Origin of the sequence: Butyrivibrio sp. AE3009 (assembly GCF_000420845.1) — a bacterium.
GTDB lineage: Bacteria > Bacillota > Clostridia > Lachnospirales > Lachnospiraceae > Butyrivibrio.
In genome coordinates, this window is record NZ_ATVS01000014.1 from 1 (window position 1) to 57671 (window position 57671).

Below are 57671 nucleotides of genomic sequence, written 5' to 3' on the forward strand. Positions count from 1 at the left end.
ATTGCAGATATCAATCATCCCGCTGTAAGAGAGGCAATACGAAGCAATCCTTTTCTTTTAGATCTTTATAAGGACGTTGCCAAGTTTTCAGAGAATCATGAGGTTAGAAAAATGATAACTAATGAAGAACTTGAAATGCTTACCATAAATAGTTATAAGCATCAATTCAGAGAAGAAGGCCTCGCCGAAGGACGTGAAGCCGGTCTTGCTGAGGGTCGTACAGAAGGCCGTGCAGAAGGCCGTGCAGAAGGCCGTGCAGAAGGCCGTGCAGAAGGCCGTGCAGAAGGTGAAAGCCATATAAGTCTTGTATACAAATGGCTCCTTGATTCAGGACGCAATTCCGACATGGTAAAAGCCCTTGATGATCCTACGTTCAGAGAACAGATCTGTAAAGAATACGACGAAGCAAACAAGCAAACCTAAGCATTTTCATATGCCTCGACTCCTTGAGTCGAGGCTTTTTCTATCTTCATAAAATCTCCTCTCTCCCCCAAACCAGCATGGACATGGTGTGGATAAATCCGACATCACTTTGATTACACTACAACACCTTAACGATTATTTAAATTTAATATTCCCACTTGTCAATATCTCAAACGGGAAACATTTTTGTTTGTTTCTAATATCCGTACACAGCTCCATTAGAAGAAACTACGCAAGGCGGTCCATGAAAATGTTCGTAAAATTCATCGATTTCGGTTCTATGGAAATGAGACCTATGAAATGCGAGTGCCTATGCACGACCATTTCATGCCCAGGGCTCATTGCAATGCCCAGAACCGTGAGATGCATTTTTATGAATATTTCCAGGAACCGCCCTGCACATCTAAACTTCCCCCCTTCATAAAAAGTAGCATGGACATGGTGTGGATAAATCCGACATCACTTTGATTACATTACACCACCTTAACGATTATTAAAATTTTAATATTCCCACTTGTCAATATCTCAAACGGGGAAACATTTTTGTTTGTTTCTAATATCCGTACACAGCTCCATTAGAAGAAACTACGCAAGGCGGTCCATGAAAATATTCGTAAAAATTCATCGATTTCGGTTCTATGGAAATGAGACCTATGAAATGCGAGTGCCTTATGCACGACCATTTCATGCCCAGGACTCATTGCAATGCCCAGAACCGTGAGATGCATTTTTACGAATATTTCAGTAACCGCCCTTCATAATCCCCCATGGAGCGTCCGGGTATCCACCAACACAAAAATTCCCCGCTGCCATAGACAACGGGGAACCAAAATCTTAATTATCTCTTAAGGTTTGTAAGCTCCTCAAGAAGTGTGTCGGATACGGTGATAATACGGCTATTGGCCTGGAATCCACGCTGTGTCGTAATCATCTCCGTAAACTGTGACGACAGATCCACATTAGACATCTCCAAAACACCCGTACTCATATAACCACCATCAGTTGTAATATCCTGAATAGTTGCCTCACCTGAGTTAAGTGATGACTTATACAGGTTATCTCCTTCCTTGGTAAGACCTGAAGCATTAGCAAACTCAGCAGATGCAATCTGTCCAAGAAGCTTAGTCTGTCCATTTGAATAGGTTGCAAAGATCTGTCCGTCTGTAGAAACTGTAACACCATTCATCTCACCTACCGCACGTCCGGTATTAAGAGACTTCTTGTCACCCTTAACAGCCTTGATCGTAGCTGAACCATTGGTGTTGTAGTTGGTTACTGTTGAGAAATCAAGCTCGATGGTACCTTCTTTTGCAATCTCATCCTTATCATTCTCATTCTTAACCTGGAAACCAAAGGCTTCGTTTCCTTCATAGAACACTCTGTCCTCTGCGAAATACATGCTAACCTTCTGGTTATCTGTATTTCCGTTAGCAGAAATGATCTTACCTGTTGCTGAATCGAACAGAAGTCTTACTGTCTGAGAACCTGTTGAAAGTCTGATACTTCCGTCTGTAGGATCGATCTTATATGTACCGTCTGTACCATACTGTCTTGCGTCGCTATCGGATAATCCATATACATCCCTAAGAACTCCGGCGTATCTGGTTGTTCCTGTTGAAAGGAGATCCTTGATATTTCCTGAGATCGGGATAGTTGCATCTGTTCCGTCGAGGTTTTTATACTTACTTGTTCTGTTCTTATTCTTTACCTGATATCCATCAGATGCATTTCCGTCTGTGTAGTAATTGTTTGTATCGATGCTTATAGGATCTGAGGGCTTGGAATAAGAAACTGAAAGCTGTGATGCATTGATCTTAACGTTATAGTTGATACCTGCATCAGAATATTCGCTCTTATCAAGGTTGAAAACTGTCTGAAGCATGTCTTCATCAAATTTGCTTATATCAGCTTCAGTCTCATTGAAGTAATAGCCGTAATCTCCGGCTGCGCTTGTGTTCCAGAGGATGTAGTTGGGAACATCAAGTGAATAACCGTTAGTTGTTGCTGTAGTTACAGGATTAAGGTTGAAGGACTTGGTGATCTTATCAGCTTCTGTGTAAGCTCTGGTAACTATTGTCGTAGGTGTTCCTGTTAAGTTCTCAAGCTTGAAATTTTCTGCATCGCTGCCGTATTCAGCTTTTAAATCCTGAAGAAACTTGGTTGCTGCGATTACATTTTTTTCTTCCTGACTTCCCGGTGTAATTGTATTTCCGGTCTTATAACTATTCAGGTTGGTCTGCATTGTAGTGATTGAATACTCTTCGTCTTCAGATATTGAAGAACCATTTATAGCATCGAGGGCAGTCTTGATAACTGTAATATTGTAAGGATATGTACCAGGTGCATAGGGTGTTCCGTCTACAGTGTACTGTTCAGTAGTATCCAGATCTTTTATTGTATGATCGTCAGGATCAGCTGTCTTTGACAATGTGGCTTCTCCTGCAGGAAGATATTCAATGTTGAGGGTCTTTCCATCAAATGAATACTTAAGTCCTGAGGTTACATCAGCGGGAAGAACATCCTCGAGTCCGCTAAACTGAGTCTTATATGCAAGAAGTGTGTTACTTGTGGTATTTGTAAGGCTCTTTTTTGTCTCAAGTGCGAGCTTGTTATAGAATGTGATCTTATCACTTGTTGAGCCATGCTCAAACTCGTAGTTGTAAGCTGCTGTTGCATATGCGGAAACATCGGGATTAAATACTTTGCTCAGAGTCTTCTTGGAAAGATCTGCTGCTGATTCGGGAGCTTCTGTCTCAGGAATGGCACTGTAGATCACAGTATCGTTAGGGTCATTGGGAATATAGTAATTAGCCTTGGCATTTACATTGCTCTTATACTGGAAATTTGCGTTAGCGTATGCGTAATCATCCTGCCAGTTCCTGGTAATTGTAATGGATCCGTCAGAAGCAATGCTGTAGGTTGAAGTTGTTGAAATTCCCGAGAACTTAGCCTTATCTTCAGTTGTCGAAGGATTAAGGAGCTGCTTGTCTGTTATTCCGTAGCAGGTCTCAAGAAGTCCTGCATACTCTTTTTTACTATAAGTTGTTGATAAGATATCTTTCAGCTGACCCGTCTGAGGAACAAATGCTTCGTTGAAAAGAGCTGATCCTGAAGGCAGGTAAACAGTTGTCTCTTCTGTTGTATTATCAGTCTCAACTTCGTATTTTTCCTTGTTAAAAGCCTTAATATCGTTATCTGTAGTCTCAACGCTTCCGAATTTTACTGATGCAAGTCTTTCATCACCGATGGAAGTTCCGTTGGAATCAAGGATGTCCATCAGCTGAATTGAAAACATGTGATCGTTAGGATCCTCTGTATCTTTAACGTTGAATTTTGCTGTGTAGAGATAGCCCTTGTTGTCGTAGAACTCAAGAGTTACTGTCTTTCCTTCGTCTGAATTGATGTTCTTGTCGTTGTCATCAAGGTTTCCACTGAAAAGTCCCTGAGTTGTTGATGCAGGGCTATAGGTTGTATTGTTGGCGCTCATGATCTGAAGATTTGAGAGCTCGCCGTTTTTATTGATTGTGATCTCACCTGTCTCAGGATCTTCAACTGCATTCCAGCCCATTACGAAATAACCGTTTGACTGCATTGCCAGGTTGCCGGCACCGTCAATGTAGAAGGAACCGTCACGGGTGTAGAGGTTTTCTTTACCGTTATTTACTACGAAGAAAGCCTTACCGGTGATCATGATATCAAAGGGGTTATTTGTTGTCTGGGTTGCACCCTGGGATTCGATTGCGGTGTTGATAGCACCTGATTTTGCACCAAGACCAATCTGGCGGGCATTCACACCACCCTTTGTAAGGGTTGCGCCGGATGCTGACTGTGTGGTCTGATACATAAGGTCTGAGAAAGTGATAGACTGTGATTTAAAAGATGTGGTGTTAACATTGGCAATGTTGTTACCGATAACGTCCATCTTAGTCTGGTGGGTCTTAAGTCCTGCTACACCAGAATAAAGTGATCTCATCATAAGGCAGTGTCCTCCATCAAATATGAAACGATCTTGCGATTGATTTTGGACGAATGCGTGAATTGCTTAGATTAAGATGCTACCATCTGTCAGTCAGGTAGCTGAGATTTCCTAACACCGGCAGGAACTTCTGCCTTTCCGGTCCTTCGGGCCAATCTGCTTAAACAATCACTGCACCGTCTATATTCGTAAATATGTTATTTTTAGTCTCTGTCTGGTCCATTGCTGTAACCACTGTGTGGTTTGGCACGTTCACTATAAAAGCCAGCTGGTCCACAAGAATGAGCGAATCTTTGATGCCCTTCTGTGATGCCTCTATAGTTCCCTGGTTAAGTCTGTCCATCTGATCCTTCGTCAGAACTATCTCTCTGTCGTTAAGTCTGTTTGCTGCGTGCTTGGAAAACTTTAACTCTCCCGTGCTGATATTATTATCGGCATTTTCCCGCACTTTATTTAGGATAGATGCAAAAGAATTTTCACCTACCGGAAGGTTTTGCTGCGTATTCTTTTTCTCTGCTCCCGTGACAGAACCGGTCTTGATCTGATCCTGGACCTGTCCGATGGACATAAAGCGATGATCATCTATAGTCATCTGTTTTTTCCTCCATCGTTAATAGTTGTTTAAAGCGTATTATTCCTCTATCTTGAAGCTCCTGTAATCGTCTCCTCTGATCTCATCAATACGTGCTACATACTGCTTCAGAGCTGTTAAGTAGTTAGGATTCATCATGTTGCGTGCCTTCTCACCCATGAGATTCATGTAGTAGTTGTACATGGTATCAATTGTAAGGCCATGCTCTTCGTCACTGATCTCATCCAGGTTGGAAGGAAGCTTGTCGATAGCCTTCTGGAAATCTTCAACAGCCTTGATCGCATCTGTGTAATCCGTATCAAGTACTTCCGTAACATCATCGATTGAATAATTGGTACCGTTGATGTTAAGGTATGCCTTGTTTCCGCTGAAGGTAACGTAATCTACAACGCCCTCAACCTGAGTGGACTCACCGGTATCGGCATTGGTCTGGGTGATCCTTACGGTCTTTCCTACCATCTCAGATGCTCTTGAAAGGCTCATGGCGTTGGCCATGTTGCTGAGCTGCTCAACCTGAGTAAAAGTAGCGTACTGATTGATGTATTCCGTGTTGGATGTAGGCTCAAGAGGATCCTGATACTTCATCTGTGCTACCAAAATCTGCAAAAAAGAATCCTTATCATAGCCGGTAGGCATAACGTTTTTATTCTTAGTAGAATTATCGAGATTTTGGACTTCGCCATTCTTAATAATTGCACTTACTGAATTTTGATCTGCCATATCTTTCACCTTTTTTCTTTATGCAGGAAAGAGCTTGTTACGGCTCCTTCCTGCGATTTTAACTGTTATGCACTGAAGTCGACTGAGTTTCCGTTCATTGCCATCATCTGAGCTGCGATTCTCTCTGCTTCCGACATTTCTTCCTCTTCAGCTTCGCCGATCTCCGTCAGGTTAATTCTGCGAAGACCCTTTTTACCACTCTTGGTATTTTCCTCAGGTTCGTTACCTCGGTCCTGCTGCTGAAGGTTCTGTTCAAAAGCGTGTGATGCGATCGTAACTTCAATTGATGTTACCTTAATTCCCGCTTCGTCGAACTTCTGCTGAAGCTGTGTCATCTGAGCTTCAACCGCCTCTTTTACAATTTGGTTCTGTGCTGTAAACTTGGCTACGATTCCTTCCTTGGAACTGGTGAGCATGATGTTCACATTTCCAAGAGATGCGGGATGGAGTGAGAGCTCCATTGTGGTCTTATCCTCTGTTGCCATGATTGATATCTTTTCCGTAAGCTGTCTTACGATATTCTCCATCTGAGCTCTGTCCGTGTAAGAAAGAGCTCCCGTAGCCTGTACATCTACCGCTTCTGTTATGTTGTTTACAATCTGGTTAAAAAGATTTGCAGATTCAGATCCGCTTTGGAAATTCTGCTTACCGCTGTCAGTGCTGCTCTTCTGAGTGCTTACTACTGTAGCGATTTCTCTTTCCTCTGTGGTCTGTATATCTTTGAATCCCTCAGACTGTGATGCTTTGGTTTCTTTGTTATCTGTAATGGGTTTTGGATCAAGGTCCACTTTCTTGTGCGCTGTTTCTATGAGTTCCTCATCTACTTTGTTGGAAGAATCCACATGAGATTCGAAAGTCTCTTTGAAAGTCGGATCCTTAACAACTTCTCCAAAATCCTCTTCTGATAGGTCGAACTCATTCATAAGTTCGCTCTTCATACCTTCCGCACCCTCCATGAGGTCCTGCAGTGAAGTATATATATCAGAATCTGTTATGAGGTCCAGGGCTTGTTCCTGACCGCCTGCTGCTGTAACCACCTGCTGTAGATTCTCTGTACTTAACAGATCTACAAAGGTTAATCCCAGAAGCTCCATTACGTTTATCAGCTCTTCTTCCGAGATATCAAGCACATCGGTAATCTCTTCAGCGAGTTCTTCTCCTGCCTTCTCAAGCGCTTCTTTTAAGTCGTCTCCGGGTTCAGCCTTATCTTCCTTCTGAATATTGCCCTTACCATCTTTTGTAGTCTCTGTGTTTTGTACCTGTTTGTTATCGTCTTTAACTACAGTCTTCTTGTAATCATTATTAAGAGCTTTATCAGTTGTATCAGTCTTAGTCTGCGTAGTTTCCTTTACTTGAACATTCTGCTTGGTATTATCCTGTGAGATATAGACTTCTTTAGCCGTATCCCTTGATCTGTTCTGAATAACCACATCCGATATCTGGTTCAGGATTTTGTCAAAACTTGCAGCTGCCTTATCGGCATTGTTCTTCTGACTGATATTTACGGAAGAATTGGTGGCAGCCCCGGTCATGTAGGTCGTGATCATAGCACCTACATTCGTAGCTGTACTACCCATTCTGTTTCCTCCTTTTTTCAAGGTGCAGGAACTTTTCTGTATATCCAGCTTATACACATACTCAGTCCATAATTCTTCACTCAATATATCGGCTAAAATCCCCAATACTTAACCTCTCTCGCCCCTAAATTTCCCTCCTCAAATTTTCGCATTTTTCCTATATAAACCATACTCTTCCTCATACTGATTACTATCTTCATCCATATTCCTACCATCCTAATTCCCCTCCTCATCTCAAACCTCATATCTATACTCAATAAAAAGTCCACTAATTGAGAAAGGGGCAGACCCGGTAAAGGTCTGCCCCAAAGGGGGGTATATGAAAAATCATTTAATGAGAATGCCGTTTTCATCGAAGGAATAATAACTTCCCCACTTCTTAATCGTCTCGTTCCTAGCAAGTACTCCATCAGCCTTAGCATAATACTTCTTCTCGCCATCAACCTTAATCCAGGTCTGTCTCTGTACTGATCCTTTCGCATTGCTGTAGTAGAGATCATCACCAATACTAAACAATCCTGTACGAAGCTTGCCTTCTTCGTCATATGCGTAGGTGCTGCCCCACTTCTTTACAAACATTGACTTAGCAATCTTACCATCGTTGAGTGCGTAGTAAGTTCCATCCTCTAATCTGATGTAATCACATCTTACCATTGAACCGCTCTTTTCCTTGAAGTAATATGTTGCTCCGTTAATCTCGCGGAATCCGGTAAGCTTATTTCCATCAGCATCTACATAGTAGGTTGAACCCCACTTTGTAATAAGTGTTCCTTCTGGCTTCTCTGGCTCAGTAGGTTCTGTCGGTTCATCACCGGGCTGAGGATCAACAGGCTGATCAGGATCTGTAGGATCTTCAGGTGAAGGCTCCTCAGGGTCTGTAGGATCTTCAGGATCTGCAGGCTGACTGGGATTTTCTTCTTCAACTTCCTCAAGTACGATGTTATCGATATATACATCATGCTTCTGAGTAATTCTTACGCCGTCAACTGAACCCATTGTGATGTTGAATCTTGACTTTGTATCTGTAGGTGAATTCATTGTGAACTCACTTGTAAAGGTCTTGTACTCATTGCCGATCTGAACAGAACCGGTGTTGCTGTAGTTAGTCCAGCTTCCCTCAAACTGCTGCATGCAATACTTAATAGTCCTGTCGATACTGGACTTAGCCATGAAGGAAAGTCTGTAGGTCTTGCCCTGCTCAAGAGTAATTCCATCCTGGTTGAGCTGTACATACCAGTCATTATCAGCTGTATCTGATACTGTATCTTCGATAGTGATAGCAAATGCATTGTCATTACCGTTCATGCTGTCAATCACATAATTAGCAGTAACAGAATCATGAATATAAGGTGAGAATCCTGCAAGTCCTGCATTAAAGGAACCGTTCTTGATAAGTGCAGCCTCTGTGAGGAATACGTTATCAATATAGTATGTTCCTGCCTCATTGAAATGGAATGCTACATATGAAGCATCTCTGTCTTTATCTTCTGTGATATCAAGCTTCTTTGCAAAGCTGCTGTTCTCAGATGTAGCCTTTGCTTCAAAAGCATTGCCGGCAACATCAACTGAAACGCTTCCGTTACCCTCTTCGCTTCTGATATCAAAGCTTAACTCATACTTGCCTCTTACGATAGGTGAAAGCTTGTTCTGAGCTACTTTAACAGTCTGTCCCTTAGGAACTGTAACCTTAAGCTCTCTCTTACCGCCTGCATTTACAACTGAAACGTACTGAGCATCCTCTTCGCTGATCTCCCAGTATCCAAGTCTCTTATCGCCCTGATCAAAAGCACCGTTGTATACATAGTTGCCATCAGGTCTTACTGTCTTAAGATTATCTTCCTTAACCTCTTCACCGGACTTGTGTGTAAGTCTGATATTTGAAAGAGCTACAGCAGCTGTGCTGCCAAGCTTACCAAGATTGAACTCAAGACATCCGTTTACGTCACTCTTCTCATTCATTGTGAATGTAAGAGTATAATTCTTTTTCTCTTTAGAAAGAGATACATTTGTATCCTGCATATATCTGATCCAGCTTCTGTCAGGACCTTCTACATCTACAACAATATCTCTGTCTTCTGTAGCATAAGCATCAAAGCTAAGTTCATACTCCCAGCCCTTGTGCATAGGAATTCCGGGTTGCTTGAGCTGAATGCTGTAATTCTGTTCTCCGACTACGGAAGGGGTAATAACGATTTCGCCGTTGTTGATAGCAAATTCTGTACCTTCTGCGTCACTCTCAAGGTGAAGCTTGAAGTTGTCATCAACATCTCCCTCAGCACCTTCAAAAGTAATAGCCTGTGAAAAATCACCGTTAATTACATAGTTACCTGTCTCATCAGCTTCTCTGAAGCTCTTCTCAACCTTCTCAGGTCTCTTGGCTTCATTCTCAAGTCTCTCATACTCTTCCTGAGACTTCTGATATACTCTTACATAATCTACTTCGAACTTCTGCTCGTTCATTGCTTCGTAAGCAGCCTCATCAGGGAATCCAACCCAGCTGCCACCTACTGCAAGGTTAAGGATAACGTAGAAGTTCTGATCGAAAGGTGCAGGATAAGTTACCTGATTATCATCATCGGTTCCTGTGTACCAGTCGTTAGTCTCAAATACCTTCTCGCTGTCAACATACCATGTGATAAGTCCGGGCTCCCAGTCAACTGCAAATACATGATACTCATCAGCGTAGTTGCTGTCCTTAAGTACATTGAAGCCCTGATTCTCCTTGTGTCCTGTTGAAGAATCATATCCATAATGGATGGTGTGGAAGGACTTGCTGACATTCTGTCCCATTACTTCCATGATGTCGATCTCACCACATCTTGGCCACTGTCCATAGAAGCTCTCGTTAGTAGCCATGAGCCAGAAAGCGGGAAGATATCCTCTTCCTACAGGAACCTTTGCTCTTGTCTCAAATCTTCCGTAAGTAAAGTCATGCTTACCCTGGGTTGTGATACGACCTGATGTGATCTTTCTGTCTGAAGCTGCGCTTCCGCCCTGGCTGCCGCCGAAGGCTGTTGCAGTAAGAGATGCAACAGATCCGCCATACCAGTAATAATTGTTATTGGGATCAAGAATTGACAGCTCGATCTTTCTATCTACATCTGCTGCAGCCTTAAGTGAAAATCTGTAGCTATGTCCTGCCTCAAGACTAACTCCTGACTGCTGAATCTGAATGTTCCAGTTAGCATCACCGGCGCTTACTACATTAACCTTCATGCCCTGTTCAACATATTCAATAGTTCCTTCACCGGGAGCATTTGCACCAAATGACCAATCTGAAGCTAAAAGCTCTGCATCATTATCAGCGCCTTCTGTAATATCCTTAAGTGAAATATCTGATACAAGAATTGTACCGGGAGCCTGTCCCTCTGCTGTATCATCGATCTTACCGAAATTAACCTGAATAGCACCTGTTGAAGTGGCCTTATTCTCAGGAACAGATATATCAAATGAAATATCTGTCTTAACTATTTCTACCGCCACCTCTTCCTCGGCATTTTCTTCCTTGGTCTCGCCGCCTTCTACATGGGGCTTGATCTTAAGTGTGCCTTCGCTTACCTCGATATTGCCCTCATCAAGAGCAGTGTATCTCTGAAGTTCATTGTTAACCCATCCGGGTTCGTGCTGTTCTACGTTCCAGTCATCGGTATTCAGTGTGTCCCCATCGAATTCCTCTGACCATACAAGGCTGTAACCATCGTCGCCTTCCTGCTGTTCCTCCGCCTTAACAGACTTGGTAAACGCAGTCATGTTGAAAGCCATTGCCATGGACAGCGCCACAGGCAAAGCCCTCTTAAAAAATACTTTCTTCATACCCATTCTCCCTCGTTACTCAAAACAACTCAGTATATTGTTCCTTCGAACATGCACTATACTACCAAACGCCCATGGAAACATATATCAAATGGATTGAAAAAATAACATAATCTTGACATTTTATGCTAAAATAAAGTCATGATTTTGCTAAAAAAGGATTGTATTATGGCCTATAAAATATATTCAAATAATGATCTTTATAATAATGATGATAACTTCGTGCACAGACAGCAAAACGATGAGCTTCTTTTCTACAGCCAGGTTGTGGAAGGCGATATCGATGCGATAATGGAGAACTGCCGACAGCACCGCTTTCTTGACAAAGAAGGTGTCGGCATTTTGTCAAAAGATCCTGTAACCAACCTTAAATACCATTTTGTTGTAACCGCCGCCATTATGTCCCGTATCTGTATTGACGGAGGAATGGACATGGAGGATTCCTTCAGGCTGAGCGACTACTACATTGGACAACTGGATTATATCCAGAGCGAAAAAGAAGTTGAGCTTCTTCATAATAAAATGATTCAGGATTACACCAAAAGAATGAATAAGCTCAAAAATACCAAGGCACTGTCCAAGCCGGTATCAGATTGCCTTAGTTTTATTCACAGCCATATAAAAGACAGGATTACAATTGAAGATATTGCAGATTATACAGGGAAATCCATTAGTTATATTTCAAGACTTTTCAAGAACGAAATGAATATCGCAGTCAGCGACTATATCAGAAAGGCCAAGATAGATAAGGCCAAGAATATGCTAAGATACAGCACTGTTCCGCTTGTGGAGATTTCTTCTTATCTGTCCTTCTCTTCTCAGAGTCATTTTATTAAGCTGTTCAAAGAAGAGACAGGAATGACTCCCAAGAAGTACAGAAGCCAATACTACGGTACCGGTTGGCAGATATCGAGCGAAGAGGCGGTGGAATGATAAAAGTGCCTGTCCCCATTAACAGATAAAGGTGCCTGTCCCCATCAACAAACTGTGAACAACATAATCTTCCGGTAGTTTAAGAAGTTCACAATTTGTTAATGGGGACAGGCACCTTTATCTGTTAATGGGGACAGGCACCTTAGCGCTATCGTCATCCAGTCACCTTCGTCGACTTCTGCTCCAGCGCATTAGGCTCCAGGAGCTGAGTCAGCTTGGCTGCATTTGGTTTCTCCATAGCAGCAAGCACATCGGCACGATTCTCTATAGTCATCTGAGCCAGTATCCTGGCAACCAGCTCAATCTGATTCTCAGATACCATCTCATCAAATATCTTCGCACATTGCTTAGCCTTCATACCCGAATAGGTCTTGGCAAAGGCCTGAATAGCAGCTTCATCCAGCTCATCCTGCTTGATCTTCTTGTACAGTTCAGCAGCTGTATCGGGATCGATCATCTCATAATATGAAGCAAAGGCTGATGGATCGGGAGAACCTTCACCATATACGATACTGTTGTAAAAAGCAGCTCTTTCTTCATAGAATTCCTTTTGCTGTTTTTCAAAAGGAGCAAGTCTCGTAACTTCTGCTTCCAATCTCTCAATTGTGGCGGCGTAGGTGCTGTTCTGTGACATTTCTTCACCAAGAACCTTCTCAAGGCTGCCAATATATGCCTTGGCATCTTCCAAGGTATTGATGCCGCCAGAAGACCCTTCAGAACTGTAATCCGAAATAAGCTCCGCCTGCTGCGCCGGCTGAGTAACACCTCTGGCGCTGTCAGGAAGAATCAGATTAAGCCCGGGCACATCCTTAATAAGCGGTGCCAGGATGTCAGATCCGAAGCCTCCCACATCAAGCTTTATCAAAAGGGCCATAATTGCAAGCCAGATAAGAATGATCAGGAATGTTATAACAATAGTAGCGAAGCCGCCGGCGTTATCGCCGTTGATCTCCGCTGTTCTGTCCGCAAATTCCTGCGCCTTTTCCTTCTGCTCTTTTCTCTGTTCCTTTAATTTTTTCTGATATTCTTTTTTATCCGCCTTAAGTTTCGCTCTGGCGGCCTTGGGGTCCTCCGGTGGTGCCCCCATTGATTTTATATCAGCCATTTACTCCTCCGATGCATTTTCTCTCTGTCTTTTTGTATAAGTAAAACTGGTTCTTTGATCGGTCTCTTTTGCTTCTTCCTGCTTCTCTTCTTCAAGATATTCTGCAAAAGCCCTGTCTCTCAAAGTCTCCTGCATCTTTCTTTCCTGAATCGCCCTGGTGAGGCGAATTCTGACTTTTTCAACTTCCGCCTCCTGTTTCCTTACGATTTTAAGCTGCGCAACGATCATGGAATCCATCTGAGCGGTAGCATACTGATTATCAAGTATGTCCTGAAGTTTGAGGCTTGCTTCATTACGAAGTTCCTCTGCCTCCTGAAGATACTTTTCTTTTCTGTCCACATATTCGTTCAAAATATCAATCTGGCGGTTAAGCTCAGCCTGGGCCTCGGCAAATTCCATTTTGATCTGGCCTTCGGTCTTTTGCTTGATATTAAGAACGCTCTGCATTCTGTAAACAAATCTTGCCATAGGCAATACCTATTTAATCATTAAAAATATCAAGAAGCATGCCTCGTATCTGTTCAAAAGTAAATTTCTCATCAGTCTCCTGCATCAAAAAGGCATTTACTCTTTCAATTTTGGATACGGCATAGTCAATGTTCTTGTTGGCGCCAGCCCTGTATGCTCCGATATTGATCAGATCTTCTGCATCGTTGTAGGTTGCAAGAACGTTTTTGAGCTTACCCGCAGCTTTTTTGTGCTCAGGATCCGCAATGGCTGACATACATCTGGAGATTGAAGCGAGTACATCAATCGCCGGATAATGGTTCTTCTGAGCAAGCTTACGATTGAGAACGATATGTCCGTCCAAGATACCACGGGCTGTATCGGTGATAGGCTCGTTCATATCATCACCGTCAACGAGAACTGTATATAGTCCTGTTATTGAACCCCTCCTGGATCTGCCGGCTCTCTCAAGGAGCTTGGGCATCTCAGCATATACACTTGGCGGATATCCTCTTGAAACGGGCGGTTCTCCGCTGGCAAGCCCTATCTCCCTTTGCGCCATAGAAAAACGTGTAAGGGAGTCCATCATAAGAAGTACATCTTTGCCCTTATCTCTGAAATATTCTGCGATAGAAGTGGCTGTCTTGGCAGCCTTAAGTCTCTCAAGTGCAGGCTTGTCGGAAGTAGCACAGACAACTATGGACCTCTTCATACCTTCTTCTCCAAGGTCACGCTCTATGAATTCTCTTACTTCCCTTCCACGCTCTCCGATAAGAGCAATTACATTTATATCAGCCTGAGTATTTCTGGCAAACATGCCAAGAAGTGTGGATTTACCAACACCGGAACCTGCAAAGATTCCGATTCTCTGGCCCTTTCCAACGGTGAGAAGGCCGTCAACAGCCTTGACACCAAGGGATAACACATCAGAAATAGGATCCCTGGTCATGGGATCCGGTGGCTGATTCTCAACCGAATACGCAACGCCGCCTTCAAGTGCAACGCCTTTACCATAGCTGGTGCCATCGATTCTTCCAAGGCCGTCGAGGGTCTTACCAAGAAGTCCCTCTCCCACATTCACACGAAGCGGAGAATCCGTATTCTCCACAATGCTTCCGTTGCCGATACCGCTTATATTCTCATAGGGCATCAACTGAACGTGATTGTCTTTGAATCCAACAACTTCTGCCATGGAAGGTCTTACCACTCTGTCAGTGAGGTCATCATCCTTTTTCTTGGGATAAATAAGGCAGATATCGCCAAGCTTGGCAGATGGACCCGCAGACTCTATGGTAAGTCCTATTACGTTCACCACTTTACCCGACATTCGGTAAAAGGGGGCGTTTTGCATCTTTTTGTACTTTGCAAGATCAATTGAACTGTTTAACATATCATCTCTTTTTTCTGTCAAAAGAAAGGAGTTTCAGCTTTCTTGATACTTCCGAGAGCTCAACTCCCAGACTACAGTCAAATACTCCGCTGTCGGACTCTATCATGCATTCGTTTTCCTTAAGAAGCGGATCTTCAATGATCTCCATAGTTGTATTGGGAGATGTAATACAGGCATCTATTGCCTCTTTCTGGTCCATGATCTCATCATAATCATCGGAGGATACATGAACGATCAGGTTATTTCCGGGTTCGATCCTTGAGAGGGTACTCTTTAAGAGATGAAGTATTATCTCTTTATCCTCTCGAAGATCAACGTTAAAAACATGTTCGTAGATCTGTGTAAGAACATCCACCATCTCAGGTTCCAGCTCATCCACAAGGGCCTGGTACTCTTTTTCCAGATCTCCTCTCTGGCTTTCTATCTCAGCCTTCAAGGCTTCGGCAGCCATAACCCCCTCCTGATAGCCGGCATCATATCCTTCCTGTCTGCCGGACTCGATGGCCTGCTGTCTGTATTGTTCTGCATCAGCCTGAGCCTGCTGAATGATCATATCAGCCTGTTCCTGGGCCTGCTGAAGCTTAAAATCAATCTCAGCCTGCATGGCCTCCATATCGAATTGATTGTCATTACTCTCCTGAGGTTCGGAAAAATCCCCCAGCATGCTCTGATCTTCAGTAAGCTGCGACAGCTGCTCCATCTCTATTCCGGGGATAAAATCATCTCCGCCATGGCCCTCTTCATAGCCCTCTTCTTGAGCCATCTGAGCCCTTTGACGCTTGATCTCCTGCTCCCTGGCGGCTTCTATTTTTTTATTGGCCAGTTCGTTACTGTCGATAACACGTTTTTCTGTGTCGTCATAGTTCACGAACATTCCTTTAAAAAGATTAGACAACTAATTCATCACCTCCGCCTCTGGAGATTACGATCTCGCCGGAATCCTCAAGCTTTCTGATAACATTAACGATCTTCTGCTGTGCTTCTTCAACATCCTTCATACGTACAGGTCCCATGAAGTCCATATCTTCCTTGATCATGGAAGCAAGACGCTTGGACAGGTTGTTGAAAATTGCGTTCTGTACATTCTCGGTAGCACCCTTAAGCGCAAGACCAAGGTCTGCGTTCTCAACTTCACGCAGCACTCTCTGAATGGATCTGTCGTCCAGAAGAAGAACGTCCTCGAATACGAACATTTTCTTTCTGATCTCGTCTGCAAGCTCCGGCTCTTCGATTTCCAGAGTTTCCATGATATGTTTCTCTGTCGCACGATCGACGGTATTGAGGATCTCTACTACGGCATCTACACCACCTACGATAGTGTAATCCTGGTTTACAAGGGATGATAGCTTTGATTCCAACACTTTCTCTACTTCCTTTATTGTATCCGGACTTGTACGGTCCATGGCTGCTATACGCTTGGTAACGTCCGCCTGTCTGTCCGGTGGAATCGCTCCAAGTATCATGGCACTCTGTGCAGGTGACATGTAGGACAAAATAAGAGCGATAGTCTGCGGATGCTCATCCTGAATGAAGGTAAGTATCTGAGAAGGCTCGGTCTTACGGATAAACTCAAAGGGCTTAACCTGAAGTGAAGCGGTAAGCTTACTGATAACGTCAAGAGCTTTGTCCTCACCAAGAGCTTTTTCAAGCAGCTCTTTCGCATAGGTAATACCACCTTCCGCAATATACTGCTGCGCAAGGCACACTCCGTAGAACTCCTCAAGAACAGCCTCTTTTATCTGAGAAGTAACACTTCTGGTATTGGCAATTTCCAGGGTGAGCTCTTCAATCTCTTCATCCTTAAGATGCTTAAATATGGCAGATGATTTCTCCGGCCCAAGGGCAATAAGGAGAATCGCTGCTTTTTGTGTTCCTGTAAAGTCGGCAATCAGGGAATTGCCGCTCTCCATTTCAGCTGTTGGTTCCATATATTAATCCCCACATATTGAATAATTTACTATGGTGATATATGCATGATTTTATAAATCAAACAATTTGTGCAAGCACATTGTTTAGTTTACTCATTCCGAATATCACCCATAGTCTTCGTTCAGCCAGTTACGAAGTAGTGTCGCTGCTGCTTCAGGATTCTCCTCAACAAACTTCTCGATAAGTCTCTTGGTCTCGGAGCCGGTATCCATCTCGATATCTTCAAGCACTTCTTCAGGCTGGGATTCAAGGAGCTGTTCAACAGAAAGAGGCTCGGGTTCGGGCTCTTCTTCCTGCTTCTTGGAAGTCCACATGCTTCTTACGATGATAAATGCAAGAAGTCCAAGGATAATAAGGATCATCACGATCTGAAGAATATCGGTAAGAGTGATGTTCGATCCTGTTCTATCAAAATAGATATATTCCGTATAAGCCGCCATAGCTACATTTTCAGCTGAAATGCCGGTAGCCTTGGCAACTACATTGATCATCTCTTCGGGGACATCTTCTTTGACAGGCTCTGAATTGGCAACCTTGTACTCGTCCCAGGTCATATTATTGTTGTCGGCGGCTTTATAATCTTCCTCTTTTCTTACCACATAGTTGATAGCGGTGACGGATATGGAAGACTTGTCGTATTGAACAGCGCCGGGATTGTTTTCTTTTACAGTAATCTTCTCGTTAGGAAGATAATCTCTTGATTCCTCAGTGATAGTTGAGGAGGAATTGGTATTGTCCTGAGTCACATAGGTAGTCTCATCGCCCTCATTGGAGTCTGTTCCGGGAATACCGCTTACTCCGTTGACATTCTCTGCATTGTAGATATTCTCGTGACTGAGAACGCCCTGGGTCTGTCCGTCAGCAGGTGTATACTGATGATCTGTTACCTTCTCATTGGAGAAATCCATAACCAGATTGCTGGCAACTTCGACGTTGTCATAGAGCTTGGTTCCCAGAAGAACTTTTCTTACTTCTGATTTAACCAACTGCTCCGACTTGGCCTTAAGTGATAACTGCGAGCTTGCCATACCGGCCATTGTAGTCTCTTCACTACCGGTAAAAAGCATGTTGCCTGCTGTATCAAGAATAGTAATGTTATTGGTAGTCTTATTTCCGACAGAATTGGCAACCGCCCTTGCAAGGTAAGCTGCGTTATCCTCATTAAACTCAATCGTATCATCGAGAGTCAGAAGCACGAACGCAAATGCTTCCTCTTTATTTCCAATGAGTGTTCCGTCATTATCGGGAATATTAAGCTTGACCTTAGCAGTCTTAATAGCATCAAAAGTACTTATGAAATCCTGCTCAAGCTGGCTCTCAAGGTATTTTACATATTTTTTCTGTTTATCTGATTCTGTTGTGGAGAAGCCTCCGTTAGTTACATTTTCAAAGGCATAGCTATAAGCCTGGATATCATTGGCTTCAAGGAGAAGACTCGTCTCTCCTCTGTCTTTTTTAAGAACCCTGAATTCCAGTCCGTCCTCTGACATTTTGTAATTAACTGAATTTGAATCGAGAAGTTCTTTGATCTGGGCAGCTTCCTTGCCGGACTGTGCCGTGGTCAAAAGAACATACTGAGGCTGGTTGAGCACTGTAACCAGAATGATCACAGTAAGCAAGATAACAGCGCCGGCTCCAACGATAAGACGTTTCTGGCCCGCGGTAAATTGATTCCACCAGTCGAGGATTTTTTGCCATATGGCCCGTAATCTTTCAGGCATTTATCTCCCTCCCCTAAAAAAGCATACTTCCACTACGAATGTCCCACTATGAATGTCGCGATATACGCAGAACTCCGCTTACGCTTTCGTTCTGCTACGTACACTCAGAATCCGCATTATCATGCTACTTCCTCGTGTACGTTCGGCCATTTCATAAACAAAATTTTATGTGCAAGCACAAAAATCATGTTTACTCATGCCCTATATAGCTCAAATCTGCATCTGAGTCAGTTCTCTGTATGCGGACAGAGCCCTGTCACGCACTGCAATGGTATACTGAAGAGCTGTCTGGGCCTTCTGAAGTGCAATAGACAGGTCATGAGTATTATCTGTCTGTCCCAAAGCCCATTTGATCTCTTCGTTCTCGGCATCCGACAGATAGGCATTGGTAGTATTGATATTCTCCACCGCCTGATCGAATATGAATTTGAAGGAATCGTTCCCCTCTTCCTCCTTGCCAAGAACATTGTATACTCTGCTGTTGGTTTTCTCCGCGTTGCGGATAACCTGCGAGGATACATTTCTAAGTTGCGAAATATCCAGTGATGCCATAATTTAATCTCCCAAATTCAAGGTCCCTTGTGAAAGACCTGTAAATCATTTGTTATGAGTTACCCAGTTCCAAACCACGTGTAGCCATACTCTTACTGGCATTAAAAGCTGTTGCATTAGCCTCATAGGAACGGCTGGCGTCAATGAGGTTTGTCATTTCAGTAACAGTATTTACATTAGGATAAGTAACATATCCATTCTCATCAGCATCGGGATGTGACGGATCATATACGATATTCATTTGTGTCCAGGTATCGTCCCTAACCTCCACAACCTTAACGCCCCTGCCGGAATAATGATCCAGCTTTTCATTAAGGATTCTGGAAAATGGAGTCTGTGTGCCCTTCTCTGCGAAGGTTACAACCTTTCTGATGTACGGAGATTTGGCTCCATCCTCAGTTCTTGTAGTATTGGCATTAGCGATATTCTCCGAAATAATGTCCATTCGAAAACGCTGCGCCGTCATACCTGATGAGTTGATATTGAAGGAATCAAAAATACTCATGGGCGTGCCCTCCTTGAAACATCATCAAATATTATGATGACTTTGATGCGGCCTGCAGGTTGGCGAATTCATTTTTGAGTCCTGCCATAAGACCCTGATATTTAACCTGGTTAGCTGCAAGGGTGACATTCTCCGTATCGATATCCACGTTATTCTTATCAAGTCTGTAGGAGAAATTGGAATAATCGTTGACTACTCTTGGCTGCAAATGCTTGTCTTTAAGATCTGCGACTTTGGCATCCATAGTTTTGTATCTGGAATTGCCAAGAGCCCTCTCAAGTTCATCCTCGAAATTGAGGTCCTGTCTCTTATAACCGGGAGTATCGACATTGGCGATATTGTTGGCAATGATCTCGTTTCTCGTCCAGGAGGCATCGGCAGCCTTGTCGAGAACATTGATATAATCAAACACATTGCTGTTTATCATAGTCCCTCCATTCATTACAACTAAACATGGACACTCTATCTTATTATATTAATGATAAGATTTTTTAATGAAAAACACAAGGGTTTTGCACTTTATATTGTGTTTTTATGAGCGTCTTACTACAAAATATACACTTGCAATCTTCGAATAATCAAAAAGGGATTTATCAACTTAATGATAAATCCCTTCATCAATGTCACATCCTGATAATAATTCATTTCAATATTATTGTCGGCTGTTTACATCTCTTGCTTTAGCTTTTTGATTTCGTTAAATACAACATCGTTGGTTACCTTGATGTAGGTTCCCTTCATTCCGGAAGATCTGGATTCTATGACTCCTGCGCTCTCGAATTTCCTGAGGGCATTGACAATTACACTTCTTGTAATTCCCACCCTGTCGGCAATCTTACTGGCAACCAGGACTCCTTCCATTCCGTCAAGCTCTTCGAAGATATGGATGATAGCCTGCATCTCCGAGAAAGAAAGTGTGCTGATAGCTGATTTAACAACCGCAAGTTTTCTACTCTCCTCGGCATTTTCCTCATTTACAGCCCGAAGCATTTCAAGCCCCACCACTGTGGTTCCGTATTCACAAAGAATAATGTCATCTATATCGTAGGGTGCCTCGGTTTTATAAATGAAAAGTGTACCAAGTCTCTCCCCTGCGATTTCGATAGGAGTTATGATCGCCTGGAATTTGGAAAAATCAATTCCTTCAAATCCAAGGGTCTCCAGATTAACATTCTCTTTGGTGGAAAGAATTGTTAATAGCCTCTCGTTCAGCATTGGGTCGATAAAAGAACCTACATTGTCAACAAGCAGATCACTTAACGATTCCACGTTGGCACTTTCACCAATGCCCAAGACTTTACCCTTTTTGCTTATAACAAACATATTAGAGGATAATATGTCGCATAAAACTCTGCAGATATCGTTGAATACGACCTTGCCCGAATTACTATTGTGAAGAAGTTTACCAATTTTTCGGGTCTTATCCAGTAGCTGTACACTACTCATTGCATCTCTCCTTTAATTTGTTATTTCCCCTGTGTTATAGTTATCGAAATATCGCTAATAAAACTACTACACTATTGTTATGATAGCATAAAAAAATAGGCGCTTCAAACAATAAAGCGCCTACAATTATGAAAAAAAGCTTAATTTATCTAAAAATTTAATATATTCACTCTTCTGTCTTCTTTTCAGGCTTGGCTTCAACATGACCGCATTCCTGGTTAAGACATACGATCTTGTTGCCCTTAGCTGCCATAACGCCGCCGCAAACAGGGCACTTCTTGGCAACGGGTCTTGCCCAGCTCATGAAGTCGCAATCGGGATTACCGATACATCCGTAATAGATTCTTCCCTTCTTGGTGCGCTTCATCACAATATCTTTGCCACACTTAGGGCACTCAACACCTATTTTTTCAAAATAGGGCTTGGTGTTCTTGCACTCAGGGAAACCGGGGCAAGCAAGGAATTTGCCGTGAGGGCCGTACTTGATTACCATGTTTCTGCCACAGTTCTCGCAGATCTCATCGGTTACTTCATCCTGTACCTGAACCTTCTCAACCTCTGCCTCAGCAAACTTGACAGCCTTGTCAAGATCGGGATAGAAATTCTCAATTACAGTCTTCCACTTAACTTCACCCTCAGCGATTCCGTCCAGAAGCGCCTCCATGTTGGAAGTGAAATTAACATCAACAATCTGAGGGAAAGCATCATTCATCATCTTGTTTACAGCCTGTCCAAGCTCTGTGATGAAGATTGCCTTGTTCTCTTTGGTTATATAATGTCTTGCAAGAATTGTTGAAATTGTAGGTGCATAAGTACTGGGTCTACCGATTCCAAGAGCCTCAAGGTCATGAACCAGTGAAGCTTCTGTGTAGTGAGGAGCAGGCTGAGTGAAGTGCTGAGCACTGTCAAAGGACTCGAAGCTAATCTTGGTATTGGTATCAAGATTCTTCATGAGAACATTTTTCTCAATCTGATCATCCTCATCAGTGTATACATTCAGGAATCCATCAAAAACAGTCTTGGACGCAGCTACTGTAAATCTGTGCTTGCCTGCGTCAATCTTGACTGAAGTTGTTTCATATTTGGCAGCCGCCATACGGCTTGCCATAAATCTTCTCCAGATCAGCTGATAGAGTCTGAACTGATCTCTTGAAAGATAATCCTTGACCATTACTGGTGTATTCTCAATGTAGGTAGGGCGAATTGCTTCGTGAGCATCCTGGATCTTACCTTCATTCTTCTTGGCTGTTGCGCCCTCTGACAGATACTTATCGCCAAAGTTCTCAGTGATATATGCATTGGCTGCAGCTACTGCCTCATCGGACACACGGGTTGAATCGGTACGAAGGTAAGTAATAAGACCTACAGTACCCTGCTTGCCAAGCTCAATTCCTTCATAGAGCTGCTGTGCAACTCTCATAGTTTTCTGAGTTGAGAAGTTAAGGCTCTTGGAAGCTTCCTGCTGAAGTGTTGAAGTTGTAAAAGGAAGCGGAGCCTTCTTGGTTCTCTCGCCCTTCTTAACATCGCTTATCTGATACTTGGCACCCTTAAGCTCCTGGCAGATCTTCTCAAGCTCTTCCTTGTTCTTGATCTCTTTTTTCTCACTGCCTTCACCATAATAGTGAGCAACAAGAGGTTTCTTCTCACCCTCTGCCTTAAGATTAACATCAAGTGTCCAATATTCACTTGGAATAAAGGAATCTATCTCTTCTTCTCTGTCAGCGATGATCCTGAGTGCAACAGACTGTACTCTTCCTGCACTGAGGCCTCTCTTAATCTTAGCCCAGAGAATAGGTGAAATGCTGTATCCAACCATTCTGTCAAGAACACGTCTTGCCTGCTGAGCATCAACAAGATTCATATCGATGTCTCTTGGATGCTTCATTGCTTCCTTAACAGCGTTCTTGGTAATTTCATTAAAGGTAACCCTCTGCACCTGTGCATCAGCCTTATCAAGCTTAAGCGCTGTAATAAGATGCCAGCTGATTGCCTCACCCTCACGGTCCGGGTCGGTTGCGAGATATACTTTGTCAGCCTTCTTGACCTGCTTACGAAGCTCTGCAAGAACGTCTCCCTTTCCTCTTATGGTAATATATTTGGGTTCATAACCGTTCTGGATGTCTACCCCCATCTGGCTCCTTGGAAGATCTCTGACATGTCCGTTGCTGGCTGCAACCTCATAGCCTGTTCCCAGGAACTTCTTGATAGCTTTGACCTTGGTAGGTGACTCCACGATCAGAAGTGAATTTTTCTTTGAACTTGTTGATTTACTTGTAGCCATTACTGATTAATTGCCCCTTCATAAAAAATAATTGAATTAACAAATGTGATTTTCGGTCACTTTCTTATTAATATACATTTTTAAAGTTTTCGTCAAGCAATTATTTTTCAAGGCCTTTAAACAGTTGCCCTTCTTCTGTCCTTGAGATGATGTGACAGCTTTTCCTCATACATGCGTCTGTCTATGGATTCCATGAACTCCTTGACCTTCATTCCGCTATCTTTATCGTATACAAGAGCGCCCGCACTTACGGAAAGATTCATCTCTTTTTTGTTGCTCCAATCAATATCTGCAATAGATTCCTTGACATTCTCTATTCTTCTGTCGAGTTCATTGGTGTCATTGATCCTTGTAATTACACAGAACTCATCTCCGCCGAATCTTCCAACAATGTCATTATCATCAAAGCTTACTCTGAGTACTTCCGCAATACACTCAAGAACTTCATCACCGGCCTTATGTCCGAATTTGTCATTGATGGTCTTGAAGAAATCTACATCGATCATAATTGCAGCAAAATCCCTGTCCTGAGACTGTGATATGGCATTTCTCATAGCCATGTCAATTCCTCGTCTGTTAACAACTCCGGTAAGATAATCCAGGTTAATGTCTCTACGCTGAACATAGATAAGAAGTATCATGCAGGCAAAAATGGTTGCAGCATACTCAAGATTGATATTGTACAGCATTACCTGCAGAAATCCGCCTATTGCAATAATTAGCGGGAAAGTAATTATAGGAAGTCTGTAGCTTCTGATTATTCCACTTCTGAACACCAATACATATGCCATTACCGCCAGGCATAAAACCACATGTGTGATACCTCTTGGAATAAACAAAGGTCCTCTGTTGTAGATACCGTCTGTATAGTAATAAAACCAGCCTTTTGAAAAAACAGCTGAAAACGTAACTAGAACAAGATTAATAAATGCATAAGCTTCAAGAGGTATAATAAACATTTTCCTCTTTTTCTTATCTGCATATATCGTGTAACAATCAATATATTTAAGCGCAAACAAAAATCCAAAGGGATCCAGCGCAAAAACGCCGTAAGAAGCAATCATCTGCAGTATTATGAAATGGCCGCCAAGAGCTATTCCTATGTCCCCAACAGCGGAAATACCCACAAGCACTGCAACCAGTCCAACCAGTCTGATAAATGCCTTATTTGAGCGTGATTTCTTATCGTTCTCCTGGAAAAGAAGAAGCATCACAGCAAGAAACAACGTATAGATATTTAATACAAATCCCCCATTTGACAACAACAGCATATTTCTTCTCCCACGTAAAGTACGTTTTTCTCCTCCAAAAATTTAGCTAAACGAAAAAAACTTTGAATATACTTTTACTATATCGAAAGAAAATAATCAAGCGTTCGCTTTACTTTAGTCAAATAAAGTGGCAGTCCCCATCAAGGGTTCTGCCACTTTTGATTGTAATTATGAAATTTGCATAAAGTAATTATTAAATTTTTACAAGCTAATTTAAGTTATATGGCAACTAATTTAGTTAACATACACTCAAAATTAGCATTCAAAATTTCGTATTAAAAATAACTTAATCTTCGAGCCATTTAGTCTCTTTATCAGTTTTCTTAGTAAATGGTCTCTTGATAGCCTGCTTAATGCCGTTAGGAATGATATATTTAAGCTTCTCTTCCGCCGTTCTCATTGTTGAAGCATCCGGGTTATCCCTTGTAAGCTTGATGGCATCGAATTCGCAGCGTGTTGTGCAAAGTCCGCAGCCAACGCACTTGTTGGGATCTACAATTGAAGCTCCGCAGCCAAGACAACGGGATGTTTCCTTCTTGATCTGCTCTTCGGTAAATACCTTCTTGGTATCACGGAAGGTAAGCTCTCCGGGTTTCTTGGCATCAGCGGGAACCTGACGTCCAACATGGTCATAGTCCTTAACAAGAATATCATCCTTATCAAGCTCAATGAAGAAGTTAGGATCACGGCCAATTGTAAGTGATGAATGAGGCTGTACAAATCTGTGAATAGACTCAGCACCCTCTTTACCGCAGGCAATAGCATCAATTGCAAATCTTGGTCCATAGAACATATCGCCGCCTACGAAGATATCCTTAACTGTTGTCTGGAAAGTCACCTTATCAGCTATGGGAGCCGGTCCCCTGAATTCCACTGCTTCATCCTTAAGGAGGTCACCCCAGATAGTAGCCTGTCCAACTGAAAGGATAACGTTGGAACATGCGATTTCCATGGTCTCATTCTCATCATACTGAGGATCAAAACGTCCTTCGGCATTCTTAACCTGAGTACACTTCTTGAATACGATGCCCTTTACCTTGCCGTTCTCTGAAAGGATTTCCTTGGGTCCCCAACCGCCTCTGAACTCGATTCCTTCTGATTCAGCGATCTCGATTTCTTCAGGAAGAGCAGGCATGATATCGCGGGTCTCAAGTGATACCTGAGTGATCTTGGGAGATCCGCAGCGGATAGCTGTACGGCTTACGTCGATAGCAACGTTACCACCGCCGATTACTACTGTATCGCCTGTAAGCTTATAATTCTCATCATCAATAACATCGTGAAGAATATCAACACCCTTGATCACGCCTTCTGCGTCCTCTCCGGGAACATTTACGCCGCGTCCACCCTGGCAGCCGATTGCGATATAAAATGCCTTATATCCCTCATCTCTGAGCTGCTTAAGAGTAATATCCTTACCAACTTCAACACCGAGACGAATGTCTACACCGAGGTCTCTTAATACATCAACCTCAGCCTCAACAATGTTTTTCTCCATAACGAAGGAAGGAATACCATAGGTAACCATTCCGCCGGGTTTCTTGTTCTTATCAAACAGTGTAGGCTTGTAGCCCTTAAGTGCAAGATAATACGCACAGGAAATACCTGCAGGGCCGGCGCCTATAATTGCAACCTTCTCGTCAAAGCCGCCGCCAAGCTTAGGGATTACCTTCTCAGGTACATATCTTGTCTCTGCGTTAAGATCACGCATAGCAACAAACTTCTTTACCTCATCGATAGCAAGAGCCTGATCGATGGTGCCTCTTGTGCAGGCATCCTCACAACGGCGGTTACATACATGTCCGCAAACTGCAGGAAGCGGATTGTACTTCTTGATAAGTGCAAGAGCCTCGTCATATCTACCCTGAGAAGCCATCTTGATGTAACCCTGAACAGGAAGGTGTGCAGGACAAGCTGTCTTACAAGGAGCAGTTCCTGTCTTATGTGTGTTTATACGGTTGATGTCACGGTAGTCCTCAGTCCACATATCCTGTGACCACTTCTGCTCTGTAGGAAGAGGCATCTTAGGATATACAACCTCTGTGCCATCCTTTTTGCAGAGCTTCTGTCCAAGGGTTACTGCACCTGCAGGACATACCTCTACGCAGCGACCGCAGGCAACACAGTTATCTTTTTTAACATGAGCCACATATGCAGATCTTGACATATTTGGTGTGTTAAAGAGCTGTGATGTACGAAGAGCATAGCAAACATTAACGTTACAGTTACAGATAGCGAAGATCTTGTTCTGACCATCAATATTGGTGATTTGGTGAACAAATCCGTTGGCCTCAGCCTGCTTGAAGATATCAAGGGCTTCCTCGCGAGTAATGTAACGACCATCCTTCTGTGTCTCAACAACATAATCGGCCATATCACCGATAGCGATACACCAGCCTTCAGGATCATCGGCGCAGCCCTGTTCAAAGGTCTGTCTTGATCTTCTGCAGGAGCAGGGTGAAGCTGCATATTTGCCCTCATATTTATCAAGCCAGTGAGAAATATGCTCGAGATTAATGGACTCACTCTCCATCTCAATAGCCTTCTCAACAGGAATAACATGCATTCCTACGCCGGCTCCGCCCATGGGAACCATATGTGTAAGACCCTCAAGAGGAATACGGCTCATTCTCTCAAAGAAAGCACCTGCTTCGGGATGAGCTTCAAGAACCTTGTGGTTCATATTTCCGAACTCAGCAGATCCGGGAACGTACATAGGAAGAACATACTGTTTCTCATGCTTATCGTTCTCGTAATTCCACTCAATTACGCCATTGTAGGACATCTCATCAAGCTGCTTCTGAAGTTCTTCTTTGGAATACTCAGGACAAAGCTTAGCAATCTCCTCAAAGGTTCTGGGTTTACGCTTCTGCATTTTAAGTGCGATCTCACACTGTTCATCTGTGATCAGATTGTAAAGTCCCCAATACTCAGGGCTTTCTTTGGTAATCTTTTCAAGTCCGAGCTTGATCTCTTTTCTGTCAGTTACGCACTTTGCAAATTTTGCAAGGGGCTCACGGAAGGGGGCGTTCATATCAACCGTATCTGGAATAATGCCGGCTCTGGGATCAACCTTATTACGGTTTGGATCCAGAGAATAAGGGGTCATCAGATCATTCATATCAAATTGATTTTTATCCATGTACTTTTATCCTCATCTTTCTAATCGTTAACAGTTCCCATGCATCAGGTTGCCGATATTTCTTTTATCATAAATTCATTGCCCTTCAGCAGGTAGGTTCGTTCACTGCCGCAGTTTGGGCAGATCTTGCCATGTGCAACAGTTTCGTATTCGGTCTTACAATCCTCACAGAAGCTGACCGCCGGAAGATTCTCAATAATCAGTTCTGAATCCTTCATAAGTTCAGTTCTTGCAGAGGCCCACTTCCATGCATCCTGCAAAAAAGATGGTACAACTCCCGATACTTCTCCAAGCTGAAGAGTCACCGAATGAATCTTTTCTATTTCATTTTCTTTACCGACTTCGGTAAGATCATCAATTATACGAAACACTACTCCTAATTCGTGCATTTTCCCTCATTTCTAAATAAAAAAACGTTCTTTTGGGCAAAAAATCGTGCGATAAGCCGGAGAAAGATAAACTTCCCCTTGTTTATCGCACGATAATCTCAGTTCTAATGCAACAGCAAGAATAAATTATCTAATTGCTTCTTCAATATTCTCAGAAAGCCATTTAGCCCACTCTTCCATTCCTTCACCTGTCTTAGCACAGATAGGAATGATCTTAGCCTTGGGATTTCTGAAAAGAATATTTTCTTTGCATTTCTCAAGATCAAAGTCAAAATAAGGCATTACATCTATCTTGTTAATAAGTACCACATCGCAAATTGAAAACATAAGCGGATACTTGAGAGGCTTATCATGTCCCTCAGGCACCGAAAGGATCATCGCGTTCTTGGTGCTGCCCGTATCAAATTCCGCAGGGCATACAAGGTTGCCGACATTCTCTAAAATAGCGAAGTCAACATCCTCAACTCCCAGCTCTCTGATGCCTTGTCTTGTCATGTCGGCATCGAGGTGGCACATACCACCGGTATGAAGCTGTATTGACTTAACTCCTGTTGCTGCTATTGTTCTTGCATCAACATCAGAGTCAATATCAGCCTCCATAACACCGATTCTGTACTTATCCTTTAAAAGTTCGATAGTACGTGTCAGTGTAGTTGTCTTGCCTGATCCGGGCGAAGACATAAGGTTAAGGAGGAATGTCTTGCTCTCCTTAAGTTCGCTTCTGAGCTTGTCAGCGTCCTGATCATTGCTCTCAAAAATGCTTCTTTTAACTTCGATTACTCTTACATTATCCATTTTTTCTGCCTTTTCCTTCAGCTTTTTATTTCTATATTATCTTTCGGCACGGTCTAATGCAAGCTGGAAATCCTTAGTATCTGTAAATACTTCGTTAGCGTAAGGATTCTTACCAATCTTAACGGATCTCTTGATGATCTCAGCAATGCAGATCACATTGATAGCGATTGAAAGAATTGCTACAACACCCTGTGATGTTGGATTAGCTGATACTCCCAAAGCAGAAATTGCTTCGCCTGCTGCTGCAGTCTTGCCTGCTCCGCTCTGATAAATCTGCATAGCAGAGTTATACAGCATCTCTGTATTAACACCAGCCTCTGTAGCACCACCGTAAACAGAAGGAAGTGCAGCCTGGAATCTGCCGATAAGCTGGAATGTAGGAACAACCTGAGCCCACATACACCAGATAGCAAGTGTGTTGGCACGGTTCTGGATCCATGCGCCCTTGTTCCAGAAAGCATTAGCAAATGTAGGAGCAAGAAGAAGTGCAACACCACAGTACCATGAATGTGTAGGAAGGTTGAGGTATGTATACTCGAAGTTCCATACATCATAAGCAAGGATGAACCAAACTGTCATATCAGGCCAAAGCATATCAGCGTGATTCTTATCCTTAGAAGAATAAAGATGTACACAGCCTGTCATACAGAAGATGTTGATCAAACCTGCAATTGCATTAACAACATTCCACCATCCGCCATAGATGAATACACCCTCATTTGATGCCCACCATGCACCTGAAAGGTCGCCGGTTATAGAAGCTGCAGCAAGAGCAGATTCCATATCTGAAACAACAGCGATTAAAATATTAGCAGCAACGATGAACCAAGGGAACCACTTGAACCATTTCTCTTTGCCAATGCCCCATTTGTACTTGATCATCATGAAGCCTACACAGCCGATATCAGCAGCATAGAGCTTGAAATAATGGAACCATCCGTCCATGTATGCAACAGTAGGATTTTCCTTTCCTCCGAACATACCAAGATGTGCAAGAATGAAATAAATAGTAAGAATAGTAGGGATGATAACAAATACAAGCATACCACCCTGCTTGGTTCTACGACCGATCTCATTCATAAGAATGAGACCAACAAAAACCATGACCCAACCGATAAGTTGCATAGATGCAGTATTTCCATAAAGTTGGAATAGCATAAAAAAAACCTCCTTGTGATATCGCTCTCTCTTGAATAATTATCGATATCGTTATTTTTTTGACATTAGTATAGCATAATGCACAATATTTAGCAATATTTGAGCAGTGTTTTAGGGCAAAAGGGGGCACTTAATTTATAAATATTAGTTTCCAAAATCATGAGAAATACTGCGTTTTATCACAATTATAATATTTTTGGTTTCCAATTATGTGAATAAATATTCATACGTTAATTATTTATCGTTAAATAGTTCACGTTTTCTATTTATCATTTCATCGATCTGTTCCATGTATAATCTCACATCCTTAACATTGTCACAGCGCTCAATCCTGCCATCATATCCGTATACTCTCTTAGTGACAGTGCCGGCTCCAAGAGCTACAATTGACTGAACTTCTTCATTAATAAGGATGTTATATATTCCGGCTTTGCCCGGTGCTGCATAGCCTGTATTCTCAAAATTTCCGCTGATATTCTTCTGCCTGTAGAGATAATATGGAGTAAGCCCCATATCGCCTGCACCGAATGCAGCAATCTTCATCATTTCTTCTGTATTATTAAATGAAGCAACATCGCCTTTTTGCGAGAATCCTCGAATTTCCTTCTCCTTGAGTATCTCAGCAAGCCTTGATCCTCTCTTTATTGCCAGCGAATGAACCGTCAGATCATCGGGACCGAGTTTTTTAATCTCATCCATTGTGTATCGCACATCCTCTGAAGTCTCACCGGGAAGTCCCAGGATGATATCCATGTTGATATTATCAAAGCCCTCTTCTCTTGCCATATGGAAAGAATCTATAAGCTGAGCCACATTGTGCTGTCTTCCGATGAGTTTCAAGGTCTCATCTCTCATAGTCTGCGGGTTGACCGAGATCCTGTCGCACCCTTGGCTCTTCATAGCCTGTAGCTTTTCCCTGGTTATGGAGTCCGGTCTTCCGGATTCAACTGTAAACTCTTTTACTCTGGATGTATCAAGTTTCTTGTGAACATATCCCAATAGCTCATCAATCTGATCCGGCAAAAGTGTTGTAGGTGTTCCTCCGCCTACATATATTGTATCCAGTGTTTTACCTGCGAAGGCGTCAGCCACATAGTCTATTTCCTTCTTAAGACATTTAATATAGTCTCCTACAATATTCTTGTAGGCTCCAATCGGATAAGATGTGAACGAACAATACAGACAGGTCGTAGGGCAAAAAGGAATTCCTATATATAAGCTATAGCCGTTCTCATAATCGATATCCTTAAGAATTTCCTTCTCACGTCTGGCAATTCTGATGCTGAGATCAATCTTCTCATCACTTACAAAATACATATCCTTCATATATTTCCTGATCTCATTATCGCTGCCGCCATTGTCCACGATATTCATGGCGATTCTGGTGGGCCTAATGCCTGTAAGATTACCCCAGGGCAGTTCCTTACCGTTTTTTCTGCTAAGAACCTTGTATATCAGTTTCTTGAGTGCATTCTTGGAATTATCCAATTCCTGCGTAACGCCGTTGGTGGAATGGCTTGCCCCCTGGGCATTTTTATCCTTGTCAAAAAAGTCCGCGCTATCCATAATGTCCTCAGATACCTTAAGGGTTATGGTTCCGCAGCTTCCTCCTTCGCACTCCTTTATATCAAAATAAATAAAGGATATCTCATCATTATCAGAAATATCCTTCTCCTTGTCTTCATTATCTCCGGGTTTACCCACGATCATCCTGACATTGTCCATAGGATAGAATGCTTTGAACAATGAGTGAATGTCATACTGAAACCTATCCTCACTGAGGTAAATAACCTGCATTTTAATTTCTCCGTTTATACATTCAATAAATCAAGAATAATCCTCTCCGCAGAAGGGATTGTAAACTCTCTCATGACCTATGGTGGTCATCTCACCATGCCCCGGATAAACATAAGTATCATCCGGAAGTACAAAGAGCTTCTCGCGAATGGATCTGATAAGTTCGCCTGTGGAACTTGTAGGGAAATCGGTTCTTCCCACCGACTCCTCAAAAAGAGTGTCGCCACAGATAAGAATTCCGGCTTCCTCAAAATAATAACAGCACCCGCCGGAAGTATGTCCGGGAGTAAAAATAACCTTGCACTTCATGCCTGCAGCCTCAATCTCTTCTCCGTCTCTGTAGAAATCATCAGGAGTTATGGTAAGTCTCATACCGTAATCATTGGAAAGATTGAGGTAAGGATCTTTGCACATTGCCATCTCTTTTTCATGGCAGCCAATCCTGGCACCGGTAAGCTGTCTTAGCTTCTCGGCTCCGCCAATATGATCGAAATGCCCATGTGTAAGCAGAATAAGGTCTACAACAAAGCCCTTCTCGGTAAGCTTGTCATATATCATCTCACCTCTGTCGGCGGGATCAAAGAAAATAACATGCTTCTTGCCGTCTTCAAATGTCTTATCGTCATCAAAGACAAAGTAGCAGTTGGTTCCCACCATACCAAGTGTCATTGCTCCGACCTGTAGATTCTGTTTGCTCATCAGCCTGTTGTCCTTTCGATGTCGATAACGGAGTCGATCTGTCTGATCTTCTCAACGATGTCACGGAGCTGATCCCTTGAAGATACCTGGAAGGAAGTCTCCATTGTAGCAAGTCCCTGCTTGCTGGTTCTTGTATTCATTGACAGAATATCAATATCCTTCTCCGAAAGAGTTCTTGATACGTCTGCAAGTAGACCTGATCTGTTGTTGGCAAAGATTTTGATTGTAGCAGCATACTTGCCGTCTCCAGAAGTATCTGATTGCCATTTGGCTTCAATAAGTCTTGTCTTATCCTCTTCCTGCATCTTGATGACATTGACGCAGTCTCTTCTGTGTATTGAAACGCCTCGTCCTCTGGTAACAAATCCGCAGATTTCATCACCGGGTACGGGATTACAACACTTAGAGAAACGAACCGCAACGTCATGTACACCTTTAACGATAATGGCGTTATCATGGCCGGATATCTGAGGTGTTACATTGGACTCCGCAACTGCAGCAAGAACCTCTTCATCCGTAATATTACGCTTGTGCTCTTTCTCTCCAAGCTCAAGCATTTTGTTGATGATCTGGCCTTCCTTGAGTCCTCCGTGTCCGACTGCTGCAAGTACAGCATTCCAATCATGGAATCCGTATTTCTTGATAACAATGTTCTGAATCTCAGGTTTGGAAATAGCAAAAAGATCTATTCCCTTACTTCTGCAATATTCAATAAGAAGATCTCGTCCCTTTGAGATGTTCTCTTCCTTAAATTCATTTCTGAACCACTGATTGATCTTGTTCTTGGTAGAAGAAGCCTTGGCAATAGCGAGCCAGTCTCGGCTTGGTCCCCTTGAATTCTGGCTGGTGATGATCTCAATTCTGTCGCCGTTCTGAATCTTATAATCAATGGGAACCAGCTTGCCATTGACCTTGGCGCCTATCATCTTGTTACCTACTGCGCTGTGAACACTGTAAGCAAAATCAATAGGTGTAGAGCCTGCAGGCAGATTCTTAACTTCTCCCGTAGGTGTAAAGCAATATACATCCTCAGAGAACAGGTTAAGATCGGACTTAAGCAGAGTCATGAACTCCTGGTTATCCGACATGTCCTGTTGCCACTCAAGAATCTGGCGAAGCCATATGAGCTTCTCTTCCTCACCGTTCTCAGCCTTCTTGCCATCGGAGGTCTCTTTGTATTTCCAATGGGCTGCGATACCGTATTCAGCAGCTCTGTGCATATCATAGGTACGAATCTGGATTTCAAAAGGCTGACCGGTCTGTCCAATCAGTGTTGTGTGAAGAGACTGATACATATTGGGCTTGGGCATGGCGATGTAATCCTTGAATCTACCCGGTATAGGTTTGTACATCTCATGGATAACGCCAAGAGCCGCATAGCAATCCTTGACAGTCTCAACAATAATTCTTATAGCAAAAAGATCATATATCTGATCAAGAGTCTTGTTCTGATTGCGCATCTTTTTGTAGATGCTGAAGAAATGCTTGACTCTTCCGTTGACTTCTCCGATGATTCCGGCATCCTTGATAGCATCGCGAACGCTCTTACAGATTTCTTCAACATATCTTTCTCTCTCACTCTTGCGCTGTGCAACCTTGTCAACCAGCTCATAGTAAACATCCGGTTTAAGATACTTGAGTGAAAGATCGTCAAGCTCAACCTTGATCCTGCTGATACCGAGTCTTGAAGCAATAGGTGAATAAATATCTATTGTTTCCTGAGCAATTCTCTGCTGTTTCTCGGGAGGCATATGATTAAGAGTCCTCATATTGTGAAGTCTGTCCGCAAGTTTGATGAGGATAACTCTTATATCCTTAGCCATAGCAAGGAACATCTTGCGCAGGTTCTGAGCCTGCATATCGATCTGTTCCTGTGTTTTGTTAGTATTGTCCGGCGAATCAGATGACAGCTGTAAAGCAGTCAGTTTGGTTACACCGTCAACCAAAAGGGCAACATCGGCACCGAATTCTTTTTCAATTTCTTCTTTAGTAAGAATGGTGTCTTCAACGACATCATGAAGAAGCCCTGCAGCGATAGTCTCTTTGTCCATCTCCAGGTCAGCAAGGATAATGGCAACACAAAGAGGGTGAATGATATATGGTTCACCCGATTTGCGTCTCTGGTCCTTGTGAGCGTCATCTGCCAGCTGATATGCCTTCTCAATGAGTGAGATATCATCAGAAGGGTGATATTTTCTCACCCTCTGAATTAGTCCCTCATACAGCACGTCAGGGCTCTGAAACTCCTTAATGGCCTCAATTTTTCCGTCGTCAAAATGCTGCGCCATTAAAATTACTTCCCTTCGTAGCTGATAGCTGCATCAAGTCTGTAGTCCTTAAGTCTTTCTCTTCCGTTGAGGCCCTTAAGCTCCATAAGTACAAGGATTCCGGCAACCTCACCGCCAAGTCTCTCAACGAGCTTGATCATAGCTTCGATAGTTCCGCCTGTAGCCATAAGGTCATCTACAAGAAGAACCTTCTGTCCGGGCTTGATTGAATCCTTGTGAAGCTCAAGAACAGCCTTGCCATACTCAAGATCATATTCAACCTCGATAGTATCGCAGGGGAGCTTGCCTTTCTTACGAACAGGCACAAGAGCCTTGCCTCTGTTGTATGCTATAGGTGCGCTGAAGATAAAGCCTCTTGACTCAGCACCAAGTACAACATCAAAATCAAGGTCTTTTACAAGATTCTGCATCTCATCTATAGCAAGCTTAAACCCGTCAGGATCCTGTAAAACAGAAGTGATATCCCTGAACATAATGCCCTCTTCAGGGAAATTGGGTATCGTTCTTACGTAATCTTCTAATTTTTTCATCGTCATTTCCTCTCCTAATCAAAAAACTTTGACATTTTATTATAGCATAAATTGTAGAAATATACTAATTTCTAAGAAATCTAAGTTTTAAAAGCCTTGAAAAAGGGTTTTAGAAAATGTATAATCTAATTTGTGCTTGATTTAAGCACAATTTAACAACTGCTGGAATAGCGCAGTCGGTAGCGCAACTGATTCGTAATCAGTAGGTCGAGGGTTCAAGTCCCTTTTCCAGCTCGTCAAAAGCCGGTAGCAAATTTATTGCTTCCGGCTTTTGTTATTTCATTCGATATTATTTACTTTTCTTATCGGTCGAAGATTTTCTGCCGGTAGTCTTCTTCTGTGATGTCTTGTTAGCAGATGTCTTCTTTGCAGCTGTTTTTTTAGCAGCAGGTTTTTTGGCAGCAGGAGTAATGCTCTTTACCGCTTCCTCTGTAACGATACTGAAGATTCTCTCTTCTTCAATCTTCTCGTACTTGGCTTCGATAGCCTTCTCCTGCTCTGCAAGTTCTCTCTCATATTTAAGTCTGAGTTCTTCGAGAAGTCTTGCCTGTTCCTCGTCTCTTCTCTCCTGAAGAGCTCTGAGGCTCTCCTGGCGCTCAGCTTCTTTCTTGATCTCTTCCTCTTCCTTGATGGCGCGGATCTTCTTCTCCTGCTCTGTGTAAGGAACATAGTTAAAGATAGAGATTGAAGCGGGAGCAAGCTTAATGGAAATAGAATAATCCCTTCCGTCAACCTGCTTTCTCTTAGCTTCCATGCGACCTTCGTTAAGAATTCCGGTGCCGCCGAAGCTAATATTGTCTGAGTTAAATATCTCTGTATAACGGCCGTCTACAGGAACACCAATTTCGAAGTCTCTCTCAACGCCCGCCATATTTGCAACCACAAGAAGAGTCTCCTTGTCGCTGTCGCTCTTTCTTACAAAAGAAAGCATACATTCATTGGAAGCAAGGTCGTTTATCCACTCAAATCCGCTATCAGAGCTGTCAAGCTGATGAAGTGCATCATGCTTGAAATACAGTTCGTTAAGTGTCTTAAGAAGATTCTCAACAAATACAGCCTGATCAATAGTAAGGGCATCAGGTTCCATATACAGGTGTTTTCTTCCGGGATGAACCATCATAAAGCTAAGTGCCAGTCTCAAGTTAGCCATCTTCTGTGAAGAATCACCGGGCATAAGATAGTACAAGCCCTCAAGTCCTTTTTCAAGGTTCTCATGAGTAAAGGCAAGTATAAATCTCTCTGTATAGCTGTAAATAAGGCTGAAAGTAACCTCGTCATGATGCCCCGACCTAAACAAAGGATCATTTTGCATATAGTCAAGGAAATCATGGGTCCAGCCGTTGTTCCATTTATAATCAAAGCCAAGACCGCCATCATCAACGCTGTCAGTAACCTGAGGCCAGCAAGCAGTCTCTTTAGTAATTACGAGAACACCGGGTTCATCCTTGTGGATAATGGTGTTGAGCTGCTTGAGGAATTCAAGAGCCTCAAGATTCTCATTACCGCCGTAGATATTAGGCATCCACTCACCGGGCTTCCTGTCGTAGTCGAGATAGAGAATTCTGGACACATCAGAAGTTCTGAGTCCATCAATGTGGAATTTCTCAATCCAGTACAGGGCATTGGAAATAAGGAAATTGGTAACTTCCTTCCTGCCATAATCAAAGATCAGATCCCCGGACTTGGGATGAATACCGATTCTGGGATCAGAATACTCATAAAGCGTTCTTCCGTCAAAATCAGAAAGGCCGCAGGAAGCCTTGGGGAAGAATGTAGGAACCCAGTCAAGGATTACTCTTATGCCATTCTGATGCATCGTATCAACAAACTTCATGAACTCTTCATGAGTTCCACTGCTCTCATCCAGTGCAAAAAAATCAAGAATATGATAGAAATGCCCGGGAACATGCTTCATTACAGGCATAAGCTCAACTGTATTAAAGCCGTGGTTCTGTACATATTCGAGAACATCGCCAGTAACTTCATCCATGCTGCTCTTTTTGCCATGTCTTCCGGCAAAGGCCTCAAGAGAAATCTCACAGATTGAAAGAGGATCCTCATCCACATTAAACTTCCTTCTTGCAGCCATCCACCTGTCATCGTTCCATGCAATTGACTTAACATTCTTGATAACGGAAATAACACCGTTCTCGCCTTTGGACTCAACAGCATATGGATCAGGCCTCTTCATTACAAGGCCGGATCTTGTCTTGATTTCAAACTGATAGCCGTCATTTTCCTTTGCACCGGGAATAAAGATCTCGAAAACTCCAATAGGATCAAGTCTGTGCATCTGGCACACTCTTCCGTCCCAATCATTGAAGTCGCCGATAACACTGACTCTGGCAGCTGAAGGTGCCCATACAGCAAAAGATGTGCCCTCAACGCCGTTTCTCTTCATAGGATGAGCTCCCAATTTTTCAAAGATATGATAGTGAATACCACTTCCGAGTTTGATGAAATCCTCTCTGTCCATAAGAGGCCCAAAGGCATAAGGGTCATCCTTCTTTTCCTGTCTGCCGTCGGGATATTCGATGATAAGTTTGTATTTCAATTTATCAACATAAGGAATAATAGTGGCAAAAAAACCTGCTTCATCCGCCAGTTCCATTTCAAAGGTCTTCTTCTGGTTCTCAATATAAACGCTTACTTTCTGCGCATCAGGATAAAATGCCTGAATAAGATAGCTGTTCCCCACTTTATGAGCACCAAGTATTCTGTGTGGATTGTCCCCATCTGAATAAATGATCTCCTCTATCTCAGGCCAGTTCATCATCTTGTAAAGTTTATTATTCACTTATTTCCCCTCCGAATTATTAAAAATTTGTCTATTGACTGATTAGTCAGTACACTATTCAAATTCACACTAAATTGTACCACAAATATCGTGTATAAATAACCCGCTAAGAAGCTTGGGCTCAAACCAGGTTGATTTAGGAGGCATCAGCCTTCCCGCATCAGCTACTGCAAAGAGTTCTCCAATTGATGTTGGATGCATTGAAAAAGCAAGCTTCATATCCTTGTGGCATCTGTTCTCAAGCTCACCAAGCCCTCTGATTCCACCTACGAAATCAATTCTCTTATCAGTTCTGGGATCCCCTATACCCAGAATAGGTGACAATACTTCATTCTGAAGAACGGAAACATCCAGACCTTCAACCGCATCATCGGGAACGATCTCCTTATGGATTGCAAGCCTGTACCACTTATCTTCAAGAAAAAGTCCAAATTCGCCCTTATTTTCAGGATGAACCTGCTCTTTTTCCTCTGTAATATCGAATTTCTCAGAGAGCTTATCCATGAATTCGCTTGCAGTCAGCCCATTCAGATCCTTAACCACTCTGTTATAATCCATGATCATAAGATCACTGTCCGGGAAAAGAACGGAAAGGAAGTATTCAGACTTAAGCTTACCTCTTACCTTGCCCTCGTTTTCTTCTCTTTTCTTAAGGCCAACCTTCACCGCGGAAGCGCATCTGTGATGACCATCGGCTATATAGACAGAATCAATTGTCACAAATACGCGGCAGATTGTCTCTGTTTCCTCAAGATCATCGATAACCCATACTCTGTTGAGCACTCCGTCCTCAGATGTGAAATCATAGACGGGGGTATCCACCTCTTTTACCCTGGACACCAGCTCAGAAAGAAGTCTGTTCTCTCTGTAGCATAGGAAAATAGGCCCGGTCTGAGCCTCGCAGTTATATACGTGTTTGATTCTGTCCTCTTCCTTATCTGCCCTGGTGTTCTCATGTTTCTTGATAACGCCCTTAAGATAATCTTCTATGGAAGCGCAGGCAACAATTCCGGTCTGCGTCCTGCCATTCATTGTCTGTTCATATATATAGTAGCAGGGCTTCTCATCCTGAATGAAGTCGCCCTTTTCTATTTTCTCCCAGAGCATATCATGCGCCTTCTGATACACTTCAGGAGCATACATATCATGATCCGGTTCAAACTGAGTCTCAGGCCTGTCGATAGCCAGGAAAGATTCAGGTTCTTTCTGCACCTTCTCATATGCTTCCTGTCTGTTAAAAACATCATATGGCAAAGAAGCTATAGTCTGAGCCTTCTCCCCGCAAGGCCTGTAAGCTTTAAATGGTTTGATATCAGCCACTTTTTTCTTTCCTCCGTTCTTAGAAAATAATCGGGCAGGAACGCTAAGCACGTCGGCAGCCGTTCCCACCCGAATATTATAGCATAAATGCTGTATTTATACGTCTTTTCTAACGATTCTGACTCTTATAACGTCATCAATCTTTTCCATTTTGCTTACAAGAGCATCCTCGATCTCGTCCTCAAGATCAATAAGAGTATAAGCATAGTCGCCTCTGGACTTATTGGTCATATCAGAGATATTGTATCCTGCATCACCAAGAAGTGTTGAGAACTGACTGATCATGTTAGCAACATTCTTATGGATAATCGCAAGACGAGGGCCATGGCAAACGCCCATGTCGCAGTTAGGAAGATTAACTGAGTTGCTGATGTTGCCGTTCTCAAGGTAGTCTTTGAGCTCAAGGACAGCCTTAACTGCGCAGTTATCTTCTGACTCCTCTGTAGAAGCTCCAAGGTGCGGAATAACGATACATCCGTCATGACCTGCAGTTGTAGGGTTCGGGAAGTCAGTTACATACTTGCGGATCTTGCCTGAATTAATACCCGCAAGAATATCAACCTCATTGCAAAGGATGTCTCTTGCCAGGTTAAGTATGATAACGCCCTTCTTCATCTTAGCAATAGCATCTGCATTAATCATACCCTTGGTTGAATCAAGAGCAGGTACATGGATTGTGATGATATCACATTTGGAGTAAATGTCATCTACATTTGTTACATGCTTAACATCAGATGAAAGTCTCCATGCAGCGTCAATTGAAAGATATGGATCGTATCCGTATACTTCCATTCCCAGCTGTCTTGCAGCATTGGCAACTCTTACACCGATAGCTCCAAGGCCGATGATTCCGAGCTTCTTGCCTAAAATCTCAGTTCCCGCAAATTTCTTTTTGGACTTCTCGGTGAGTTTGGCGATGTCAGGATCACCTGCGTTTGCCTTAACCCACTCTGTTCCGCCGATGATGTCTCTGGATGCTATGAGCATTGCTGCGAGAACCATCTCTTTAACACCATTTGCATTTGCTCCGGGTGTATTGAAGACAACGATACCCTTCTGAGCACATCTCTCTAAAGGAATATTGTTAACGCCTGCGCCGGCTCTTGCAACAGCAAGAAGAGTATCTGAAAACTCCATCTCAAGCATATTGGCGCTTCTTACAAGAATACCTTCTGCTTCATCTACACTGTCTACAGCCTGATACTGATCTGTGAAATTATTAAGACCGATCTTAGCGATGGGATTTAAACATTTATACTTGTACAAGTCTCTGTCCTCCGATTCTATTAGTTATTCTTCTCAAACTCGTTCATGAAGTCTACAAGCTTCTTAACGCCCTCAATAGGCATAGCGTTGTAAATACTTGCTCTCATGCCGCCTACTGTTCTGTGGCCCTTAAGGCTTACAAAGCCTGCCTTGGTAGCCTCAGCGATAAACTTGGCATTGAGCTCCTCTGAATCTGTAACAAAAGGAACATTCATAAGTGATCTGTCCTCAGGTCTTACTGTTCCCTTGAACATCTTGCTCTGATCAAGATAGTTGTACAGAACAGCTGCCTTCTCCTCGTTTCTCTTCTGCATCTCAGTAAGGCCGCCCTGCTCCTTGAGCCACTTGAATACCAGTCCGCACATATAGATGCTCCAGCAGTTAGGTGTATTGTAAAGTGAACCGTTGTCAGCCTGTGTCTTCCACTTAAGCATTGTAGGTGTGTAAGAAGGAACATCATCTGTGATGAGGTCTTCTCTGATAATGGAAATAACAAGGCCTGCAGGTCCTACGTTCTTCTGAACACCACCGTAGATAACACCGTACTTGGTAACATCAACGGGTTCTGAAAGGAAGCATGAAGAAACATCAGATACAAGAATATGTCCCTTGGTGTTGGGAAGAGTCTTGAACTTGGTTCCGTAGATTGTATTGTTCTCGCAGATATATACGTAATCAGCATCCTCAGGAATATCAAGATCTGAGCAATCAGGAATATACGAGAAGGTCTTATCTGCACTTGATGCAACCTCGATGGCCTCTCCGTACTTCTGAGCCTCCTGATATGCCTTCTTGGCCCACTGGCCGGTGATGATGTAAGCAGCCTTCTTGTTCTTCATAAGGTTAAGAGGAACAGCTGCGAACTGCTGGCTGGCTCCGCCCTGTAAAAAGAGAACCTTGTAATTGTCAGGAATATTCATAAGATCTCTAATATCCTGCTCGGCAGTCTGAATAACGCTGTCAAAGGTCTTGGATCTGTGGCTCATCTCATTGATGGACATACCGCAGCCATTGTAATCAAGCATCTCTGCTGCAGCCTGTTTCAAAACTTCTTCCGGAAGCACTGCCGGACCAGCTGAAAAATTATAAACTCGTGACAATTTACTACTCCTCCTATAATTAAATTAATAGATTGGCTTGTGTCAAATACTTTAACAAGTTGAATTGGTAAATGAATAAATTAATATCATTTTACCTTCGATTTAAATTTTGTCAAGAACGTCATTCCATAATGTTTGTTATTTAATATTTTATAACAAGGATCGCGAGAAGAAAAATTAAATTATTATTAAATAAAAACGGACTAAAAACATCTTTTTTAATCGATGTTCTCAGTCCGCTAATCTTTGATTATTTTGCAATCAACCGCGTTTTGTAAAAAATCTTATATTCAACAATTTACAATGCAACTAGTATAATTGTTGAACGAGGTTGTAGTTCAATGGATTCTTTATTTAAATATTTATGTGATTTTTTGAAGTCAAAATTTGATGAATTTGAATCAAATTTTATGTTCCAATTCATGTGTTTGGGAATGATTGGAAGGTTAAAAATTCTCTTTTCCCAATATGAATTAACCAAAACATAAATGAATGTATCTTTTTTTGTGCCAAATTTTGTATGGTCTTCCGCATATAGGTATGCAAAAGACAGATTGGAAGCATTCTCATCCAGTTCCCAAGGGGTTGTGCCATGGAATGACAGCTCCGGATATCCGGTGCCGTTGGGACCAAAATCATAACTTGCTGAAGTCAATACAGGATGAGCCTTCCTGAAAGCAATAAGGTTTTTCACATATTCAAAGAGTTCTCTGTTTCTGTCAAGATCGTTCCAGTCAAGGTACGATATCTCATTGTCCTGACAGTAGGCATTGTTATTGCCTTTCTGAGAATTGGCAAATTCATCCCCGGAGAGAAACATAGGCATTCCTCGGCTGGTTAGAAGGATTGTCATGAAATTCTTCATCTGCTTAAGTCTGCATTCATTAACCTCAGGATCGTCGCATTCGCCCTCTGCCCCGCAGTTCCAGCTGTAATTGTCATTGGAACCGTCTCTGTTATCCTCACCGTTACCTTCGTTGTGCTTATCATTGTACGATACCAGGTCATTAAGCGTAAATCCATCGTGACAGGTAATGAAATTTACTGACAGTAACGGACTTTTACCTCCGTACAGATCCTCCGAGCCACGTATTCTTCTATACGCTTCAGGCGCAAGCTCTCCTGTTCCTTTTACAAATTGCCTTATAGCATCACGGTATTTTCCATTCCATTCGGCCCATCTGTTGTATGAAGGAAAACTTCCTACCTGGTACAACCCGCCTGCATCCCAGGCCTCTGCAATAAGAACACTCTTGCCAAGGACAGCATCATGAGCAAGACTCTCAAGAAGTGGTGGATTCATCATAGGATGTCCATCCTCATCTCTGGACAAGATAGATGCCAGATCAAACCTGAATCCGTCCACATGGTAGGAAAATACCCAGTACCTTAGGCAATCCAGAATAAAGTTTCTGACAACAGGATTATTGCAGTTCATAGTATTGCCACAACCGCTAAAGTTATAGTAACCTCCATCCGGCGTCAAAAGATAATAATTCCTGTTATCAATACCTTTAAAAGAAATATAAGGGCCGTTTTCATTCCCCTCAGCTGTATGATTAAACACCACATCCAAAATTACTTCGATACCATTTCTGTGCAGGTGCTTTATCATATTTTTGAGCTCATCGCTCTCCATACCAAAGGGCGCAGATGCAGCATACCCTGCTTTTGGTGCAAAAAATCCCACAGTAGAATATCCCCAGTAATTCAGGAGTCTTTGTCCATTTACTACTCTGGAGTTCTCAAATTCATCAAATTCGAATATAGGCATCAATTCGATACAGTTTATACCAAGCTCTTTTAGGTATGGAATCTTCTCAAGAATTCCTGCATAAGTTCCCTTGTATTTCACACCACTGGACTGATGAGCAGTAAAAGACCTCACATGCATCTCATAAATAATCAGATCCTGCTGCAGAAGCTCTAACGGCTTATCGCCTTCCCAATCATAATCTTCTCTGATTATCTGTCCTCGATGCTGAAAATCATCTTTCCGCCGCCCCTTCCCCCAAACAGAACGCCCGGAAATTGATTTGGCGTATGGGTCAAGGAGAACTTTGCTCTTATCAAATCGAAGCCCCTTTTCCGGCGCATATTCACCGTCGAACCGGTATCCATACTCAACAGTCTCGATGTTTAAGCCAAATACCATCATGGTATAGACATCCCCGATACGAAATTCCTCCGGAAAAGGTATCTCAACAAAGGGTTTATTTGCTCCGTGATTAAACAAAAGGAGCGTACAGCCCCTTGCCTCAGTGGAGTAAATACTAAAGTTTACTCCTCCATCGGTGACTGTCGCTCCAAAGGGCATAATACGCCCGATTCGATATTCAAGTCCTTTTATCTTGTTGGTAGGAAAAGTATCAACAAGTCTCATATAAATGCCTCTCGTCAAATAACGAAACACTTTATATCGGTAGCACTATTAATAATATAACACTACAGGGGTTCCTACTTCCACCACTTCCCACAGCTGACTTACCTGGGACTCAGGGCAGTTAATGCAGCCATGCGAACCGTCGCGTTTATAAATTTCTTCTCCGAATTTGTTTCTCCAGTTAGCATCATGAATACCGACTCCCTTGTGTACACCAAGCCAGTAATTGACGTAGGAAACATAATCAGCGCCTCTAAGATAGGTGTGATAGCGTTTGTTGTAAATGTTGTAGACTCCTGTCGGAGTACCTCTCCCGCGATTAATATTACCGGTAACCACGGGCATCTCCATATTGAGCTGTCCGTCAACATAGTAGCGAAGCTCCTGCTTGCCCATATCTACTTCGATATAGGTTTGGCCAAGCTCTTTAGCAGCATCGAAGGATTTTACACCATCAGCCATAGATATTTCTCTTTTAACGGATGCAGATTTGGTATCTGCCAAAAATGCCGCCTTAAGATATTCGAATTCTTCGTCAATCTCAATAAGGCTTCCGTTTCCTCTGGAATTATCCCTGTAAAAAACTTCAGTTCCGGTGCCGTTTTTATAATTTGCAAGAAATCTGGAGGTATCGTAGGTCTCTTCAATTCCCTTGAGGAATTCATACATCTTGCGTTCACTGATGATCAGATTTCCATCATAGTCAAAAAGAAATCCATCTTCAGCCAGAACGCCTTCCTCCTCAAGATCCATTATCTCCCTGTTTCCGGCGATAAAGAGTCCCATACCGGGAGTTTTTTTGTCATACTCCTCTTCCAGCGCTACCTCCAGATCCTTATCTGTAAGTATCCACTTCGATACCTGCTCCTTATTGACAGGTATCTCCTCGCCCATTACAGAGTAGCTGATACCGCAGCTCTGGACTTCATCAAGCTTGTCAAAGAGGGCAATTGTCCTCAGATCCTGCTCAGAGAGCTGAAGCTCTTCGTAGCAGCCTTCTGTTTCCGACAAATCAAGTGTAGTCTTATGCGTATCATAAGCAATATTTACAGCATTAAGAATATTTTCTTTGTTCGGAACAAGATTGTAAGCATCGTGAAGCTCATACCCGTTGCCCTTAACTATAGTGACATTGGGAATCTCTTTTTCTTCAAAAATCTCCCACGCTGCAACCTTATCAAGAAGAAGCGATCTGTCATAAGTTATATCAGGCTCATATTGAATAACCAGGTTCTTAAATACGTTAAGTCCCCATGCATATGGGTTGGAATTATCAATGAAATCTCTCAGAGGCCCTGTAAAATCCACTTTCAGGTTCACATCCTCAGGTGATATTACCAGTTCTTCTCCGTCTGTGCCTTTAATGACAAAATCTTCGCACTTATACTGCGCCACAAGTTCAGCATTGACCTGTTCCACGGTCATTCCGGTGCAATAAACACCATTTATCCAGGTAAAACATGGAAATCCGTCGGTATAGTACATTCCAAGAAGAACATAAAGGCCGGCGAAAATCACCAGCCCAATTGTTATAAATAAACCAAAAATTTTAAAACCTTTTTTCATACTCCCCACTTCTTTTAATTCTTAGACTTTTCCGCAAGATCCTTGGCGTCAAAGGTCTCGCTTAAGGAAGCTCCGGGTGAAACCATAGGGAATACCTTGTCATCCTCTTCTATTATGCATTCAAGAAGAACAGGCTTCTTGGAGGCTATAGCCTTCTTAAGAGCAGGTGCAACCTCAGACTTCTTGCTGATACGAATTGCATCGCAGCCAAGACCCTCGGCTACCTTGCAGTAATCCACTTTGTCCTCAAAAATAGTCTGTGAATAGTGCTGTGAATAGAACAAAGTCTGCCACTGTCTTACCATACCAAGAACATTGTTGTTGATAACAATCTCAATGATAGGAAGATTATATCTTGAGGCTGTGGCCAGCTCATTCATATTCATTCTAAAGCAGCCATCTCCCGCAATATTTACGCAGAGCTTGTCAGGGTTAGCTACCTGAGCACCTATGCAGGCGCCAAGGCCGTAGCCCATGGTTCCAAGGCCTCCTGAAGTAAGGAAGGTTCTGGGTGATCTGAATTTGTAATACTGGGCAGCCCACATCTGATGCTGTCCTACATCAGTAGAGATAATCGCATCGCCCTTGGTAAGCTTATCAAGCTCCTCGATGATATAAGGGCAGGTAAGCTTGTCAGTCTCATAGGACAGAGGGAATTTCTTTTTATAATCACTTATTTTGGCAATCCATTCCTTGTGATCCATCTTTTCAAGTTTTTCATTGAGATCCCCCAGAACCTGCTTTAGGTCACCAACAATAGCATAGTTTATTCTTACGTTCTTGTTGATCTCAGCAGCATCAATATCTATCTGAAGAATCTTAGCTTTGGATGCAAAAGTCTTGGCATTGCCGGTTACTCTGTCAGAGAATCTTGCACCTAAAGTGATCAAAAGGTCACACTCAGAAACGCCAAAGTTAGAGGTTTTGGTTCCGTGCATACCGATCATGCCTGTATAGAGCTTGTGAGTTCCGTCAAATGCACCCTTACCCATAAGCGTATCGCATACAGGAGCATCAATGAGCTCTGCAAACTCCTTAAGTTCCTTGGATGCTCCGGAGATAACAGCGCCGCCTCCGACATAGATAAAGGGTCTCTTGGAAGCCTTGATCATCTTAACCGCAGCTGCAATTTCATCGGAAGTATACTTTTTCTCAGGCTCTTCCTCAGAGATCTTCTCCTTACGATAATCGCAATGTGCCGCAGTAACATCCTTGGTGATATCCACAAGTACAGGACCGGGACGACCTGTTCTTGCGATCTTGAAAGCTTTTCTCAAAGTCTCGGCAAGATCCTTAACATCTTTTACAATATAGCCATGCTTAGTGATAGGCATTGTAATTCCGGCGATATCAACCTCCTGGAAGGTATCCTTGCCAAGAAGAGGCAGATTAACATTACAGGTAATCGCAACCATAGGCACTGAATCCATATATGCGGAAGCAATACCTGTAACCAGGTTGGTTGAACCGGGGCCTGAGGTAGCCATACATACGCCCACCTTGCCTGTTGATCTGGCATAGCCGTCTGCCGCATGGGCAGCTCCCTGCTCATGGGAAGTTCTGATATGCAGGAAGTTGTCCTGCTGTTTGTACAATTCATCGTAGATATTAAGGATTGTTCCTCCGGGATAACCAAAAACAGTATCTACTCCCTGTTCCTTAAGACATTCAAGAACAATCTGTGCTCCTGTAAGCTGCATTTTTTCACACTCCTCGTCTGGCAAATATTATTTTGAAGTACCGGGAATCTCAAGGATTGCTCCTCTGTTTCCGCTGGTAACAAGTTCTCTGTATCTTGCAAGATAGCCGGTTGTTACCTTGGGCTCTCTTGGCTGCCACTTAGCTCTTCTTGCAGCAAGCTCCTCATCGGATACCTTGACATTAAGAGCATTATTAGGAATATCAACGCTGATGATATCGCCTTCTTCAACAAGTGCGATAGGTCCGCCAACAGCAGCCTCAGGAGATACGTGTCCGATGGACGCTCCCCTACTTGCTCCGGAGAATCTTCCGTCTGTTATAAGTGCAACAGTTGAGCCAAGGCCCATTCCGGCGATAGCTGATGTAGGATTGAGCATCTCTCTCATTCCGGGGCCACCCTTAGGGCCTTCGTATCTGATAACTACTACATCACCCTCTTTAATCTTGCCACCAAGAATTGCGGAAATAGCATCTTCTTCACAGTCAAATACTCTTGCAGGACCCTCATGGGTCATCATCTCAGGTGCAACTGCAGATTTCTTGACGATACCTGTATCAGGTGCAAGATTGCCCTTAAGAACAGCAATTCCACCTGACTGCATATATGGATTCTCAATAGGTCTGATAACTTCAGGATTGAGATTAGTTACACCTTCAAGGTTCTCCTTGATAGTCTTACCTGTAACTGTAATAAGATCGGTATTCAAAAGATCCTTCTTAACCAGCTCAGACATTACAGCAAGTACACCGCCTGCCTCGTTCAGATCTTCCATGTAAGTAGGACCAGCAGGAGCCAGATGGCAAAGGTTAGGGGTTCTTGAAGATACTTCATTAGCAATCTCCATGTTGAGATCAACCCCTGCCTCATGTGCGATAGCAGGAAGGTGAAGCATTGTATTGGTTGAGCATCCAAGAGCCATATCCATAGCAAGCGCATTCATAAATGCTTCCTTGGTCATAATATCTCTTGGTCTGATATTTTTCTCAATAAGATTCATTACTGCATAGCCGGCCTTCTTGGCAAGTCTGATTCTTGCAGAATATACCGCAGGAATAGTACCGTTACCGGGAAGTCCCATTCCGATTGACTCTGTGAGACAGTTCATGGAATTGGCTGTATACATACCTGAGCAGGAGCCGCAGGTAGGACATGCCTTTTCTTCGTACTCGCAGAGCTTGGCATTGGTCATCTTGCCTGCAGATACCGAACCAACTGCTTCAAACATAGCAGAAAGTGAAGTCTTGTGACCATCTACTCTTCCTGCCATCATAGGACCGCCAGAAACAAATACTGTAGGAATATTAACACGGGCAGCTGCCATCAGAAGTCCCGGTACATTTTTATCACAGTTGGGTATGCATACCATTCCGTCAAAAGCATGTGCCTTAGCAAGGCACTCAGTGGAATCGGCTATAAGATCTCTGGTAACAAGGGAATATTTCATTCCGATATGTCCCATGGCAATGCCGTCGCAAACAGCAATAGCAGGAACAACTACGGGCATACCACCGGCTTCTGCAACCGCAAGCTTAACAGCCTCAGTAATCTTATCCAGATTCATATGTCCCGGAACGATCTCATTGTATGAGCTGACAATACCGATAAGAGGTTTTCTTCTCTCCTCTTCGGTAAATCCAAGTGCATTAAATAAACTTCTGTGTGGAGCCTGCTGAAGGCCTTCCATAACTCTGTCACTATTCATAGCCATGTTCTCTCTCCTTTACCTTGTATAAACCAAAAAATTTTCATTTTCATATCTGACATGCATTGATTCAATATAGTCCCAGTTAATATCATCGTGAAATGCATAGAATTTCCAATGATTTTCTCCCAGATATTCATCCTCGAGAAGGACCTTATCAAGAATCACCAGATCACATCCTGTTACATCCGTATTCAGACAATCAATGTTCCAACCAAATTTCAAAAGATATCTCTGATCACAGTCCAGAGCGGCAATCTTGCTCTTATTTGAAACATTCGCAACATACAGTGAGTTGAAAAGATCATTTTCCCTCTCACCCAGCTGCATATTGAACTGCGGACCCGAAATACGTATCAAAAAGTAGATAAATATCACCAAAACAGGTAAATACACAAATGCTGAATTATACCATTTATCTGTTTTATTAATTATCTCAATTTCCTTATGGGGTGCATTATCAGCATCTGTATTTTCCATAATACCGTTGTAGATGCGAATGCCGAAGTTAATGATCTTCTCCAAAACTCCGCAGATACACAGCGATATTAGAACTCCTCCAAAGAAAAAACTCTCAGCATAAGGAAGTTCGTGCCTGATTATAAGCATAAATCCCACAAGAGTAAAATTAACAATAACAATCAAATTAATAACGGTTCTGCTGTACTCAAAGTGTCTGATACATTCTACCAGCAGTACCGATAATCCTGTTACCAGGAACAAAATGACTACCATGCTGACGCCGGGAGTGATCATCTCAAGAACTTCAAAGATCCAATTACCAAATTGCCTGCTGAAAGCCTGCGTATCCATCTTTTGTACATACGCCTGCGACATCATCAGATCCGCACCTGTAAACCAGGCTTTCCCCGGAGTTCTCAGAAGTACTGAGGACTTAAGCCCGCCGTATTTCTCAATGGCACCTTCCGCATTGACCAGCAGATTGGTTCCCAATGACAGCCACACTGCAGAATATAAGAACACGGTCACAATCATGGAAACAACAGAAACTCCAAGTATACCCTTAAGCTTTCTGTAGTAGATGTTCTCGGAATTGTTCCCATATACGCTGCGACTTCTCATTCCATTGATAAAGAGGAATGTAAAAGCCGCAACACAGGTAGGTAAAACCCATAACACACTTATCGGCACAGTATAAATGCCAAGCACCATGAAAAATCCAAGGAGCTTAAAATGCGGTTTCCTGCTCTCTCCCGCTTTGCATATATCTCCCAAAAGATATATGCCGGCAAGAAAACATGTGGTTCCAAGTGTATAACCTCTTCCCTGAACACTGAACTCATTCACCATCTTCATGGAAGCATATAGAATTGTCGACGCCAGTGGAAGTCCGTGAGAATAATATCTTGAAGTTATCTTGTACATAAGTATCAGATTGACGATTGCACAGACAAAAGATACTCCTCTAAGTCCCAGATAAGAATTCCCAAGCAGTGTAAGTATTGAAGCAATAACCGCATAACCTATATGGTCATTTGGCATAGTCCAGTGCAAAGCCGAATAAACAGGACCTCTGCTGATGAAATTGTAATAGGTATACAGTTCCGTAAATACAGGAGTAATGGCAAACATTCTCCATAAGTAATAGGCTCCCATCCCGATAATAAATAACGTGACCGCAATGGTCTCTGGTTCATGGGGTAAAAAATTGTATACCTTCTTTTCAGTTTTAGCTATTAATGATTCGTTCAGCAATCAGGTCTCCCATTTCGCTGCAGCTGGTCTTGGTAAATGCCGATTCTTCTGACTTAGGCAGAATATCAACGGTTCTATAGCCCTCTTCCAGGACTTTTTTAACAGCATTCTCAATTGCATCAGCTTCCTTGTCAAAGTTGAAGCTGTATCTAAGCATCATTGCAGCGGAAAGTATTGTAGCTATAGGATTGGCAATGTTCTGTCCGGCGATATCCGGAGCACTGCCGTGACTTGGCTCGTAAAGTCCAAATGTCGTGTCATTAAGTGAAGCACTGGGAAGCATACCAATGGAGCCGGTAATCATGCTTGCTTCATCGGAAAGGATATCCCCGAACATATTCTCAGTAAGGACCACATCAAACTGAGCAGGATCCTTAACGAGCTGCATTGCACAGTTATCTACAAGCATATGTTCAAGAGTTACATCGGGATAGTCCTTAGCAACTTCCTCTACAACCTTTCTCCAAAGTCTGGAGGAATCAAGGACGTTAGCTTTATCTACACTTATTACGCTCTTTCTGCGCTTTCTTGCAACATCGAAGGCGCGGATGGCAATACGGCGGATCTCGCTCTCCTTGTAAGTAAGTGTATCAGTTGCTACAAGTTCGCCCTCTACTTCATCAGTATGTCTATCGCCAAAGTAGAGTCCACCGGTAAGCTCTCGCATAATCAGCATATCAAAGCCCTTCTCGCCGGTTGAAGCCTTAAGAGGACATGCATCCTTAAGCTGAGGATAAAGGTAAGCAGGTCTTAAATTAGCGAATAGATTAAGACTCTTTCTAAGTTTAAGAAGTCCGGCCTCAGGACGAAGTGAAGGCTCAAGCTTGTACCAGGGCGATGTAGAGGTGTTGCCTCCGATAGATCCCATAAGTACTGCATCTGCAGCCTTGGCATCGGCAATCGCCTCATCGGTAAGAGGAACACCGCAGGCATCTATTGAACAGCCGCCCATCAGAATATCTTTGTAAACAAATTCATGCCCAAAAACCTCGGCAACCTTATCAAGAACCTTCTTAGCTTCTGTAACAATCTCAGGTCCGATTCCGTCACCGGGAATACAGGTAATGTTCTTCTTCATAATCTCCTCCGTAAATATTTGAGTTAAACCTGCGGAAGCTGTGAAAGTGACTTCTCAAGCTCAGCATCAGAAGGGATATAATCTGACATATCACCGTCGTTGAACTTCTGATATGCCACCATATCGAAATATCCTGTTCCTGTAAGACCAAATACAATGTTCTTCTCTTCTCCTGTCTCTTTACACTTAAGAGCCTCATCGATGGCAACTCTGATAGCATGGCTACTCTCAGGTGCAGGAAGAATACCCTCAACTCTTGAGAACATCTCAGCAGCTTCAAATACACTGGTCTGTTCCACAGCTCTTGCTGAGAGAAGTCCCTGATCGTACAGTTCGGAAACAACTGAGCTCATGCCGTGATAGCGAAGTCCTCCGGCATGGTTGGCTGAAGGCATAAATCCGCTTCCGAGAGTATACATCTTGGCAAGAGGACATACCTTACCGGTATCACAGAAGTCATACGCATATTTACCTCTTGTAAGTGAAGGACAGGAAGCAGGCTCAACAGCAATAATGTCATAATCAGCTTCACCTCTGAGCATCTCTCCAACGAAAGGAGAAATAAGTCCGCCAAGGTTAGATCCGCCACCTGCGCAGCCGATGATGGTATCTGCCTTGATTCCGTATTTATCAAGAGCTGCCTTGGTCTCAAGACCGATAACAGACTGGTGAAGAAGTACCTGAGAAAGTACAGATCCAAGAACGTATCTGTAGCCTTCCTTGGAGGTAGCTGCCTCTACAGCCTCTGAAATAGCACATCCAAGAGATCCGTTGGTTCCGGGGAACTCAGCGTTGATCTTTCTTCCAATCTCAGTATCCATAGAAGGTGAAGGTGTTACACTTGCGCCAAAGGTGCGCATTACTTCACGTCTAAAGGGTTTCTGCTCATAGGAAACCTTAACCATATATACATGACAGGCAAGATCAAAATATGCACAGGCCATGGAAAGTGCAGTTCCCCACTGACCTGCTCCGGTCTCTGTGGTAACGCCCTTAAGGCCCTGCTTCTTGGCATAATATGCCTGAGCAATAGCGGAATTAAGCTTGTGAGAGCCTGAGGTATTGTTTCCCTCAAACTTGTAATAGATATGAGCGGGAGTTCCAAGCTTTTTCTCAAGGAAATAAGCTCTTACAAGAGGTGAAGGTCTGTACATCTTGTAAAACTCTCTGATCTCATCCGGAATCGGAATGTAGGCATCGGTATCATTGAGCTCCTGAAGTGCCAGTTCGTGGCAGAAAATGTGTGACAGCTCATCAACTGTTACCGGCTTAAGTGTTGCAGGGTTAAGGATGGGTGCGGGCTTCTTCTTCATATCTGCCCTGACATTGTACCAATCCTTGGGTAATTCGTTCTCCTCTAAGTAAATCTTATAGGGTATGTTACTCATATTAACTCCTCCCAACGCGTATTTTTAAAAAGCCCGATTGGGTGACCCCAACCAGGCTTTCATAAGAGTCATTTTTGACTTACTTCTTCTTGGTATCGTTTGAATCATCAGATGTTACAACAGCATCCTCAGGCTTCTCAACCTCTACGATTGCTTCCTTAGCCATGGGGATACGGCAATTCTTGTTATTACCAAACTCAACAATTACAGTGTCATCATCGATATCGATAACAGTTCCAAAGAAACCGCCTGTTGTACGTACGCTATCGCCCACTGCAAGAGCTGAAAGAACCTGAGCCTTCTGCTTCTGCTCCTTTCTCTGAGGACGAATCATAATAAAGTATAAGAATCCGATGAAAACAACGTAAACCGCGATCATCATAAATGTGCCGCCTGCTGTAGCTCCCTGTGCAGCATCAGCTGTAAGTAATAATCCCATAATATCCTCCAAAAAACTTAAGATTAATAATACACCAATAAATAATACTAAAGATAAGATGATAATTCAAGTATGCAATATTTAACCTTTTTTTACATTACAAAATTAACCTTTTCGCCAATTTCGTGCAATGTTATATCCGTCTGAAACGGTATTTGCGTCAAATTCCTGCATGCCTTCCAGTTTCTTTTTCTTGTACTGAGCAAAGTTTCCGGCTTCTATGGCATCTCTGATCTCTTCCATCATATGATTGTAGAAATACAGATTGTGAAGAACACAAAGGCGAAGTCCCAGCATCTCATTGGCCTTAAGAAGATGCCTGATATAGCCCTTGGAATATCTCTGACAGGCAGGACATTTACAGCCTTCCTCTATAGGGCTGTCATCCAGCTCATATCTGGCATTCAAAAGATTGATATGACCTCTGTTCGTGTATAGATGGCCATGACGACCGTTTCTGCTTGGATATACGCAGTCAAAGAAGTCTACTCCTCTTTCAACAGCTTCAAGAATATTGGCAGGAGTTCCGACTCCCATGAGATATGTAGGTTTATTCTCAGGAAGATAAGGCACTACTGTCTCCAAAACATGGTACATCTCTTCGTGGCTCTCTCCTACAGCAAGACCGCCCACCGCATATCCATCCAGATCCAGATCACTGATGATCTTGGCATGCTCTATTCTGATATCATCAAATATCGCTCCCTGGTTAATACCAAACAGCATCTGATGCGGGTTAACCGTATAGGGAAGTCCGTTGAGCCTGTCCATTTCAGCCTTACAGCGTTTAAGCCATCTTGTTGTCCTATCCACCGACATCTGAACATATTCGTGTTCAGCCTTGGCGGAAGGGCACTCATCAAAGGCCATGGCAATTGTTGAGCCAAGATGAGACTGAATCCTCATACTCTGTTCCGGTCCCATGAAGAGCTTGTGACCGTCGATATGTGAGTGGAAGTAAACTCCCTCTTCCTTGATTTTTCTTGTCTTAGCAAGAGAAAAGACCTGGAACCCGCCTGAGTCTGTAAGAATAGGCTTATTACAGGACATAAACTTATGAAGTCCCCCCATTCTGTAGACCACATCGTCCCCCGGTCTTAAGTGCAGATGATAGGTATTGGACAGAACCACCTGAGTATCGATTCCTTCAAGATCCTGCGTTGATACACCACCCTTAATGGCTGCTACAGTAGCCACATTCATGAAAACAGGTGTCTGAATCTTGCCATGAACTGTAGTGAACTCAGCTCTCTTGGCATTTCCGTCCTTCTTAATTATTTTATACATTCAAACCTCTTATTTATTTAACGTAAATACTCCAGAATTCCTCCAGGCAGATATCATTTTCCGATATAAATGTGGCTGCGTCAACCCCAACATATCTGAAATGCCATGGCTCGAATTCTATACTGGTAATATCCTCTTTTCCCTTGGGGTATCTGAGGATAAAGCCATATTTGTAACTGTTGGCGGCCAGCCATTTGCCGGCTGCAGTATTACCAAAGCCTTCATCAAGGCTTGAATACCCATCACTTATGATATCAATAGCAAGTCCGATCTGATGCTCGGATGCTCCCGGAACGGTAACTGCCTGAGATGCCAGATTAAAAGCATCCATATAGGACATACCGCTTTCCATATACCTCTTCACCTTGTTATTAAAGAGCATCGTCTGTCTGTCCATATCTCTGTAAGGCGAACAGATAATCAGGCTGACCCCATCCTTCCTTGCAGCTTTCATCATATCAAGAAGCGGTGTGATTATTCTCTCATCGCAGCGAAGATTGCCGCTGATGGTTCCGAGATGAAATTCATAATCATCCGGTATAGGATGCTGTTTGTTAACAAGAATAAGCTTCCAGTCATCGCTGTTAAACTCAGTCGTTCCTGATTCTGTATCTACGGTAGAATCCGAATCCTCTTCCTCATAAGAGTCATCTCCCGTAGCATTCAGAATATCGTCAAGGGAAGCCTGCTTCTGTGGATCCAGATGTTCTGCCTCTGCAACATCTGGGTTCTCGCTGTCCTTGGCCTCCTCAATAAGTGAAGTATCGACATCTTCAATAACAGCAAGTCTTGCGTCGGATTCTGTAACAACGGTATCTGAAATTACAGTATCAGAAACAGCCTCCGATGATAGACTGTCATTAACCGGAGTATTAACCTGTGTTGCAAAGCTGATTCCCACAGACATTGTCGGATATGCAAAGCTACTGCTGGTTGCAAAAAACAGTACTATGCACGCAAGAGAAGTAAAACGCTTGGCGTTTCTGTAGAAATAAAACAGTACATTGTAACAAAATATCATTGATAAAGCATAGGCTATACCTAGAAAAAAAAGCCTTTTGTGCTTTCGATTAAACTTCTCAACCTTAGAAACCACCTTCTGCTTAAAGGTAAGTTTCTTCTGCAAATTCCCCGCATTCATATCAGAAATCCCCTCAGATTCGGATATTTTGAAAATTAAAATAAAATTACGCTTTACATTATAGCTCGAATTTATGATAATTTCATTAGTTTTTGCTAATATTCCATTAACTTATTTGGTCAAAATAAAAAGATGGCGCAGCCATGGGTGTTAGCTTATAATAACTTTTAAATACAATTTGAGAAATTATTCGGAAAAGAGGTATTTATGGCAGGTTCAGGCTTTGGTAAAAATATCAGAATTTCAACCTTCGGTGAATCCCACGGAACAGCTTTGGGTGTCGTGATTGACGGCTTCCCCTCAGGCATGGAGCTAAACCCGGAGGACATTCAGAAACTCCTTGACAGACGTAAGCCCGGAACCAGCGAGGCAACAACACAGAGGAAGGAAGACGATCTGGTGGAGATACTGTCCGGAGTTTTCGAGGGTAAAACCACAGGAACACCTATTGCTCTCCTAGTCCGCAACACTTCCCAGAGATCTTCTGATTATAGTGATATCGCGAACTATTATCGCCCCGGTCATGCTGACTTTTGTTTTGATGCCAAATATGGTTTCAGAGATTACAGAGGCGGCGGTAGATCCTCCGGAAGAGAAACTGTAGGCCGGGTTGCCGCAGGTGCTCTTTGCAAGAAGCTTTTGTCGCAGATGGGCATAGAAGTTATGGCATATACCAGATCCATCGGTGACGTTGAGATTGACTACTCCTCTTTTGACAAAGATGCAATTACCAGAACACCTACCTCAATGCCTGATGTCAAGGCCAGTGGACGAGCCATGGAACTAATCAGAAAATGCCGTGAAGAGGAAGATTCCATCGGCGGCACGATAGAATGCAGAATAACAGGCGTTCCTGCAGGAGTCGGAGAACCTGTTTTTGACAAGCTTGATGCTCTGTTGGCACAGGCCGTTGTAAGTATCGGTGCTGTGAAGGCAGTGGAATTCGGAGACGGCATTTCCGTTTCACGATACAAAGGTTCCGAAAACAATGACAACTTTATCATGTCAGGTGACAAAGTTACCAAGAAAACCAATCACAGCGGCGGCATTATCGGTGGCATAAGTGACGGCAGCGACATTCTTCTCCGCGCTCATATCAAGCCCACTCCAAGTATTGCCAGAACTCAGCAGACCATTAACAAGTCCGGAGAAAATATCGATATCAACATCCACGGTCGCCATGATCCCGTTGTTGTTCCCAGGGCTGTCGTAGTCGTAGAAGCCATGTGTGCCATTGTTCTTTTGGATCTCATGATCTCAAACATGTCCAGCAGGGCCTCTTATATTACCGATTTCTATAACAAATA

42 protein-coding genes, 1 tRNA gene and 1 pseudogene (1 of these 44 running past the window's edge) are annotated in these 57671 nt (G+C 42.9%); 4 read left to right on the top strand and 40 right to left on the bottom strand.

Translation table 11 applies throughout. The annotated features are described in order from the left end of the window. Positions 1 to 423, top strand: a pseudogene (locus tag G588_RS22995) (hypothetical protein); the annotation flags it as partial. 838 nt (positions 424 to 1261) lie between these two features. On the opposite strand, the gene G588_RS23000 reads toward G588_RS22995, so the two are convergent. The 6 genes from G588_RS23000 to G588_RS21505 all read right to left on the bottom strand — a co-directional run bounded on the left by G588_RS23000 (position 1262) and on the right by G588_RS21505 (position 11101). Continuing rightward, positions 1262 to 4399, bottom strand: a complete 3138-nt coding sequence (locus G588_RS23000) for a flagellar hook-basal body complex protein (protein ID WP_051139927.1) — start codon at positions 4397 to 4399, stop codon at positions 1262 to 1264. A 160-nt stretch (positions 4400 to 4559) separates the two neighbouring features. Beyond that, on the bottom strand, positions 4560 to 4991 hold the full coding sequence (locus G588_RS0109020; protein WP_022778411.1) for a TIGR02530 family flagellar biosynthesis protein: 432 nt from the start codon (positions 4989 to 4991) through the stop codon (positions 4560 to 4562). A 39-nt stretch (positions 4992 to 5030) separates the two neighbouring features. Then, positions 5031 to 5711, bottom strand: a complete 681-nt coding sequence (locus G588_RS21500) for a flagellar hook capping FlgD N-terminal domain-containing protein (protein WP_022778412.1) — start codon at positions 5709 to 5711, stop codon at positions 5031 to 5033. 65 nt (positions 5712 to 5776) lie between these two features. Further along, positions 5777 to 7288, bottom strand: a complete 1512-nt coding sequence (locus G588_RS0109030; RefSeq protein WP_022778413.1) for a flagellar hook-length control protein FliK — start codon at positions 7286 to 7288, stop codon at positions 5777 to 5779. Positions 7289 to 7380: 92 nt separating this feature from the next. Beyond that, a complete protein-coding gene (locus G588_RS22490) occupies positions 7381 to 7641 on the bottom strand; it encodes a hypothetical protein (RefSeq protein WP_155830775.1) in 261 nt (86 codons plus the stop codon). Continuing rightward, entirely contained in the window at positions 7616 to 11101 is a 3486-nt protein-coding gene (locus tag G588_RS21505; RefSeq protein ID WP_022778415.1) for a carbohydrate binding domain-containing protein, read from the bottom strand. Before G588_RS21505 ends, G588_RS22490 begins: the two co-directional genes overlap by 26 nt. 168 nt (positions 11102 to 11269) lie before the next feature. Here G588_RS21505 and G588_RS0109045 point away from each other — a divergent pair, with 168 nt between their 5' ends. Continuing rightward, the gene (locus G588_RS0109045; protein WP_022778416.1) at positions 11270 to 12034 is read left to right on the top strand and encodes an AraC family transcriptional regulator; all 765 of its coding nucleotides are present in this window, start codon (positions 11270 to 11272) and stop codon (positions 12032 to 12034) included. Positions 12035 to 12188: 154 nt separating this feature from the next. Here the strand turns inward: G588_RS0109045 and G588_RS0109050 are convergent, their stop codons facing one another. The 20 genes from G588_RS0109050 to G588_RS0109145 form a co-directional block, all read right to left on the bottom strand. Further along, complete coding sequence (locus tag G588_RS0109050; protein WP_022778417.1) at positions 12189 to 13139, bottom strand: hypothetical protein; 951 nt, start codon at positions 13137 to 13139, stop codon at positions 12189 to 12191. After that, on the bottom strand, positions 13140 to 13607 hold the full coding sequence (locus tag G588_RS0109055) for a flagellar export protein FliJ (protein ID WP_022778418.1): 468 nt from the start codon (positions 13605 to 13607) through the stop codon (positions 13140 to 13142). A 13-nt stretch (positions 13608 to 13620) separates the two neighbouring features. Beyond that, on the bottom strand, positions 13621 to 14976 hold the full coding sequence (fliI, locus tag G588_RS0109060; protein WP_022778419.1) for a flagellar protein export ATPase FliI: 1356 nt from the start codon (positions 14974 to 14976) through the stop codon (positions 13621 to 13623). A gap of 1 nt (position 14977) precedes the next feature. Continuing rightward, entirely contained in the window at positions 14978 to 15871 is an 894-nt protein-coding gene (locus tag G588_RS0109065) for a FliH/SctL family protein (protein WP_022778420.1), read from the bottom strand. After that, positions 15864 to 16904: a flagellar motor switch protein FliG gene (gene fliG / locus G588_RS0109070; RefSeq protein ID WP_022778421.1), complete on the bottom strand. Its 1041-nt coding sequence runs from the start codon at positions 16902 to 16904 to the stop codon at positions 15864 to 15866. The genes G588_RS0109065 and fliG overlap by 8 nt, the downstream gene beginning before the upstream one ends. Before the next feature lie 105 nt (positions 16905 to 17009). Then, positions 17010 to 18626 (bottom strand): flagellar basal-body MS-ring/collar protein FliF, encoded by a 1617-nt coding sequence (gene fliF / locus G588_RS0109075; protein ID WP_022778422.1) that lies wholly within the window; start codon positions 18624 to 18626, stop codon positions 17010 to 17012. A 210-nt stretch (positions 18627 to 18836) separates the two neighbouring features. After that, the gene (fliE, locus tag G588_RS0109080) at positions 18837 to 19178 is read right to left on the bottom strand and encodes a flagellar hook-basal body complex protein FliE (protein ID WP_022778423.1); all 342 of its coding nucleotides are present in this window, start codon (positions 19176 to 19178) and stop codon (positions 18837 to 18839) included. Between the two features lie 52 nt (positions 19179 to 19230). Next, positions 19231 to 19683 (bottom strand): flagellar basal body rod protein FlgC, encoded by a 453-nt coding sequence (gene flgC / locus G588_RS0109085; protein WP_022778424.1) that lies wholly within the window; start codon positions 19681 to 19683, stop codon positions 19231 to 19233. A 31-nt stretch (positions 19684 to 19714) separates the two neighbouring features. Beyond that, positions 19715 to 20110: a flagellar basal body rod protein FlgB gene (gene flgB, locus G588_RS0109090; RefSeq protein WP_022778425.1), complete on the bottom strand. Its 396-nt coding sequence runs from the start codon at positions 20108 to 20110 to the stop codon at positions 19715 to 19717. Between the two features lie 239 nt (positions 20111 to 20349). Beyond that, the gene (codY, locus tag G588_RS0109095) at positions 20350 to 21129 is read right to left on the bottom strand and encodes a GTP-sensing pleiotropic transcriptional regulator CodY (protein ID WP_022778426.1); all 780 of its coding nucleotides are present in this window, start codon (positions 21127 to 21129) and stop codon (positions 20350 to 20352) included. A gap of 166 nt (positions 21130 to 21295) precedes the next feature. After that, positions 21296 to 23410, bottom strand: a complete 2115-nt coding sequence (topA, locus tag G588_RS0109100) for a type I DNA topoisomerase (RefSeq protein WP_022778427.1) — start codon at positions 23408 to 23410, stop codon at positions 21296 to 21298. 116 nt (positions 23411 to 23526) lie between these two features. Next, positions 23527 to 24681, bottom strand: coding sequence for a GGDEF domain-containing protein (locus tag G588_RS21510; protein WP_022778428.1), 1155 nt, complete (start codon positions 24679 to 24681; stop codon positions 23527 to 23529). Between the two features lie 286 nt (positions 24682 to 24967). Then, positions 24968 to 27715 carry an FAD-dependent oxidoreductase gene (locus tag G588_RS0109110; protein ID WP_035788230.1) on the bottom strand — a complete coding sequence of 916 codons (2748 nt, stop codon included), beginning with the start codon at positions 27713 to 27715 and terminating at the stop codon, positions 24968 to 24970. A 152-nt stretch (positions 27716 to 27867) separates the two neighbouring features. Next, a complete protein-coding gene (locus tag G588_RS0109115; protein ID WP_022778430.1) occupies positions 27868 to 28212 on the bottom strand; it encodes a hydrogenase maturation nickel metallochaperone HypA in 345 nt (114 codons plus the stop codon). 126 nt (positions 28213 to 28338) lie between these two features. After that, entirely contained in the window at positions 28339 to 29007 is a 669-nt protein-coding gene (hypB, locus tag G588_RS0109120; RefSeq protein WP_022778431.1) for a hydrogenase nickel incorporation protein HypB, read from the bottom strand. A gap of 36 nt (positions 29008 to 29043) precedes the next feature. Continuing rightward, entirely contained in the window at positions 29044 to 30165 is a 1122-nt protein-coding gene (locus tag G588_RS0109125; protein WP_022778432.1) for a DUF5692 family protein, read from the bottom strand. 234 nt (positions 30166 to 30399) lie between these two features. Then, complete coding sequence (gene hemZ, locus G588_RS0109130) at positions 30400 to 31962, bottom strand: coproporphyrinogen dehydrogenase HemZ (RefSeq protein ID WP_022778433.1); 1563 nt, start codon at positions 31960 to 31962, stop codon at positions 30400 to 30402. Positions 31963 to 31992: 30 nt separating this feature from the next. Continuing rightward, a complete protein-coding gene (locus G588_RS0109135) occupies positions 31993 to 32661 on the bottom strand; it encodes an MBL fold metallo-hydrolase (protein ID WP_022778434.1) in 669 nt (222 codons plus the stop codon). Continuing rightward, positions 32661 to 34949 (bottom strand): RelA/SpoT family protein, encoded by a 2289-nt coding sequence (locus tag G588_RS0109140; RefSeq protein ID WP_022778435.1) that lies wholly within the window; start codon positions 34947 to 34949, stop codon positions 32661 to 32663. The genes G588_RS0109135 and G588_RS0109140 overlap by 1 nt, the downstream gene beginning before the upstream one ends. A 5-nt stretch (positions 34950 to 34954) precedes the next feature. Beyond that, complete coding sequence (locus G588_RS0109145) at positions 34955 to 35479, bottom strand: adenine phosphoribosyltransferase (protein ID WP_022778436.1); 525 nt, start codon at positions 35477 to 35479, stop codon at positions 34955 to 34957. 161 nt (positions 35480 to 35640) lie between these two features. Between G588_RS0109145 and G588_RS0109150 the strand changes: the two genes are divergently transcribed. Continuing rightward, positions 35641 to 35713: transfer RNA gene (locus G588_RS0109150), tRNA-Thr, on the top strand. Positions 35714 to 35768: 55 nt separating this feature from the next. Here the strand turns inward: G588_RS0109150 and glgB are convergent. From glgB to G588_RS21515, 14 genes are all read right to left on the bottom strand, one after another. Beyond that, positions 35769 to 38276 (bottom strand): 1,4-alpha-glucan branching protein GlgB, encoded by a 2508-nt coding sequence (glgB, locus tag G588_RS19750; protein ID WP_051139928.1) that lies wholly within the window; start codon positions 38274 to 38276, stop codon positions 35769 to 35771. A 69-nt stretch (positions 38277 to 38345) separates the two neighbouring features. Further along, entirely contained in the window at positions 38346 to 39596 is a 1251-nt protein-coding gene (locus G588_RS0109160) for a DUF1015 domain-containing protein (protein WP_022778437.1), read from the bottom strand. A 96-nt stretch (positions 39597 to 39692) separates the two neighbouring features. Beyond that, positions 39693 to 40862, bottom strand: a complete 1170-nt coding sequence (locus G588_RS0109165; protein WP_022778438.1) for a phosphoglycerate dehydrogenase — start codon at positions 40860 to 40862, stop codon at positions 39693 to 39695. 20 nt (positions 40863 to 40882) lie between these two features. After that, positions 40883 to 41962: a 3-phosphoserine/phosphohydroxythreonine transaminase gene (gene serC, locus G588_RS0109170; RefSeq protein WP_022778439.1), complete on the bottom strand. Its 1080-nt coding sequence runs from the start codon at positions 41960 to 41962 to the stop codon at positions 40883 to 40885. A 298-nt stretch (positions 41963 to 42260) separates the two neighbouring features. Then, entirely contained in the window at positions 42261 to 44345 is a 2085-nt protein-coding gene (glgX, locus tag G588_RS0109175) for a glycogen debranching protein GlgX (protein WP_022778440.1), read from the bottom strand. A gap of 48 nt (positions 44346 to 44393) precedes the next feature. Next, a complete protein-coding gene (locus G588_RS0109180; protein WP_022778441.1) occupies positions 44394 to 45911 on the bottom strand; it encodes a L,D-transpeptidase in 1518 nt (505 codons plus the stop codon). Positions 45912 to 45925: 14 nt separating this feature from the next. After that, entirely contained in the window at positions 45926 to 47611 is a 1686-nt protein-coding gene (gene ilvB / locus G588_RS0109185) for a biosynthetic-type acetolactate synthase large subunit (RefSeq protein WP_022778442.1), read from the bottom strand. A gap of 27 nt (positions 47612 to 47638) precedes the next feature. After that, positions 47639 to 49315, bottom strand: a complete 1677-nt coding sequence (ilvD, locus tag G588_RS0109190; protein ID WP_026668683.1) for a dihydroxy-acid dehydratase — start codon at positions 49313 to 49315, stop codon at positions 47639 to 47641. An 18-nt stretch (positions 49316 to 49333) separates the two neighbouring features. Continuing rightward, positions 49334 to 50932: a glycosyltransferase family 39 protein gene (locus G588_RS0109195; RefSeq protein ID WP_196804967.1), complete on the bottom strand. Its 1599-nt coding sequence runs from the start codon at positions 50930 to 50932 to the stop codon at positions 49334 to 49336. A gap of 73 nt (positions 50933 to 51005) precedes the next feature. Then, positions 51006 to 52109, bottom strand: a complete 1104-nt coding sequence (leuB, locus tag G588_RS0109200; protein WP_022778445.1) for a 3-isopropylmalate dehydrogenase — start codon at positions 52107 to 52109, stop codon at positions 51006 to 51008. 23 nt (positions 52110 to 52132) lie between these two features. Continuing rightward, positions 52133 to 53497 carry a TrpB-like pyridoxal phosphate-dependent enzyme gene (locus G588_RS0109205; RefSeq protein ID WP_022778446.1) on the bottom strand — a complete coding sequence of 455 codons (1365 nt, stop codon included), beginning with the start codon at positions 53495 to 53497 and terminating at the stop codon, positions 52133 to 52135. Positions 53498 to 53576: 79 nt separating this feature from the next. After that, on the bottom strand, positions 53577 to 53936 hold the full coding sequence (gene yajC / locus G588_RS0109210) for a preprotein translocase subunit YajC (RefSeq protein WP_022778447.1): 360 nt from the start codon (positions 53934 to 53936) through the stop codon (positions 53577 to 53579). Positions 53937 to 54041: 105 nt separating this feature from the next. Continuing rightward, positions 54042 to 55223, bottom strand: coding sequence for a tRNA guanosine(34) transglycosylase Tgt (gene tgt, locus G588_RS0109215; RefSeq protein WP_022778448.1), 1182 nt, complete (start codon positions 55221 to 55223; stop codon positions 54042 to 54044). 13 nt (positions 55224 to 55236) lie between these two features. Beyond that, the gene (locus G588_RS21515) at positions 55237 to 56364 is read right to left on the bottom strand and encodes a M15 family metallopeptidase (protein ID WP_022778449.1); all 1128 of its coding nucleotides are present in this window, start codon (positions 56362 to 56364) and stop codon (positions 55237 to 55239) included. Positions 56365 to 56571: 207 nt separating this feature from the next. Here G588_RS21515 and aroC point away from each other — a divergent pair, with 207 nt between their 5' ends. Continuing rightward, positions 56572 to 57671 carry the 5' portion of a chorismate synthase gene (gene aroC / locus G588_RS0109225; protein WP_022778450.1) on the top strand. The gene runs 1 nt beyond the window's last position, so only the first 1100 of its 1101 coding nucleotides appear in the window; it begins with the start codon at positions 56572 to 56574; the stop codon is cut by the window's right edge — 2 of its three bases fall inside, at positions 57670 to 57671.

What these genes read in the sequence shown, in the direction of transcription:
- G588_RS23000 (WP_051139927.1), bottom strand. Translation starts at nt 4,399, where the DNA reads ATGATGAGATCACTTTATTCTGGTGTAGCAGGACTTAAGACCCACCAG.
- G588_RS0109020 (WP_022778411.1), bottom strand. Translation starts at nt 4,991, where the DNA reads ATGACTATAGATGATCATCGCTTTATGTCCATCGGACAGGTCCAGGAT.
- G588_RS21500 (WP_022778412.1), bottom strand. Translation starts at nt 5,711, where the DNA reads ATGGCAGATCAAAATTCAGTAAGTGCAATTATTAAGAATGGCGAAGTC.
- G588_RS0109030 (WP_022778413.1), bottom strand. Translation starts at nt 7,288, where the DNA reads ATGGGTAGTACAGCTACGAATGTAGGTGCTATGATCACGACCTACATG.
- G588_RS22490 (WP_155830775.1), bottom strand. Translation starts at nt 7,641, where the DNA reads ATGAAAACGGCATTCTCATTAAATGATTTTTCATATACCCCCCTTTGG.
- G588_RS21505 (WP_022778415.1), bottom strand. Translation starts at nt 11,101, where the DNA reads ATGAAGAAAGTATTTTTTAAGAGGGCTTTGCCTGTGGCGCTGTCCATG.
- G588_RS0109045 (WP_022778416.1), top strand. Translation starts at nt 11,270, where the DNA reads ATGGCCTATAAAATATATTCAAATAATGATCTTTATAATAATGATGAT.
- G588_RS0109050 (WP_022778417.1), bottom strand. Translation starts at nt 13,139, where the DNA reads ATGGCTGATATAAAATCAATGGGGGCACCACCGGAGGACCCCAAGGCC.
- G588_RS0109055 (WP_022778418.1), bottom strand. Translation starts at nt 13,607, where the DNA reads ATGGCAAGATTTGTTTACAGAATGCAGAGCGTTCTTAATATCAAGCAA.
- fliI (WP_022778419.1), bottom strand. Translation starts at nt 14,976, where the DNA reads ATGTTAAACAGTTCAATTGATCTTGCAAAGTACAAAAAGATGCAAAAC.
- fliG (WP_022778421.1), bottom strand. Translation starts at nt 16,904, where the DNA reads ATGGAACCAACAGCTGAAATGGAGAGCGGCAATTCCCTGATTGCCGAC.
- fliF (WP_022778422.1), bottom strand. Translation starts at nt 18,626, where the DNA reads ATGCCTGAAAGATTACGGGCCATATGGCAAAAAATCCTCGACTGGTGG.
- fliE (WP_022778423.1), bottom strand. Translation starts at nt 19,178, where the DNA reads ATGGCATCACTGGATATTTCGCAACTTAGAAATGTATCCTCGCAGGTT.
- flgC (WP_022778424.1), bottom strand. Translation starts at nt 19,683, where the DNA reads ATGAGTATTTTTGATTCCTTCAATATCAACTCATCAGGTATGACGGCG.
- flgB (WP_022778425.1), bottom strand. Translation starts at nt 20,110, where the DNA reads ATGATAAACAGCAATGTGTTTGATTATATCAATGTTCTCGACAAGGCT.
- codY (WP_022778426.1), bottom strand. Translation starts at nt 21,129, where the DNA reads ATGAGTAGTGTACAGCTACTGGATAAGACCCGAAAAATTGGTAAACTT.
- topA (WP_022778427.1), bottom strand. Translation starts at nt 23,410, where the DNA reads ATGGCTACAAGTAAATCAACAAGTTCAAAGAAAAATTCACTTCTGATC.
- G588_RS21510 (WP_022778428.1), bottom strand. Translation starts at nt 24,681, where the DNA reads ATGCTGTTGTTGTCAAATGGGGGATTTGTATTAAATATCTATACGTTG.
- G588_RS0109110 (WP_035788230.1), bottom strand. Translation starts at nt 27,715, where the DNA reads ATGAACGCCCCCTTCCGTGAGCCCCTTGCAAAATTTGCAAAGTGCGTA.
- G588_RS0109115 (WP_022778430.1), bottom strand. Translation starts at nt 28,212, where the DNA reads ATGCACGAATTAGGAGTAGTGTTTCGTATAATTGATGATCTTACCGAA.
- hypB (WP_022778431.1), bottom strand. Translation starts at nt 29,007, where the DNA reads ATGGATAATGTAAGAGTAATCGAAGTTAAAAGAAGCATTTTTGAGAGC.
- G588_RS0109125 (WP_022778432.1), bottom strand. Translation starts at nt 30,165, where the DNA reads ATGCTATTCCAACTTTATGGAAATACTGCATCTATGCAACTTATCGGT.
- hemZ (WP_022778433.1), bottom strand. Translation starts at nt 31,962, where the DNA reads ATGCAGGTTATTTACCTCAGTGAGGATAGGTTTCAGTATGACATTCAC.
- G588_RS0109135 (WP_022778434.1), bottom strand. Translation starts at nt 32,661, where the DNA reads ATGAGCAAACAGAATCTACAGGTCGGAGCAATGACACTTGGTATGGTG.
- G588_RS0109140 (WP_022778435.1), bottom strand. Translation starts at nt 34,949, where the DNA reads ATGGCGCAGCATTTTGACGACGGAAAAATTGAGGCCATTAAGGAGTTT.
- G588_RS0109145 (WP_022778436.1), bottom strand. Translation starts at nt 35,479, where the DNA reads ATGAAAAAATTAGAAGATTACGTAAGAACGATACCCAATTTCCCTGAA.
- glgX (WP_022778440.1), bottom strand. Translation starts at nt 44,345, where the DNA reads ATGAGACTTGTTGATACTTTTCCTACCAACAAGATAAAAGGACTTGAA.
- G588_RS0109180 (WP_022778441.1), bottom strand. Translation starts at nt 45,911, where the DNA reads ATGAAAAAAGGTTTTAAAATTTTTGGTTTATTTATAACAATTGGGCTG.
- ilvB (WP_022778442.1), bottom strand. Translation starts at nt 47,611, where the DNA reads ATGCAGCTTACAGGAGCACAGATTGTTCTTGAATGTCTTAAGGAACAG.
- ilvD (WP_026668683.1), bottom strand. Translation starts at nt 49,315, where the DNA reads ATGAATAGTGACAGAGTTATGGAAGGCCTTCAGCAGGCTCCACACAGA.
- G588_RS0109195 (WP_196804967.1), bottom strand. Translation starts at nt 50,932, where the DNA reads ATGGGAGCCTATTACTTATGGAGAATGTTTGCCATTACTCCTGTATTT.
- leuB (WP_022778445.1), bottom strand. Translation starts at nt 52,109, where the DNA reads ATGAAGAAGAACATTACCTGTATTCCCGGTGACGGAATCGGACCTGAG.
- G588_RS0109205 (WP_022778446.1), bottom strand. Translation starts at nt 53,497, where the DNA reads ATGAGTAACATACCCTATAAGATTTACTTAGAGGAGAACGAATTACCC.
- yajC (WP_022778447.1), bottom strand. Translation starts at nt 53,936, where the DNA reads ATGGGATTATTACTTACAGCTGATGCTGCACAGGGAGCTACAGCAGGC.
- tgt (WP_022778448.1), bottom strand. Translation starts at nt 55,223, where the DNA reads ATGTATAAAATAATTAAGAAGGACGGAAATGCCAAGAGAGCTGAGTTC.
- G588_RS21515 (WP_022778449.1), bottom strand. Translation starts at nt 56,364, where the DNA reads ATGAATGCGGGGAATTTGCAGAAGAAACTTACCTTTAAGCAGAAGGTG.